General features: G+C 66.0%; 53 protein-coding genes and 2 pseudogenes (1 of these 55 only partly in view). 18 read left to right on the forward strand and 37 right to left on the reverse strand.

Annotated elements, in window-relative coordinates; all coding sequences use genetic code 11:
* On the forward strand, window positions 1-270 hold a 270-nt coding region (locus NG701_RS03725; protein WP_252564669.1), incomplete at its 5' end, for a hypothetical protein.
* Between the two features lie 155 nt (window positions 271-425).
* Here the strand turns inward: NG701_RS03725 and tyrS are convergent.
* Both tyrS and NG701_RS03735 read right to left on the reverse strand, forming a co-directional pair.
* Window positions 426-1739 carry a tyrosine--tRNA ligase gene (gene tyrS / locus NG701_RS03730; RefSeq protein WP_252564671.1) on the reverse strand — a complete coding sequence of 438 codons (1314 nt, stop codon included), beginning with the start codon at window positions 1737-1739 and terminating at the stop codon, window positions 426-428.
* Between the two features lie 78 nt (window positions 1740-1817).
* Window positions 1818-4046, reverse strand: coding sequence for a HelD family protein (locus tag NG701_RS03735; RefSeq protein ID WP_252564672.1), 2229 nt, complete (start codon window positions 4044-4046; stop codon window positions 1818-1820).
* 154 nt (window positions 4047-4200) lie between these two features.
* Here NG701_RS03735 and NG701_RS03740 point away from each other — a divergent pair, with 154 nt between their 5' ends.
* Window positions 4201-4836, forward strand: a complete 636-nt coding sequence (locus NG701_RS03740; RefSeq protein ID WP_252564673.1) for a GNAT family N-acetyltransferase — start codon at window positions 4201-4203, stop codon at window positions 4834-4836.
* Here NG701_RS03740 and NG701_RS03745 read toward each other — a convergent pair.
* Window positions 4806-5456, reverse strand: coding sequence for a DNA-3-methyladenine glycosylase (locus NG701_RS03745; protein ID WP_252564674.1), 651 nt, complete (start codon window positions 5454-5456; stop codon window positions 4806-4808). The two genes, NG701_RS03740 and NG701_RS03745, sit on opposite strands and share 31 nt — an antisense overlap.
* A 78-nt stretch (window positions 5457-5534) precedes the next feature.
* On the opposite strand from NG701_RS03745, the gene NG701_RS03750 reads away from it, so the two are divergent.
* Complete coding sequence (locus NG701_RS03750; RefSeq protein WP_252564675.1) at window positions 5535-7061, forward strand: AlkA N-terminal domain-containing protein; 1527 nt, start codon at window positions 5535-5537, stop codon at window positions 7059-7061.
* Window positions 7058-7579, forward strand: a complete 522-nt coding sequence (locus NG701_RS03755) for a methylated-DNA--[protein]-cysteine S-methyltransferase (protein ID WP_252564676.1) — start codon at window positions 7058-7060, stop codon at window positions 7577-7579. The genes NG701_RS03750 and NG701_RS03755 overlap by 4 nt, the downstream gene beginning before the upstream one ends.
* Before the next feature lie 3 nt (window positions 7580-7582).
* On the opposite strand, the gene NG701_RS03760 is transcribed toward NG701_RS03755, so the two are convergent.
* The 9 genes from NG701_RS03760 to argC form a co-directional block, all read right to left on the reverse strand.
* A complete protein-coding gene (locus NG701_RS03760; RefSeq protein ID WP_252564677.1) occupies window positions 7583-8320 on the reverse strand; it encodes a maleylpyruvate isomerase family mycothiol-dependent enzyme in 738 nt (245 codons plus the stop codon).
* A 141-nt stretch (window positions 8321-8461) separates the two neighbouring features.
* Window positions 8462-9901, reverse strand: a complete 1440-nt coding sequence (argH, locus tag NG701_RS03765) for an argininosuccinate lyase (protein ID WP_252564678.1) — start codon at window positions 9899-9901, stop codon at window positions 8462-8464.
* A 6-nt stretch (window positions 9902-9907) separates the two neighbouring features.
* Entirely contained in the window at window positions 9908-11113 is a 1206-nt protein-coding gene (locus NG701_RS03770; protein ID WP_252564679.1) for an argininosuccinate synthase, read from the reverse strand.
* A gap of 106 nt (window positions 11114-11219) precedes the next feature.
* Window positions 11220-11756, reverse strand: a complete 537-nt coding sequence (locus NG701_RS03775) for an arginine repressor (RefSeq protein ID WP_111906510.1) — start codon at window positions 11754-11756, stop codon at window positions 11220-11222.
* A complete protein-coding gene (gene argF / locus NG701_RS03780; RefSeq protein WP_252564681.1) occupies window positions 11756-12808 on the reverse strand; it encodes an ornithine carbamoyltransferase in 1053 nt (350 codons plus the stop codon). The genes NG701_RS03775 and argF overlap by 1 nt, the downstream gene beginning before the upstream one ends.
* The gene (locus NG701_RS03785; protein ID WP_252564683.1) at window positions 12805-14091 is read right to left on the reverse strand and encodes an acetylornithine transaminase; all 1287 of its coding nucleotides are present in this window, start codon (window positions 14089-14091) and stop codon (window positions 12805-12807) included. The genes argF and NG701_RS03785 overlap by 4 nt, the downstream gene beginning before the upstream one ends.
* Entirely contained in the window at window positions 14088-15044 is a 957-nt protein-coding gene (argB, locus tag NG701_RS03790) for an acetylglutamate kinase (RefSeq protein ID WP_252564685.1), read from the reverse strand. The genes NG701_RS03785 and argB overlap by 4 nt, the downstream gene beginning before the upstream one ends.
* A 43-nt stretch (window positions 15045-15087) precedes the next feature.
* The gene (gene argJ, locus NG701_RS03795; protein ID WP_252564686.1) at window positions 15088-16254 is read right to left on the reverse strand and encodes a bifunctional glutamate N-acetyltransferase/amino-acid acetyltransferase ArgJ; all 1167 of its coding nucleotides are present in this window, start codon (window positions 16252-16254) and stop codon (window positions 15088-15090) included.
* Entirely contained in the window at window positions 16251-17282 is a 1032-nt protein-coding gene (gene argC, locus NG701_RS03800) for an N-acetyl-gamma-glutamyl-phosphate reductase (protein WP_252564688.1), read from the reverse strand. Before argC ends, argJ begins: the two co-directional genes overlap by 4 nt.
* Before the next feature lie 174 nt (window positions 17283-17456).
* Between argC and NG701_RS03805 the strand changes: the two genes are divergently transcribed.
* The 4 genes from NG701_RS03805 to NG701_RS03820 all read left to right on the forward strand — a co-directional run bounded on the left by NG701_RS03805 (window position 17457) and on the right by NG701_RS03820 (window position 25151).
* On the forward strand, window positions 17457-18548 hold the full coding sequence (locus NG701_RS03805) for a fatty acid desaturase family protein (RefSeq protein ID WP_252564690.1): 1092 nt from the start codon (window positions 17457-17459) through the stop codon (window positions 18546-18548).
* A gap of 161 nt (window positions 18549-18709) precedes the next feature.
* Window positions 18710-19672, forward strand: coding sequence for a quinone oxidoreductase family protein (locus tag NG701_RS03810; RefSeq protein WP_252564692.1), 963 nt, complete (start codon window positions 18710-18712; stop codon window positions 19670-19672).
* A 186-nt stretch (window positions 19673-19858) separates the two neighbouring features.
* Window positions 19859-23719: a Pls/PosA family non-ribosomal peptide synthetase gene (locus tag NG701_RS03815; protein WP_252564966.1), complete on the forward strand. Its 3861-nt coding sequence runs from the start codon at window positions 19859-19861 to the stop codon at window positions 23717-23719.
* 76 nt (window positions 23720-23795) lie between these two features.
* Window positions 23796-25151, forward strand: a complete 1356-nt coding sequence (locus tag NG701_RS03820; protein ID WP_374208650.1) for a M1 family metallopeptidase — start codon at window positions 23796-23798, stop codon at window positions 25149-25151.
* A gap of 45 nt (window positions 25152-25196) precedes the next feature.
* Here NG701_RS03820 and NG701_RS03825 read toward each other — a convergent pair whose 3' ends face one another.
* The 3 genes from NG701_RS03825 to pheS are packed head-to-tail and all read right to left on the reverse strand — an operon-like array spanning window position 25197 to window position 29524.
* On the reverse strand, window positions 25197-25871 hold the full coding sequence (locus NG701_RS03825) for a 4'-phosphopantetheinyl transferase family protein (RefSeq protein ID WP_252564696.1): 675 nt from the start codon (window positions 25869-25871) through the stop codon (window positions 25197-25199).
* A gap of 45 nt (window positions 25872-25916) precedes the next feature.
* Window positions 25917-28460: a phenylalanine--tRNA ligase subunit beta gene (pheT, locus tag NG701_RS03830; protein WP_252564698.1), complete on the reverse strand. Its 2544-nt coding sequence runs from the start codon at window positions 28458-28460 to the stop codon at window positions 25917-25919.
* A gap of 2 nt (window positions 28461-28462) precedes the next feature.
* Window positions 28463-29524, reverse strand: coding sequence for a phenylalanine--tRNA ligase subunit alpha (gene pheS / locus NG701_RS03835; protein WP_252564700.1), 1062 nt, complete (start codon window positions 29522-29524; stop codon window positions 28463-28465).
* 201 nt (window positions 29525-29725) lie between these two features.
* Between pheS and NG701_RS03840 the strand changes: the two genes are divergently transcribed.
* The 3 genes from NG701_RS03840 (at window position 29726) to NG701_RS03850 (ending at window position 32116) form a co-directional block, all read left to right on the forward strand.
* Window positions 29726-30208, forward strand: coding sequence for a hypothetical protein (locus NG701_RS03840; RefSeq protein WP_252564702.1), 483 nt, complete (start codon window positions 29726-29728; stop codon window positions 30206-30208).
* Window positions 30209-30210: 2 nt separating this feature from the next.
* Window positions 30211-30855, forward strand: coding sequence for an SIMPL domain-containing protein (locus tag NG701_RS03845; protein ID WP_252564704.1), 645 nt, complete (start codon window positions 30211-30213; stop codon window positions 30853-30855).
* A gap of 145 nt (window positions 30856-31000) precedes the next feature.
* Entirely contained in the window at window positions 31001-32116 is a 1116-nt protein-coding gene (locus NG701_RS03850) for an Rv2578c family radical SAM protein (protein WP_252564706.1), read from the forward strand.
* Between the two features lie 10 nt (window positions 32117-32126).
* Here the strand turns inward: NG701_RS03850 and NG701_RS03855 are convergent, their stop codons facing one another.
* The gene (locus NG701_RS03855) at window positions 32127-32579 is read right to left on the reverse strand and encodes a (deoxy)nucleoside triphosphate pyrophosphohydrolase (protein WP_252564708.1); all 453 of its coding nucleotides are present in this window, start codon (window positions 32577-32579) and stop codon (window positions 32127-32129) included.
* 67 nt (window positions 32580-32646) lie between these two features.
* Between NG701_RS03855 and NG701_RS03860 the strand changes: the two genes are divergently transcribed.
* Window positions 32647-33855, forward strand: a complete 1209-nt coding sequence (locus tag NG701_RS03860) for an MFS transporter (protein WP_252564710.1) — start codon at window positions 32647-32649, stop codon at window positions 33853-33855.
* Window positions 33856-33914: 59 nt separating this feature from the next.
* Here NG701_RS03860 and NG701_RS03865 read toward each other — a convergent pair whose 3' ends face one another.
* On the reverse strand, window positions 33915-34919 hold the full coding sequence (locus tag NG701_RS03865; protein ID WP_252564712.1) for a cation diffusion facilitator family transporter: 1005 nt from the start codon (window positions 34917-34919) through the stop codon (window positions 33915-33917).
* A 203-nt stretch (window positions 34920-35122) separates the two neighbouring features.
* On the opposite strand from NG701_RS03865, the gene NG701_RS03870 reads away from it, so the two are divergent.
* The gene (locus tag NG701_RS03870; protein WP_056342958.1) at window positions 35123-35398 is read left to right on the forward strand and encodes a GlsB/YeaQ/YmgE family stress response membrane protein; all 276 of its coding nucleotides are present in this window, start codon (window positions 35123-35125) and stop codon (window positions 35396-35398) included.
* A 78-nt stretch (window positions 35399-35476) separates the two neighbouring features.
* On the opposite strand, the gene NG701_RS03875 is transcribed toward NG701_RS03870, so the two are convergent.
* From NG701_RS03875 to rpmI, 3 genes are all read right to left on the reverse strand, one after another.
* The gene (locus NG701_RS03875) at window positions 35477-36370 is read right to left on the reverse strand and encodes a TrmH family RNA methyltransferase (protein ID WP_252564714.1); all 894 of its coding nucleotides are present in this window, start codon (window positions 36368-36370) and stop codon (window positions 35477-35479) included.
* 49 nt (window positions 36371-36419) lie between these two features.
* The gene (gene rplT / locus NG701_RS03880; protein WP_056342954.1) at window positions 36420-36875 is read right to left on the reverse strand and encodes a 50S ribosomal protein L20; all 456 of its coding nucleotides are present in this window, start codon (window positions 36873-36875) and stop codon (window positions 36420-36422) included.
* Window positions 36876-36994: 119 nt separating this feature from the next.
* Window positions 36995-37189, reverse strand: a complete 195-nt coding sequence (rpmI, locus tag NG701_RS03885) for a 50S ribosomal protein L35 (RefSeq protein WP_009358635.1) — start codon at window positions 37187-37189, stop codon at window positions 36995-36997.
* A gap of 342 nt (window positions 37190-37531) precedes the next feature.
* Between rpmI and NG701_RS21310 the strand changes: the two are divergent.
* Window positions 37532-37636: pseudogene (locus tag NG701_RS21310) on the forward strand (hypothetical protein); the annotation flags it as partial.
* Window positions 37637-37956: 320 nt separating this feature from the next.
* Here NG701_RS21310 and infC read toward each other — a convergent pair.
* A pseudogene (gene infC / locus NG701_RS21315) lies at window positions 37957-38433 on the reverse strand (translation initiation factor IF-3); the annotation flags it as partial.
* 312 nt (window positions 38434-38745) lie between these two features.
* Between infC and NG701_RS03895 the strand changes: the two are divergent.
* Entirely contained in the window at window positions 38746-39132 is a 387-nt protein-coding gene (locus NG701_RS03895; protein WP_252564716.1) for a DUF1844 domain-containing protein, read from the forward strand.
* 77 nt (window positions 39133-39209) lie between these two features.
* On the opposite strand, the gene NG701_RS03900 is transcribed toward NG701_RS03895, so the two are convergent.
* From NG701_RS03900 to NG701_RS03935, 8 genes are all read right to left on the reverse strand, one after another.
* Complete coding sequence (locus NG701_RS03900; protein WP_252564718.1) at window positions 39210-40514, reverse strand: MFS transporter; 1305 nt, start codon at window positions 40512-40514, stop codon at window positions 39210-39212.
* A gap of 55 nt (window positions 40515-40569) precedes the next feature.
* The gene (locus NG701_RS03905; protein WP_252564719.1) at window positions 40570-41466 is read right to left on the reverse strand and encodes an SseB family protein; all 897 of its coding nucleotides are present in this window, start codon (window positions 41464-41466) and stop codon (window positions 40570-40572) included.
* A gap of 8 nt (window positions 41467-41474) precedes the next feature.
* Window positions 41475-42221, reverse strand: coding sequence for a bifunctional 1-(5-phosphoribosyl)-5-((5-phosphoribosylamino)methylideneamino)imidazole-4-carboxamide isomerase/phosphoribosylanthranilate isomerase PriA (gene priA / locus NG701_RS03910; protein WP_252564721.1), 747 nt, complete (start codon window positions 42219-42221; stop codon window positions 41475-41477).
* Between the two features lie 57 nt (window positions 42222-42278).
* Window positions 42279-42437: a CG2302 family histidine operon protein gene (locus NG701_RS03915; RefSeq protein WP_167349814.1), complete on the reverse strand. Its 159-nt coding sequence runs from the start codon at window positions 42435-42437 to the stop codon at window positions 42279-42281.
* On the reverse strand, window positions 42438-43169 hold the full coding sequence (hisH, locus tag NG701_RS03920) for an imidazole glycerol phosphate synthase subunit HisH (protein ID WP_141140036.1): 732 nt from the start codon (window positions 43167-43169) through the stop codon (window positions 42438-42440). It abuts the gene before it with no gap.
* Window positions 43166-43792: an imidazoleglycerol-phosphate dehydratase HisB gene (gene hisB / locus NG701_RS03925; RefSeq protein WP_058932709.1), complete on the reverse strand. Its 627-nt coding sequence runs from the start codon at window positions 43790-43792 to the stop codon at window positions 43166-43168. Before hisB ends, hisH begins: the two co-directional genes overlap by 4 nt.
* Before the next feature lie 81 nt (window positions 43793-43873).
* Window positions 43874-44992 carry a histidinol-phosphate transaminase gene (locus tag NG701_RS03930; RefSeq protein WP_252564723.1) on the reverse strand — a complete coding sequence of 373 codons (1119 nt, stop codon included), beginning with the start codon at window positions 44990-44992 and terminating at the stop codon, window positions 43874-43876.
* A 78-nt stretch (window positions 44993-45070) separates the two neighbouring features.
* Window positions 45071-45511 (reverse strand): LysM peptidoglycan-binding domain-containing protein, encoded by a 441-nt coding sequence (locus tag NG701_RS03935; RefSeq protein WP_252564725.1) that lies wholly within the window; start codon window positions 45509-45511, stop codon window positions 45071-45073.
* Window positions 45512-45860: 349 nt separating this feature from the next.
* Between NG701_RS03935 and lexA the strand changes: the two genes are divergently transcribed.
* Window positions 45861-46607 (forward strand): transcriptional repressor LexA, encoded by a 747-nt coding sequence (gene lexA, locus NG701_RS03940; RefSeq protein ID WP_252564727.1) that lies wholly within the window; start codon window positions 45861-45863, stop codon window positions 46605-46607.
* Window positions 46608-46681: 74 nt separating this feature from the next.
* On the opposite strand, the gene NG701_RS03945 is transcribed toward lexA, so the two are convergent.
* Entirely contained in the window at window positions 46682-48739 is a 2058-nt protein-coding gene (locus NG701_RS03945) for an ATP-dependent DNA helicase (protein WP_252564729.1), read from the reverse strand.
* Window positions 48732-50297 carry a GTPase HflX gene (gene hflX, locus NG701_RS03950; RefSeq protein ID WP_252564731.1) on the reverse strand — a complete coding sequence of 522 codons (1566 nt, stop codon included), beginning with the start codon at window positions 50295-50297 and terminating at the stop codon, window positions 48732-48734. Before hflX ends, NG701_RS03945 begins: the two co-directional genes overlap by 8 nt.
* A 441-nt stretch (window positions 50298-50738) precedes the next feature.
* Here hflX and NG701_RS03955 point away from each other — a divergent pair, with 441 nt between their 5' ends.
* Complete coding sequence (locus NG701_RS03955; RefSeq protein WP_252564733.1) at window positions 50739-51353, forward strand: class I SAM-dependent methyltransferase; 615 nt, start codon at window positions 50739-50741, stop codon at window positions 51351-51353.
* On the opposite strand, the gene dapF is transcribed toward NG701_RS03955, so the two are convergent.
* From dapF to NG701_RS03985, 6 genes are all read right to left on the reverse strand, one after another.
* Window positions 51334-52278: a diaminopimelate epimerase gene (gene dapF / locus NG701_RS03960; protein ID WP_252564735.1), complete on the reverse strand. Its 945-nt coding sequence runs from the start codon at window positions 52276-52278 to the stop codon at window positions 51334-51336. The genes NG701_RS03955 and dapF overlap by 20 nt on opposite strands.
* 9 nt (window positions 52279-52287) lie before the next feature.
* Window positions 52288-53184 carry a tRNA (adenosine(37)-N6)-dimethylallyltransferase MiaA gene (gene miaA, locus NG701_RS03965; protein ID WP_252564737.1) on the reverse strand — a complete coding sequence of 299 codons (897 nt, stop codon included), beginning with the start codon at window positions 53182-53184 and terminating at the stop codon, window positions 52288-52290.
* Between the two features lie 3 nt (window positions 53185-53187).
* Window positions 53188-54735: a tRNA (N6-isopentenyl adenosine(37)-C2)-methylthiotransferase MiaB gene (gene miaB, locus NG701_RS03970; RefSeq protein WP_252564739.1), complete on the reverse strand. Its 1548-nt coding sequence runs from the start codon at window positions 54733-54735 to the stop codon at window positions 53188-53190.
* A 61-nt stretch (window positions 54736-54796) separates the two neighbouring features.
* Complete coding sequence (locus NG701_RS03975; RefSeq protein ID WP_308291963.1) at window positions 54797-55300, reverse strand: regulatory protein RecX; 504 nt, start codon at window positions 55298-55300, stop codon at window positions 54797-54799.
* A gap of 172 nt (window positions 55301-55472) precedes the next feature.
* Complete coding sequence (recA, locus tag NG701_RS03980; RefSeq protein ID WP_056342912.1) at window positions 55473-56531, reverse strand: recombinase RecA; 1059 nt, start codon at window positions 56529-56531, stop codon at window positions 55473-55475.
* Window positions 56532-56764: 233 nt separating this feature from the next.
* Window positions 56765-56989: a DUF3046 domain-containing protein gene (locus NG701_RS03985; protein WP_252564741.1), complete on the reverse strand. Its 225-nt coding sequence runs from the start codon at window positions 56987-56989 to the stop codon at window positions 56765-56767.
* Between the two features lie 41 nt (window positions 56990-57030).
* Between NG701_RS03985 and NG701_RS03990 the strand changes: the two genes are divergently transcribed.
* Window positions 57031-57060 carry the beginning of a MarR family winged helix-turn-helix transcriptional regulator gene (locus NG701_RS03990; protein ID WP_256472086.1) on the forward strand. The gene runs 540 nt beyond the window's last position, so only the first 30 of its 570 coding nucleotides appear in the window; it begins with the start codon at window positions 57031-57033; the stop codon falls past the right edge of the window.

Below are 57060 nucleotides of genomic sequence, written 5' to 3' on the forward strand. Positions count from 1 at the left end.
AACCAGACCACACCACGGGGTGGCGGATCCAATCAATTCAACCAATTCAATACAATAAATTGGTATCAACAAACTTGGCACACTATTGAGTTCTCAAACAACAGACACATTCGAATAATTCCCGAAACAATTCATATTCAAATGAATTCTTTTGCTTCGCTTTTCTTCGCTGCGATGTTTATAGCTTATTTCATTCTTATTCACTTTGCAAATCCGGGTTATTTTCCCGATATTCACTCTGTGGAACGAATCCGCCCATCAAAAAGTTAAGCTTTTCATCATTTTCGTGCTTTGCACACGATGAATTGCTTCTCTTGTGAAGGGGGTTTGTCACCACTCAACGGCGGCGACTCAGAAAACAATACACGCTCCCCCGAGGCCGTGCAAATCGGCTGCGGAGGAGCATGAATGGGGGCTTGGTAAGGCTAAGGAACCAGGACTTCGACAGTCGCGAGATTCTTCTTGCCGCGGCGCAGGAGCAGGTACTGGCCATGCAGCAGCTCCGATTCGGAGATGACAGCTTCCGGGTCGGACACCTTCTCGTTGTTTACATAGGCACCGCCTTCGCCGACAGTCCGCCGTGCCGCGGACTTGCTCTCCGACAGGCCAGACGCCACCAGCAGGTCAATGATCCCGAGGCCATCCACTTGGATGCGAGCGGACGGAAGCTCCGACGTGGCTGCTTCAAGCGTTGGCCGGTCCAGGGCCGACAGGTCGCCGTTGCCAAAAAGTGCAGCAGACGCCGCGATGACTTTCTCCGTTGCCCCCACACCGTGGACCAGAGAAGTCACTTCGAACGCCAGCTTCCGCTGGCCTTCCCGTGCAAAGGGACGCTCGGCCACGGCAGCTGCCAGGGTTTCGATTTCCGCGCGGCTCAGGAAAGTGAAGACCTTCAGCCGGTCCACTACGTCAGAGTCGGCGGTGTTCAGCCAGAACTGGTAGAAGGCGTACGGGCTGCACATGCCGGCGTCGAGCCAGATGGCATTGCCTTCACTCTTGCCGAACTTGGTGCCGTCCGAGTTGGTGATCAGCGGGGTGCCCAGGGCGTGCACACTCTTACCCTCAACCTTGCGGATGAGTTCAGTGCCGCTGGTGAGGTTACCCCACTGGTCCGAGCCGCCGGTCTGCAGCATGCAGCCGTAGTCACGGAACAGCTGGAGGTAGTCCATGCCCTGCAGGATCTGGTAGCTGAATTCCGTGTAACTGATGCCCTCGTCCGAGCTGAGGCGGGAAGCGACAGCATCCTTGCGAAGCATGGTGCCGACCCGGTAGTGCTTTCCGATCTCGCGCAGGAAGTCAATGGCGCTCAACGGCGCGGTCCAGTCGAGGTTGTTGACCATGTGGGCGGCGCTGGGGCCATCGAAGCTCAAGAATCGGCGGACCTGGGCCTGCAGGTAGCCCACCCATTCATTAACGGTGTCCTTGGTGTTCAGCGTGCGTTCAGCGGTGGGCCGCGGATCGCCGATCAGTCCCGTGGATCCGCCAACCAGCCCCAGCGGCTTGTGCCCGGCGAGCTGCAGCCGGCGCATAACCAGGAGTTGGACCAGGTTACCCAGGTGCAGGCTCGGCGCCGTGGGGTCGAATCCGCAGTAATAGGTGATCGGATCACCAGCGAGAAGCTTTTCCAGTTCCTCTTCATCGGTGGAGACGTGGACCAGGCCGCGCCACTTCAGCTCCTGCCAGACATTGGCGAAGGTGGGGTCGTTCTGCTGGGATTCGAGATCGTTGAGTTCTGACACGACTTCTAAGTTAGCAGGATCAGCGACGCCCGGCGTCGAAATGAACGGCGCCGGGCGTCAAGGGCAAAGCAGACCTGCTCAGCCGTCTATGCCTGCCGGAATACCTTCCGCGGCGATCAGCCGGAGCCGCTGGGTGGGCCGGGTCATAGCGACGTACAGATCGCCCACCCGGCCGTGCTCGTGGTTGAGCATGACGGACGGCTCAAGGACCACAACGCCATCGAACTCCAGGCCCTTGGCCTCGCGCGGGCTGATGACCACGATGTCCTGTTCGTAGCTGCCCGCGCCGTTGCCGATGCGCCGGCCGTACACGGCACGAAGGGCTGACGTTGCCGCAGGCAGAAGGTCGCCGTCGGCAATCACGGCGAGGAGGCCGCCGTCGAGCGCTGCCAGTTCTTCGGGGAGTACCTCCACCAAACGGCTCACCACCTGTCCGCGGTCAACCTTGTCGATAACAGGGGCCCAGCGCCCTTCGCGGACGGCCTTCGGCGCGGAAACCACCAGTCCGGCAGCGTTGGCCATGCGGGCGGCGGCTTCGGCGATCTGGGAGGGCGTCCGGTAGTTCACTGTCAGCTCCTCCAGCTGCCAGCGGTCACCGAACATGGGCGCCAGGGCCCCCTGCCAGGAGTTAGCGCCGGCAACTGAACTCGTCTGTGCGATGTCGCCCACGATGGTGAAGGATTTCAGCGGGCAACGGCGGACCAGCAGGCGCCATTGCATGGGCGAAAGCTCCTGCGCCTCATCCACCACGATGTGGCCGAAGGCCCACGTGCGGTCGCTGGTGGCGCGCTCGGCGGCCGTCAGGCGGTTCTCGCGCTCCTGGTTCTGATCGGCGAGTTCCTCGGCGGAGATGAGTACATCGACACCCATGTCCCCCATGTTCACCAGTGTCTGCTTGGCGTTGGCAAGGTCCCGGGCGCGGTCGTGCTCCTGCTGTGCAAGGCCACGTCCCGCCGCCGGGTCCATTTCGCCAAGGAGCTCCGCGGCCTCGTCCAGCAGCGGGACATCGGCCTCGGTCCAGGGCGCATCAGCGGAGCGCAGCAGCAGCGACCGCTCCCTAAGGGACAGGCTCGGTGTGCAGGCCGCCAGGACTGCGGGCTTGCTCAGAAGCTCGGTGATCAGCTTCTCCGGAGTCATCGGCATCCAGCACAGGTTCAGGACGATCCGAACATCGCGGGCCGTGCGGACATCTTCAGCGAGATACGAGCGGTCGGCATTGTTCCCGATGCTCCCGGCTTCCACGAGATCGGTCAACTGTTCGGTCAGTTCGCGGAGCAGAATCTTGATAAACGTCAGGCGCGCCTCGTTGTGCGGCTTGCCGGTGGACCGGGCACGTTCGCGCGCCCGGCTGACCTGCCGCCGCGTCAGCACCAGTTTGCGGCCGTCAACGTCCAGGACGCGGTCCTCGGCAGGGATCCGCTGCCGGTTCGCCACCGCATTGGCCACAACCTTCACCATATCCAGCCGCCCCTTGATGGCCGCGACCTCTGCCTCAGGTTCAGCAACCGCCTTGATGCCCGGCATCAGTCGACCCACGCTGGCCATGACCACGCCGGTCTCACCAAGCGAGGGAAGAACACGTTCGATGTACTTCATAAACGACGACGACGGGCCCACCAGCAGCACACCGGCAGTCTTCAGCCGTTCCCGGTGTGTGTAAAGCAGGTACGCGGCCCGGTGCAGTGCCACAGCAGTCTTACCGGTACCGGGTCCACCCTGCACCACGAGGGCGCCGGAAATGGATGACCGAATGATGCGGTCCTGCTCGGACTGGATGGTGCCGACGATGTCGGACATCCGGCCCGTGCGCTTGGAATCCAAGGCGGCCAGCAACGCTCCTTCGCCCTGCAGCGATGCGTCGTCCGCAAGCATGTCCGCATCAAGGACGTCATCCTCGATGGCCTTGACTTCCCGGCCCTGCAGAATCAGGTGCCGCCGGCGGCGGACGCCCTGCCGGTCAAAGGCCGTTGCCTGATAGAAGTGGCCGGCTTCGGGCGCGCGCCAGTCCACCATGAGCCGCTGGAGGTCATCGGTGGTCAAGCCGATGCGCCCAATGTACTGGGCCTCACCGGAATCCAGGTCGAGGCGGCCGAAGACCAGGCGGTCATCGACGGCGTCGAGCTGGGCGAGGCGGTCCTCGTAGAGCGCGGCGAAGGCGTCCCGTTCGGAAACATTCTGCATGGTGCCCACGGCACCGGCCCGGCGGACCTGTGCCAACTGCTGGCGCTTTTCCGTGCGGAGCTCTTCCAGCCGCGCGTACAGGCCGGCAACATAATTCCGTTCGTGGGCCAAATCGGCGTCGAGCATTAAACGTTCCCCTATCGCAAAAGACAGACCGTCCATTCTACAACCATTTCGGTTAACGCGCCCGCCGGTCCCCAGCCCCGGAAGTCACCCAATGTTCACCTTCAGTCCGCACACTTCCGTAGCCGCGCCGCCCCGTGAATGATTCAATACTGCAATGCACCACGAGAACGTCCTGACCGGATACGGGCTGTCCCTCATTCCGTTGGCACCGCACCATGCCGAAGGGCTGTTTGACTTCGTGGACGCCGCGATGTGGGCAGGAATGGCGGCGCCCCTGCCGGCCACGGCGCACGAGCTTTCAGGGCTGTTTGCGGCCAGGATTGAGGACCCGGCCAGCCTGGCCTTCGCTGTGACGGACCAGCGGACCGGGGCCCTCCTGGGCACAAGCGCCCTGAATGCTTTCGATGCCGCCCAGCAACGCGCGGAAGTTGGCGGCACCTTCTTTGGACGGCAATTCTGGGGCACGCACGTAAATCCCGCCAGCAAGCACGCCCTGCTCGCCTTTGCGTTCGAAGTCCTTCGGGTTCAGCGGGTTGCGTTTCGCTGCGACGCACGCAATGTGCGCAGCGCCGCCGCCATCGAACGGCTGGGGGCAACGTTCGAGGGCGTGCTGCGCAGCCACCGCTTGGCGCCTGACGGCACACGTGCGGATTCCGCAGTGTTCTCGGTCCTGGGGCAGGAATGGCCCGCTGTACAACGGCGACTCCAGCACCGGTTGGCGCCGTTCGCCCTGGCGGGAGACCACCCCGGCGGGACGGATTATGCCCGGCGCACCTTCGCCGCCTTGTAGCGGGACACGGTGGGATCGCCTGGCAGCCAGAAGCGCCAGGGATACGTCACGGAGCCGCCATCGCCGGAAACGCCCACCCTCGGCCCGGACATGAATTCAGTGGCAGGTACCGAGGGCAGCCGCAGTTCGAAGGGGTCAGCCAGCGCATCCCGGCCGCTGTCGGCAGTAGTCAGGGCCAGTGTGGTGGCCAGCCGGGCCGGGCCGCTCGCCAGGTCGAGGGCCGATTTCGACGTCGGACGCCGCACCAGCGCGAGGCGCTGCCCCTCCACCACCTCGCCCGCCCGCAACAGGACGGCAGATGCGGTGCCCGCCGGACCGCAGACGATGTTGGCGCAGTAGTGCATGCCATACGTGAAATAGACGTAGAGGTGGCCGGCCGGGCCGAACATGGGCGCGTTGCGGGCCGTGGGGCCACGGAAAGTGTGGGAGCCGGGATCCGGATGCGACGAGCCGCCGGGACCCATGTACGCCTCCACCTCGGTGATCCGCACAGCCACCGTTCCCTCGTGGCTGTGGTGGGTCAGCACAGATCCCAGTAGCCGCGGAGCGACACTCCGGGCATCGCCTGACAGCAGGTCGCGGAGCTGTTCCGGGCTGGCGGGACTCAGGCTGACGGTCATGATCCGACTCTACCGAACGCCACGGCCGTGTCCGATTTCCGCTAGCAGTCCCTGTCGCTGGCTGGCAGGATGGAGGGCATGGACTTCTGGCAGCGCTACCGCGCGATTGACGCACGGGACACCCGGTTCGACGGGCAGTTCTACACCGCTGTCCGGACCACTGGCATCTACTGTCGTCCGTCCTGCCCCGCCCGGACCCCGAAAGCGGCGAACGTCACCTTCTACGAAACCTCTGCCGCAGCGCACGACGCCGGCTACCGGGCGTGCAAGCGCTGCCTTCCCGAAGCAGTGCCCGGCACGCCTGCGTGGAACATCCGGCAGGACCTGGCGGGCCGCGCGATGCGCCTGATCAACGACGGCGTGATCAACCGGGAAGGGGTGGAGGGCCTCGCCGCCCGGCTGGGATATTCCTCCCGCCAGCTCAACAGGATCCTCAGCCACGAACTCGGCGCCGGCCCGCTCTCCCTGGCCCGGGCCAGCCGCGCCCAGACCGCCCGCACCCTGTTGGTGTCCACAGCGATGAAGCTGGCGGACATCGCATTCGCGTCCGGCTTCAGCAGCGTCCGCCAGTTCAACGACACCATGGTGGAGGTGTTCGCCATGACTCCCACTGCCCTGCGCGCGACCGCCAGGCACCACCGCTCCCATGCCGCCGCGACGTCCCTGACGTTGAGCCTGCCGTACCGCGAACCGTTCGATCCCGGCATCTTTTCCTTCCTCGCCGTCAGGGCAATCCCCGGGATCGAGGCGGGGACGCCGACGTCGTACGCCCGTACTTTGCAGCTGCCGCATGGCGACGCCCGCTTCAGCGTGACTTACGACGACGGCGCTCCCGGACGGCCACTGACCCTCACCATCGGCGCGGTGGACCTCCGGGACCTGCCCGCCCTGCTGAGCAGGGTACGCCGGCTCTTCGACCTCGACGCCGATCCGGTAGCCATCGACAGTGCACTGTCTCAGGAGCCCCGCCTGGCCGCCTCGGTTGCCAGTGCGCCGGGCATCAGGATGCCCGGCGCGGTGGATCCGCAGGAGCTGCTCATCCGGGCGATGATCGGGCAGCAAATCACCGTGGCTGCGGCCCGGACCGCACTGACGCAGCTGGCCGCTGCCGGCAGTCCCAGCGCGGTCCCCGGTGAGGGCCTTGATCGGCTGTTTCCCACCGCGGCCGAAATCGCCGAGACCGGCTACACGCTGCTGCGCGGGCCGCAACGCCGGATTGACGCAATACGTTCTGCAGCATCGGCCCTGGCTGGAGGTCAACTGGATTTTGGCTACGGGGACGATCTGCCCGGGCTCGGCGCCAAGCTGCTTCCCCTTCCCGGGGTGGGCCCGTGGACCGTGGGCTACGTGGCAATGCGTGTCCTTGGCGCGCCGGACGTGTTTCTGGCCAACGACGCCGCGGTGCGAAACGGCATCCGGGCGCTCGCCCCGGCCCTCACGAACCAAGACGGCGGCGGCGTTGAGGCGCCTGGCGTGACGCCAAGCCCCGATTTCCGCGAGGTCAGCCCGTGGCGGTCCTACGCCACCATGCACCTGTGGCGCGCCGCCGCGGAGTCCAAATCCCCCAAACGTGAACAAGCCGTTCCAGAGAAAGCGATGCTATGAAAGCCCAGTTGCTAGTGATGTCCACCCCGGACGGCCCGTTCACCATCCTTGCCCAGGACGGCGTGGTCCTCGCCTCAGGCTGGACCGCCGAGCCGGGTGAGCTGACCGGCCAGATCCACCCCGAGCTGCGGCCGGGCGATGTCGAAGCAGTGACGGATCTGGGCCCCATCTCCCGGGCCGTTGAAGCCTTTTATGCCGGCGACCCCGCACCCGCCATGGCCGTCCCCGTGCGCCAGAAGTCGGGGCCCTTCCGGTCACATGCCTGGGATGTGCTGAGGACCGTGCGTCCCGGGTCGCCGGTGACGTACACCGAGTACGCCGAACTTTCCGGAAATCCGAAGGCGGTCCGGGCCGCGGCAAGCGCCTGCGCCTTCAACGCGGCAGCCTTGTTTGTGCCGTGCCACCGAGTTATCCGCACCGACGGTTCCCTGGGCGGTTTCCGCTGGGGCCTGGCCATCAAGGAAAGCCTGCTGGCCCGCGAGGCAACGGAGAGCCTGTTGGCCCGCGAAGCCGGATAGGGGCTACCGCGTTGCGGGTGTCCCGGCTGGCCAGGGCAGCAGTTCCGGGAGGTCCACGCCGTCCGCGGCGGCTGTTGCCCGCAGGCTGCCGAGCGATGGTTCACGGCCGGCCAGCCAGGCGGCAATGTCGGTGATCATCCCGCTGATGACGGTGGAACGGCCAAGGCCAAGGGTCACGGGCGGCAGCCCCAGTGGCTGCAACACCAGTTTTTCCCCCGGCGGGACACGGGCCGCCAGGAAGTCAAAGAGGTGCTCGCAGAATTTCCGGCTCCACGTCTCGGGGCCGAGTCCGGCGCCGAGGTCCGCGGTGTGGATCACGAGTTCACGCCACAGCGCGAGGCCGCCGTCGAAGACCACGCCGCCGCGGTAGGCAATGGATGCCTGCCAGTCGGCGTCTCCATCCAGCGAATCAAAAGCCTTCAGTGCCCGGTCCAGGCCAGCCTGCAGGTCGGCCCGGTGCGCATCCGCGTTGTGGCCGGCGGCCATCTCGATGGCCTTCGTGCGTCCGTCCTGGCCTCCGTCGTACAGCTCAACAGTGGCGCCGCGGGCGGCATATTCCAGCTGCCGTGCCATGGCGTTGGAGATGCCGGCGAGATGCGCCAGGACGTGCCCGCGGGTCCAACCGGGGAGTCCCGACGGTGCCTTGACATCCTCATCGGTGAATTTCGCGGCGGTCGAGGCCACGGCGCTGGCGGCCTTGTGCAGGTCGGCCAGTAGTTCTGAAGTAGTGATCTCAGTCATAGCGCCATGGTAGCCGACAGAGTTAACGCCCATTAACGCCCAACGCTCTCTCAGCTTTGGTGCGGAAACGGCCAACGCTCCTGCACTGACTGCAGGAGCGTTGGCTGAAATCACCTCAAAAGTGAGAGAGGGTTTCGGGGGTTAGGCTGCGCACCCGCGCACGCCGGCGAGCTCGCCTTCGAGGGCAAGCAGCTGGCGTTCGACGGCGGCGGGTGCGGTGCCGCCCTGGGAGTTGCGGCTCTTGAGCGACCCTTCGGTGGACAGGACCGTGCGGACCTCCGGAGTCAGGTGCTCCGAAATGGCGACGTATTCCTCATCCGTCAGATCCCACAGCTCCACATCGCGGCTTTCGGCCTGCTTCACGGCCGCTCCGGAGAGCTCGTGTGCCTCCCGGAACGGAACACCCTGGCGGACCAGCCATTCCGCGATGTCCGTGGCCAGCGCGAAGCCCTGCGGTGCCAGCGACTCCATCCGTTCCGTGTTGAACTTCAGCGTCGCGATCATGCCCGAGACTGCCGGAAGCAGCAGCTCCAGAGTGTCGGCAGCGTCGAAGACCGGCTCTTTGTCTTCCTGCAGGTCGCGGTTGTACGCGAGCGGCAGGCCCTTGAGCGTGGCCAGCAGCCCAGTCAGGTTGCCGATCAGGCGCCCTGCCTTGCCGCGGGCCAGTTCGGCGACGTCGGGGTTCTTCTTCTGCGGCATGATCGAGGAACCGGTGGAGTAGGAATCGTGCAGGGTCACGAAGGAGAACTCCTTGGTGGCCCAGAGAATGACTTCCTCCGAAACGCGGGACAGGTCCACGCCGATCATGGCCGTAACCCACGCAAACTCGGCGAAGACATCGCGCGATGCGGTGCCGTCAATGGAGTTGTGCGTGGCGGAGAAGAAGCCCAGGTCCGCCGCGACGGCCTCCGGGTCGAGGCCCAGCGACGAGCCTGCGAGGGCACCGGAACCGTAAGGCGAAACCCCTGCGCGCTTGTCCCAGTCCTGGAGCCGCTGCACGTCGCGCAGCAGCGCCCAGGCATGGGCCAGCAGGTGGTGGCTGAGCAGGATGGGCTGGGCATGCTGCAGGTGCGTACGCCCGGGCATGGCCACACCCTGGTGGGCCTTGGCCTGGTCCACCAGGGCCTCGATGGTTGCCAGCACACCGCGCGCGATGATCCGGGCGTGGTCACGCAGGAACATGCGGCCCAGCGTGGCCACCTGGTCGTTGCGGGACCGGCCGGCGCGGAGCTTGCCGCCGAGCTGGGTGCCGGCGCGCTCGATCAGGCCGCGTTCCAGTGACCCGTGTACGTCCTCGTCGGACTCGGCCGGAAGATACGCGCCGGAGGCGACGTCGTCATCCAGCCGGCTCAGGGCGTCGAGCATGCCTTCGAGTTCGGCGTCGTCCAGCAGCCCGGCCTTGTGCAGCACGCGGGCGTGCGCCTTGGATCCGGCGATGTCGTAGCGGGCCAGCCGCCAGTCAAAGTGAGTGGACTTGCTCAACGCCGCGAGGGCATCTGCGGGGCCGCCGGCGAACCGGCCACCCCACAGTGCGCCGGTGTTGGTCGCGTCGGATTTCGGGGTTTCGACAGGCTCAACCACCGATATTTACTTCCCTGCGACGCGGATATCGCGGCCGGAGGCAACCTTGGCGGACATGCCCCACAGTTCGATGAAGCCGCGTGCCATGGACTGGTCGAATGTGTCGCCGGTGTCGTAGGTGGCGAGGTCGAAGTCGTAGAGCGAGGTCTCGGAACGGCGTCCGTTGACGATCGCCTGGCCGCCGTGCAGCACCATGCGGATGTCGCCGGTGACGTATTTCTGGGTGTCTTCGATGAAGGCGTCCAGGGAGCGCTTGAGCGGTGAGAACCACTGGCCGTCGTAGACCAGTTCGGCCCAGCGCTGGCCAACAGTGGCCTTGAAGCGGGCCTGCTCGCGTTCGATGGTGATGTCCTCGAGGTGCTTGTGCGCGGTGATCAGCGCCATGGCACCGGGGGCTTCGTAGATTTCGCGGGACTTGATGCCCACGAGGCGGTCTTCGACGACGTCGATCCGGCCCACACCCTGCGCGCCGGCACGGCGGTTCAGTTCCTTGATGGCCTGCAGCGGGGTGACCCGGACGCCGTCGATCGCTACCGGCACGCCGGCTTCGAACGAAATGGTGACCTCATCCGGGGCCGGCGGGAACTCCGGCGTCGCGGTGTAGTCGTAGATGTCCTTGGTGGGCGCGTTCCAGATGTCCTCGAGGTAACCGGTTTCGACGGCGCGTCCCCAGACGTTCTGATCGATCGAGTACGGGTTCTTCTTGGTGGTCTCGATCGGCAGTCCCTTTTCCTCGGCGAAGGCGATGGCCTTGTCGCGGGTGAGGGCGAGGTCGCGGACCGGAGCGATGCACTTCAGGTCCGGGCCGAGGGTCTGGATGCCCACTTCGAAGCGGACCTGGTCGTTGCCTTTGCCGGTGCAGCCGTGGGCCACGGTGGTGGCGCCGAATTCACGGGCGGCCTTGACCAGGTGCTTGACGATGACCGGCCGGGAGATGGCGGAAACCAGCGGGTAGTGGCCCTGGTAGAGGGCGTTGGCCTTCAGCGTGGGCATGCAGTATTCGTCAGCGAACTCATCGGAGGCGTCGGCCACGTAGGCTTCAACGGCGCCGCAGCCCAGTGCGCGCTGGCGGATGGTCTCCAGCGACTCGCCGCCCTGTCCGACGTCGACCGCTACGGCGATGACCTCGGCACCGGTGGCTTCGCCGATCCAGCCGATGGCTACGGAAGTATCGAGGCCACCGGAGTAGGCCAGAACAATACGCTCAGTCACGAAAATGCTCCTAATTGGGGTTGTAGATATTGTCGGGGAAATTCTTCAGGGAAAAACGTTCTGGGGAAAGCCTGTCACACCGGGAGGGTGTTCGGGCGGTGTGGGCCTACTGGCTGCCGCCGGCTTCCTCGGCGAGCTGCAGGAACCGGACCGCGAGGTCCTGCCCGCCCTGCGGATCCCGGGAGACCAGCAGCACGGTGTCGTCACCGGCAATGGTCCCGAGGATGGAGGGCATCACCGAGTGGTCGATGGCCAGGGCCAGGAAGTTGGCCGCACCGGGCGGGGTCCGGAGCACCGCGATGTTGGCCGAGGCTTCCGCCGTGACCAGAAGTTCGCTGCACAGCCGGGCAAGCCTGGCATCCAGGATCTCCTGGCTGACTCCGCTTTTGGCCGCACGTTCGCCGCCCTCGCCGGGGACGGCGTAAACCAGCACGCCTTCCTTGCCGCGGACCCGGACGGCGCCGAGTTCCACGAGGTCCCGGGACAGCGTGGCCTGGGTGACCTGGACGCCGTCGTCCGCCAGCAAAGCGGCCAGCTCCGCCTGGGAGCGCACCGATTCACCCGTCAGGATCGCGGTGATGCGCGCCTGGCGGGCCGTTTTGGTGGCCGGGCTGGAGCCCGGCGATGCCGGCGGGACGGACACTAGTTGCCAACCTCCCGTGGCGCCAGCCCGTCCACCGGCGCCAGCCCGTCCACCAGGGCCAGGCCTTCGACGACGGCGAGTCCGGATCGGTGCATCAGCCAGGCCATCAGGGCCTTCTGCGCGTGCAGCCGGTTCTCGGCTTCGTCCCACACGATCGACTGCGGGCCGTCGATGACGCCCGCCGAAATCTCGTAGCCGCGGTAGGCGGGCAGGCAGTGAAGCACGACGGCGTCATCCGCCGCGTGTGCCATAGCCGCCTCATCGACGGAGTACTCCCGGAACAGCTGCAGCCGGGCCTCCTTTTCGGCTTCCTGGCCCATGGAGACCCAGGTGTCCGTGGCCACAACGTCGGCGCCCTTGAGGGCAACGGCGGCGTCGGTGGTGACCAGCACGGAACCGCCGGTCTGGGCGGCGCGCTCCTCGGCCGCGGCAACGATCTCCGCTGCCGGGAGGTAGCCTTCGGGCCCGGCGATGCGGACGTGCATCCCGGCGGTGACGCCGGCCAGCAGGTAGGAGTTGGCCATGTTGTTGGCGGCGTCGCCCAGGTAGCTCATGGTGAGGCCTTTGAGCTCGCCCTTGTGTTCCTTGACGGCGAGCAGGTCCGCCAGGAGCTGGCACGGGTGGTAGTCATCGCACAAGGCGTTGATAACCGGCACCCTGGAGTTCGCCGCCATGGCCACCAGGCCCGAGTGCGCGCCGGTGCGCCACACAATGGTGGAGACCATACGCTCCAGGACCTTGGCGGTGTCCTCGACAGATTCCTTGTGGCCGATCTGCGCCTCGCCCGGGTTGATGATCAGCGCGTTGCCGCCCATGTCCGCGATGCCGGTGGCGAAGGAAACCCGCGTACGGGTGGAGGTCTTATCGAAGATGACGGCCACCGTCTTGCGGCCATTGCCCTCCCCGGCAAAGGGCTGCACGCTGTACGGCGCTGCCTTCATGCGGACGGCCAGGTCCAGGACCTCGGCCTGCTCGGCGGGGCTCAGGTCCGTGTCCTTCAGGAAGTGGCGTGTGGTGCTGGCTGTGCCGGCGGAAGAAACTACAGGGGTCACTGCGCGTCCTTAGCTGTCTGGAGGAGTGCCGGGAGGGCGGCGAGGAAGGTGCCGGCCTGGTCCTTGGTGAGGATCAGCGGCGGGGCGAGCCGGATGGTGTGCGGGCCGGGGCTGTTGACGATGAAACCGGCGTCAAGGCCTGCGGTCACGACGGCGGGAGCCACGTCGGCGTCCAGGTCGAAGCCGATCAGCAGGCCTTCGCCGCGGACTTCGGTGACGCCGTCGACGGCGGCGAGGCCGGTGCGGAGGTAGTCCCCCACAAGTGCAACGTTTTCCAGGACCCGCTGGCTTTCGATCGCGTGCAGCGTGGCCAGCGCGGCCGCCGTCGCCACCGGGTTGCCGCCGAAGGTGGTGCCGTGCTGGCCCGCGGACAGCAGCGACGACGTCCGCTCACCGAACGTGAGAAGCGCACCGATGGGGAAGCCGCCGCCGAGGCCCTTGGCCAGGGTGACGGCGTCCGGAACAATCCCGGCGTCCTCCGTCGCGAGCCATTTGCCGGTGCGGCCGATACCGGTCTGGACCTCGTCCAGGATCAGCAGGGCGCCGGCCTTTGTGGTCGCTTCGCGGGCTGCCTTCAGGTAGCCAGGAGGCAGGGGCCGAACTCCGGCTTCGCCCTGGATGGGCTCCAGGAAAACGGCGGCCACGGTTTCGTCGATGGCTGCTTCCAGGGCCGCGACGTCGCCGAACGGGATGTGGACCACTCCGCCGGGCAAAGGCTCAAACGGTAGGCGGTAGGCTTTCTTCGCGGTCAGGGCCAGGGCACCCATGGTGCGCCCGTGGAAGGCTCCCTCGAGGGCGATGATCTTGGTGCGCTTGCCCGTGGTGCCGTCCGGGCCGGCTCCGTTGCGCCGGGCCAGCTTGAAGGCCGCTTCGTTGGCTTCGGTGCCGGAATTTGTGAAGAACACCTTGGAGCCCGCCGGGGCGTGCGTCAGCGCCAACAGCTTTTCGGCCAGCGCGATCTGCGTGGGGCTGGTGAAGAAATTGGAGATATGGCCCAGGGTGGCCAGCTGGCTCGAAATCACGGACGTGACAAACGGATGGGCGTGGCCCAGGGCGTTGACGGCAATACCGCCGAGCAGGTCCAGGTATTCCTTCCCGTCGGCGTCCCAGACCAGGCAGCCGGCACCACGGACCAGGACACGCTGCGGCGTGCCAAAGACACCCATCAGGGACGTGGAGTAGCGCGCGAGCCAGTCCGCCCCGCTGGTGTGGCCCTTGGTTTCGACAAGCTCAACCACCGGGCTCTGGTGATCGAGCTTGTCGAGATCTTCGACGTTACTCATGAATCTTCCTCTGTATCGGGGACAACCTGCGTGCCTATGCCCGCCGTCGTGAATGTTTCCAGGAGCATCGAGTGCGGCAGGCGGCCGTCCACGATGTGCGCGCGTTCCACTCCGCCGTCAATCGCCTTGAGGCACGCTTCCATCTTGGGGATCATGCCCGATTCCAACGACGGCAGCAGCTGGCGCAGCTCCGAGGCTGTCAGGGAGGAGATGAGGGAGGACCGGTCCGGCCAGTTGGCGTACAGTCCTTCGACATCGGTGAGGATCACCAGTTTGGAGGCCCCCAGGGCTTCGGCGAGGGCCGCGGCAGCAGTATCCGCGTTGACGTTCAGGACCTGGCCGGTGGTCTGGACCTCTCCGGCTGCCGTCTCGAGGCCGTCGGACTCGATTTCCGGTGCCACGGTGGAGATGACCGGGATGCGGCCCGCGGCCAGGATGTCCAGGATGCCCTCGGGGTTCACGCCGACAACTTCGCCCACCAGGCCCAGGTCCACTTCCTCGCCGTCAATGACGGTGCCGGTCCGGACGGCACGGAGCAGGCCGCCGTCTTCCCCGGACATTCCCACCGCGTAGGGGCCGTGGGAGTTGATCAGGCCCACCAGTTCGCGGCCCACCTGGCCGGTGAGGACCATCCGGACCACGTCCATGGCTTCGGGCGTGGTGACGCGGAGGCCGCCTTTGAACTCGGACTCGATGCCCAGCCGCGCCAGCATGGAGTTGATCTGCGGACCGCCGCCGTGGACCACCACGGGGTGGATGCCCACATGGTGCAGGAACACCACGTCTTCGGCGAAGGCACGGCGCAGTTCCTCGTTGACCATGGCGTTGCCGCCGTATTTGATCACCATGGTGGTGCCGGCGAACCGCTGGATCCAGGGCAGCGCCTCGATCAGCGTGCCGGCCTTGCTTTGGGCATCACTCATGGACGTCGTTTCACGGGTCTGGGTGTTCATGCGTGCAGTATCTCCAGGGTTGCTGGTGGATCTAGCTTGAGGATCAGCTTGAGTAGGCGCTGTTCTCGTGGACGTAGTCGTGAGTGAGGTCGTTGGTCCAGATGGTGGCTTCGGCGTCACCGGACTGCAGGTCAATTTCCACCAGTACTTCGCGGGGTTCCAGGTCCACCAGGTTTCGGTCGTCGCCGATGCTGCCGTTGCGGCAGATCTGGATGCCGTTGATGGCCACGTTGAGCTGGTCCGGTTCGAACATGGCGTCCGTGGTGCCCACAGCGGACAGCACGCGGCCCCAGTTGGGGTCCTTGCCGAAAATGGCTGCCTTGAACAGGTTGGACCGGGCCACGGAGCGGCTGACCGTTTCGGCGTCCCGCTCGCTGGCCGCGTTGAACGTGCGGATGGCGATATCGTGGCTGGCGCCTTCGGCGTCCCCGATCAGCTTGCGCGCCAGTTCGGCGCATACCTGGGTCAGCCCGCCACCAAAGGCTTCCGCGGACGGGACGGCGCCTGACGCGCCGGAGGCCAGCAGCACCACGGTGTCATTGGTGGACATGCAGCCGTCCGAATCAGCCCGGTCGAAGGTGACGCGCGTGGCGTCGCGGAGAACGATGTCGAGCATTTCCGCTTCGACGTCGGCGTCAGTGGTAAGGACTACCAGCATGGTGGCCAGGCCGGGTGCCAGCATGCCGGCGCCCTTGGCGATGCCGCCGATGGTGAACTCCTGGCCGTCGGCGTCCGTGCCGATGAACAGTGCGGACTTGGGGACCGAGTCTGTGGTCATGATGGCGTTGGCCGCATCCGGCCCGCCGTCCGTGCTGAGCGCTGCCGAGGCAGCCTCGACGCCCGGGAGGATCTTGTCCATGGGCAGCTGCTCGCCGATCAGGCCGGTGGAACAGACAAACACGTCCGTCGCGGAGATGCCGAGGACCGCGGCCACTTTTTCGGCCGTGCTGTGGGTGTTCTGGAACCCCTGGGGACCGGTACAGGCGTTGGCACCGCCGGAGTTGAGGACCACTGCGTCCACGCGGCCGTCCGAGACCACCTGGCGGGACCAGTGGACGGGGGCCGCGGCCACGCGATTGCTGGTGAAGACGGCGGCCGCCGCCTTCGACGGGCCGTCGTTGACCACCAGGGCGAAGTCCGGCTTGCCGGAGGTCTTGAGGCCGGCGGTGACGCCGGCGGCGCGGAATCCCAGGGGGGCGGTAACGGTCACGGTGCAACTCCCTGCAGGTTGAGGCCGGCGGTTTCCGGCAGGCCAAGCGCAATATTCATGGACTGCACGGCGCCGCCTGCAGTCCCCTTGGTGAGGTTATCAATGACGCACGTCACAATCACGCGGCCGGTGTGTTCATCCAGTGCCAACTGCATAGCGGCGTGGTTGGAGCCCTGGACGGACTTGGTGGCGGGCCACTGCCCTTCCGGCAGCAAGTGGACAAACGGTTCGTCGTCGTAGGCATCCGCCCACGCCTGGCGAAGGTCCGCCGCGGTGGTGCCGGGCTTGACCGCCGCGGTGGCCGTGGTGAGGATGCCGCGGCTCATCGGTGCGAGCGTCGGGGTGAAGGACACGGTGACACTCTCCCCGGCAGCATTGGAGAGGCCCTGCTCGATCTCCGGCGTGTGGCGGTGGCCGCCGCCTACGCCGTAGGGGCTCATGGAGCCCATCACCTCAGAACCGATGAGGTTCACTTTCGCGGCCTTGCCCGCACCAGAGGTGCCGGAAGCGGAAACAATCACGACGTCGTCGGGCTGGAGCAGCTTGGCGGCGAACCCGGGCGCCAGGGCCAGGAGGGCCGACGTCGGGTAGCAGCCCGGGACGGCGATCCGCGTGGCGCCCTTGAGGGCCTCGCGCTGGCCGGGGAGCTCCGGCAGACCGTAGGGCCACGTTCCGGCGTGGGCCGTGCCGTAGAACTTTTCCCACGCGGTTGGATCTTCGAGGCGGTGGTCCGCGCCGGCGTCGATCACTACGGTGCCCTCCGGGAGCTGTGCCGCGATCTCGGCGGAAGCACCGTGCGGAAGTGCCAGGAACACGACATCGTGCCCGGACAGATTCTCCACGGTGGTGTCTTCCAGGATGCGGCTGGCCAGTCCGTGCAGGTGCGGCTGCAGCTCGCCAAGGCGGGAGCCTGCATTGCTGTGCGCGGTGATGGCACCGATGGTCACGTCCGGATGTCCGGCCAGGAGCCGCAGGACTTCTCCCCCGGCGTAGCCGCTGGCCCCGGAGACGGCAACAGAAATAGTCATGCCGTGAATCTTACAGCAAAAGTATTCAGTGTGCCCGATATTTATGCATCGGCGTTACATCGATTCCCAGGACCGGTGGACAAGCAGGGCGTAAGCTGGAGTGAGGGTGATCTTGACCGTGCAGTCCGAATGTCGGCTGCAGCGTTGCCCGAAACAGTTACGAGGCCCCGCTCCATGACCACCACCCTTCCCACGTCAGAGCGCCCTAAATCGCGTGTCCGGCAGCCCAACGCCGTTGTCCTGAGCTATTCGGAGCTGTTGAAGAGCGTCAAGGCTGAAGGCCTGCTGGAACGCCGCGTCGGTTTCTACATCACGCTCTTTGCCAGCCTGGTACTCCTCATGGCCGCCACCTGGTTCGGGTTTGCCCTGATCGGCGACAGCTGGTTCCAGCTCCTTATCGCCGCGGCCGTCGGGGTCCTCTGCACACAGCTGAGTTTCCTGGCCCACGAGGCCGGGCACCGCCAGATCTTCGCGTCGCGCCGGGCCAACGACTGGACCGCCCGGATCCTGGCCACCTCGGTTGCCGGCATGAGCTATTCCTGGTGGGAGCAGAAGCACGGCGCCCACCACAACCACCCCAACGTCATTTCGAAGGATCCGGACATTGCCACGGGGGCCATCGCCTTCCATACCGAAGGTGCCGCCACCCGGCAGGGCCGGTTTTCGTTCCTGACCCGCAAGCAGGGCTGGTTCTTCTTCCCGTTGCTGTTCCTTGTTGGCCTGGGGCTGCAGATCGATTCCGTGAAGTTCGTCTTCCGCCGGGCCAAGGTGACACACCGATGGGTAGAGCTTCCCATTTTGCTGGTCCGGCTCAGCCTCCTGCCCGCGCTCGCTTTTACGTTCCTGCCGCTCGGAATGGCGTTCGCCTTCATCGGCGTGCAACTCGCCGTCTTCGGTTTCTACATGGGCGCTTCCTTCGCGCCGAACCACAAGGGCATGCCGGTCCTGCCCGCGGACAGCCGCGTGGACTTCTTCAGCCGCCAGGTCCTGACGTCACGGAACATCTCCGGCGGCCGGTTTATGGACATCCTGCTCGGCGGCCTTAACCGCCAGGCTGAGCACCACCTCTTCCCGGACATGGCACGCCCCCAACTGGATAAGGCAGCCAAGATCGTCCGCGAGTACTGCAAGAAGCACCAGGTTCCCTACACGGAAACCACGCTGCTGCAGTCCTACGGCATCATCGTCCGCTACCTGAACGATGTAGGCCTTGCTGCAGGACGCCACTTCGAGTGCCCCATGGCAACGGTGACCCGGCGGTTCTAGCACGCACCCCGAGCCACGCGGACTCCCCCGCATGACTCTGCCCCGTATGACCCGAAGCGACGGCCGGCTACCGGCCGTCGCTTCGTCGTCGGTAGCGGTATCCCTAGGATGGTCAGTGACACCGGCCGCGGGAAACCCCCGCCCGGAGAGGAGACCTTTTTATGCAAGCCATCGTTGCCCGCCAGTCCGGAGTTCCGGAAGTCCTCGAGCTTGCCGAGGTGGACCGTCCGACGCCGGGCCCTGGCCAGCTGCTCATCAAGGTGGCGGCAGCCGGGGTGAACTTCATCGACACCTACCAGCGCGGGGGCATGTACCAGGTCCCGTTCCCCTTTACGCCTGGCTCGGAAGCCGCTGGGACTGTAGAGGAGCTCGGCGAGGGCGTCGAAAACTTCGCAGTTGGCAGCAGGGTGGCCACGGCCGAGGGCACTAAATGCTACGCCGGCTACGCGGTGCTCGATGCGGCCAAGGCACTTCCGGTGCCGGACGGCGTCGACGACCTGACGGCGGCTGCCTTGCCGCTCCAAGGCATGACCGCCCACTACCTCATCAATTCCTCCTTCAAGGTCGAACCGGGCCACACAGTACTGACGCACGCCGGCGCCGGCGGCGTCGGCCTGCTGCTGATCCAACTGCTGAAGGAGAGGGGCGCCCGCGTCATCACGACGGTTTCCTCGGCGGCCAAGGAAGAACTTGCCCGCGATGCCGGGGCCGACCACGTGTTGCGCTACGAGGGCTTTCCCCACCATGTCCGCGAGCTCACCAACGGGAAGGGCGTGGACGCGGTGTACGACGGGGTGGGCCGAAACACTTTTGACGGCTCCCTCTCCTGCCTTCGCACGAGAGGCACGCTGGTCCTGTTCGGGGCAGCCTCGGGAGCCGTTCCGCCGGTGGATCCGCAGCGTCTCAATGCGGGCGGGTCGCTGACGTTGACCCGCCCGTCCCTGGCCCACTTCCTGCTCAACGAGCAGGAGCGCCGCTGGCGGTCGGCGGAGATCTTCGCCGCCGCAGAAAAGGGGCGCCTGTTGGTCCGGATCGGTGCCACCTACCCCCTGGCCGAGGCGCGACGCGCCCACGAGGACCTCGAAGGCCGGCGTACCACGGGCAAGGTCCTGCTGGTTCCCTGATGGATACAAGCACACGCGTGAACAAAACATGAATCTTCAACTAATCTTTGGAACCTTCCGTTCACTTTACTCAGGCAGAATCTGTCCGTGAGTGAGCATCAGTCAACCGTCGCCGCATCCCTGCCGGAGGATCCCTACCGCCCCCAGCTGGCCGGTTTGCCCCTGGCCCCGCCCGAGCGGACCCTCATGGCCATCCTGGCGGACTCGGCCGCGCGTTTCCCGGAGGCCTCAGCGCTCGACGACGGCCGGCGTTCCCTGAGCTACGCCGACCTGATGGCCGCGGTCCGGGCCAAAGGACGGGAGCTCCAGGCCGCCGGGCTGGGCGCTGGCGACAGGATAGGTGTGCGGATTCCGTCCGGGACCAGCGAGCTCTACATCTCGATTCTCGCTATCCTGCACATCGGTGCCGCCTACGTTCCTGTGGACGCCGACGACCCTGAGGAACGTGCTCGGCTCGTCTTCGGTGAGGCTGGTGTAGCCGCAGTTCTCACGGGTGGGGCCGCGGTCTCCGTGCCTGACTCCCCGGAACCCGCTGAACGTAGTCACGCCGAAAGCCGTTCTGCCGAGCCCGGCGATGACGCGTGGGTGATCTTTACCTCCGGTTCCACCGGCACGCCCAAGGGCGTCGCGGTCCAGCACCGCTCCGCCGCCGCCTTTGTTGACGCCGAAGCCCGGATCTTCCTGCAGGCGGAGCCCCTCGGCCCGCATGACAGGGTACTGGCAGGGCTTTCCGTCGCCTTTGATGCCTCGTGTGAGGAAATGTGGCTTGCCTGGCGTCATGGCGCCTGCCTGGTGCCCGCACCGCGGGCCCTGGTCAGGACCGGAACGGACCTCGGCCCGTGGCTCATCAGCCACGGCATCACCGCAGTGTCCACCGTTCCTACGCTGGCTGCCCTCTGGCCGGCCGAGTCCCTGGAGAGCGTCCGGCTCCTGATTTTCGGCGGCGAGACCTGCCCGCCCGAGCTGGCCGAGCGGCTTGCCGTCCCGGGCCGTGAAGTCTGGAACACCTACGGCCCCACGGAGGCCACGGTAGTGGCCTGCGCGGCTCCCCTGGGTGGCCCCGGTCCGGTCCGGATCGGACTGCCCCTGGACGGCTGGGACCTGGCAGTGGTGGATGCTGAAGGACTGCCCGTCGGCGAAGGGGAGATCGGCGAACTGATTATCGGCGGCGTCGGACTGGCCCGTTACCTTGACCCGGACAAGGACCGGGAGAAGTACGCGCCCATGCCGTCCTTCGACTGGGATCGCGCCTACCGTTCGGGCGACCTGGTCCGCTTCGAAGCCGCCGGACTGATCTTTGTGGGCCGCGCCGACGAACAGGTCAAGCTCGGTGGACGCCGGATCGAACTGGGCGAAATTGACGCCGCCCTGCAGGCCCTCCCGCACGTTGCCGGAGCCGCGGCGGCAGTACGGACAACCGCTGCGGGCAACCAGATCCTGGTGGGCTACCTGGCCGCCGCCGACCCTGACCTGGATCTGGTGGCCGCCCGCGAACTCCTGGCAGCGAGCCTCCCCGCGCCGCTCATTCCGCTGCTGACCGTCGTCGACTCCCTGCCTACCAAAACCAGCGGCAAGGTGGACCGCCATGCCCTGCCCTGGCCGCTGACCGGGACCGGCGCGGCGGAGGCTGACGCTGCCCCCTTGAACCTGCCCGAAGATGCCTCCTGGGTGACCGAACAGTGGACTGCAGTCCTTGGCAGCATCGTAACAAGCCTCGACGCCGACTTCTTCGCCTACGGCGGTGGCTCCCTGTCCGCTGCCCAGCTGGTCTCAGCCCTCAGGGTCCGGTACCCGACCATCACGGTCGCCGACATCTATGCCACACCCAGGATCGGTGCCCTGATCGATGCGGCCCGCCAGACCCTTCCCGACGGAGTGGCCACCGGACCTGCGCCGTCCCGGACTGTACGCCCCACCGCGTTCAAGTCCCAGGTCTTCCAGACGCTGATGGGCATTCCCTTGCACATCCTGGTGGGAATGCGCTGGCTGACCTACCTCATGGCGGCCAACAACGTGCTGGCCGCGTTGGCCGGCTTCAGCGCTGCCCCCACCGTTTCCTGGTGGTGGGTGGCCGCCTCCTGGCTCGTCTTCGTCTCCCCGGCCGGCCGGATGCTGATTTCCGTGGCCGCGGCCCGGATGCTGCTCCGGAAGGTGGGGCCCGGAACGTACCCGCGCTCCGGACGGGTGCACCTGCGCCTCTGGCTGGCCGAACAGATCCAGGACCTCGCCGGGGCCATCAGCCTCGCCAGCGCACCATGGGTGCCGTACTACGCCCGGGCGTTGGGCGCCAAGATCGGCAACAACGTCCAACTGCACTCGCTGCCGCCTGTCACCGGGATGCTTTCCCTGGGCAGTGGCTCCAACGTCGAGCCTGAGGTGGATCTTTCCGGCTGGTGGATCGACGGGGACATCGTCCACATCGGGGCCGTCCGTATCGGGGCAGGAGCCAGCGTCGGGGCGCGCAGCACGCTGATGCCCGGCGCTTCCATCGGCGCCGGAGCCCAGGTGGAGCCCGGCTCGGCCGTCCTCGGCAAGGTGAAGGCCGGCCACCACGTTGCCGGCTCCCCCGCCGAGCGCCGGGGCAAGGCCAAGCACTCGCTGCCGGACACTCCTGCAGAACATCGGCTGATTGGCCGGCTCTGGTTCGCCGGATTCGCCGTGGCTTCCGCCGTGCTGGCCCTGATTCCCTACGTGTCTGCCACTGCCGCGGCATTGGTGGTCTTTGCCTTCATCCAGGGCAGCAAATCACTCTCCGCAGCCGTCCCGCAGCTCTTGCTCGCCCTCGCACCCGCGGCCCTTGTGTGGTTCGTCGTCAACCTCCTGCTGATTTTGGCCAGCACCCGCTTGCTCGGAATCGGCCTGGCGGAGGGCTACTACCGCGTCCGCAGCCGGATCGGCTGGCAGGTCTGGGCCACGGAACGTGTGCTGGACCTGGCCCGCGACCTGCTCTTCCCTGTTTATGCCAGTCTCTTCACTCCGGTCTGGCTGCGCCTGCTCGGTGCCAAGATCGGCAAGAACGTCGAAGCCTCCACGGTCCTGCTCATCCCCAAGATGACCACCGTAGGCGAGGGCGCTTTCCTGGCCGACGACACCATGGTGGCCTCCTACGAGCTCGACGGCGGGTGGCTGCGGATTGCGCCCGCGAAGATCGGCAAACGCTCCTTCCTGGGCAACTCGGGCATGACCGCAGCCGGCCGGAATGTCCCCAAGAACTCCCTTGTCGCCGTCCTGTCGGCCACACCGGCCAAGGCCAAGTCCGGGACATCCTGGCTGGGCAGCCCGCCTGTGCGGCTCCGGCGCACCGCCATCGCCTCGGACGACACCCGCACCTACCAGCCGCCGCTGCGGCTCAAGTTTGCCCGCTGCCTCTGGGAACTGGGCCGCTTCATCCCCGTGGTGGTAACGGTGGCGATCGCCGCCGGCGTGATGCTTGCTTTTGACTGGCTGGCTGCCGCCTACAACTACGGGATTGCCGCAGCCCTGGGCGGCGTCGTGATGCTGCTGGCGGGCGCGGTGGCCGCGGGCAGCGCCGTCGTCGCCAAATGGGTCCTCGTGGGCCGGATCCGTGCCGGCGAGCATCCACTCTGGAGCTCGTTCATTTGGCGCAACGAGGTGGTGGATACGTTTATCGAAATGGTGGGCGCCCCCTGGTTCGCGCGGGCAGCCACCGGAACCCCGGCCCTGGTCTGGTGGCTCCGGGCGCTCGGCGCGCGGATCGGCCGCGGCACGTGGTGCGAAAGCTACTGGCTTCCCGAAGCGGACCTGGTCACCCTCGGGCGGAACTCCACGGTCAACCGTGGCTGTGTGGTCCAGACGCACCTGTTCCATGACCGGGTCATGAGCCTGGACACTGTTACCCTCGAAGACGGAGCAACCATGGGGCCCCACGGCGTCATCCTGCCGCAGGCGAGCATCGGCAGCGGTGGAACTGTAGGACCGGCGTCGCTGGTGATGCGGGGCGAATCTGTTCCCGCCGCGACCTATTGGATGGGCAACCCGGTGAGCCCCTGGAGTGGTCCCGCAGCGTCCGCTCCCAAACCACGCTAGCCCCGCAGTACCAGCTGTCCTGCCGCCCTACGCTGATCGGAAAGACCGTCTTATGAGTTCCCCCGCACCGAGCCCCATGGCCGCGAGTACCGGCCCTGCACGCAACTCGGAGCACGGCGCATCTGCGCCTGACCCCTATATGCCCGGCCATGGCACGAACGCGTACAAGGTCAGCCGCTACGAACTGGACATTGACTACAAGCTCAGCAATAACCGCCTGAGCGGGCGCGCGGTCCTGAACGCAGTCACGCAGTACGCGACGGCGGCCCTCGTGCTGGACCTTACCGGGCTCCGGGCCACGAAGATCCAGCTCAGCGGGCGCCGGGTAAAAAAGTTCAGCCAGCGCGCAGGGCAGTTGGTCATTGTGCCCGAGGCCGCGCTGCCGGCGGGCGAGGAATTTACCCTCGACATCCGCTACGAAGGCAACCCTGGTCCCCGGCGCGGGTTCTGGGGCGAGGTGGGCTGGGAGGAACTCACCGACGGCGTCCTTGTGGCCGGCCAGCCGAACGGTGCCGCCTCATGGTTCCCGTGCAACGACCACCCCGGTGACAAGGCCAGCTACCGGATCAGTGTGACCACCGACGCCAATTACCGGGCCGTGTGTAACGGCACCCTGATCTCCCACACCGGCAGGGCAAGCCGCGAGACCTGGGTCTACGAACAGACCGAGCCCATGGCCACCTACCTTGCCACGGTCCAGATCGGCCGGTATGAGTTCCTCGCCCTGACTCCCTTCCCCGTGGACGGGCAGGTTCCGCAGTTCGCCGCCGTCCCGCCGCTGTTGGTCGATGCGGCCCGCGAAGGCCTGGCGAGGCAGCCTGAGATGATGCGCACCTTTGCCAACTGTTTCGGGCCCTACCCTTTCCCTGAATACTCCGTGGTGGTGACCGAAGACGAGCTGGAAATACCGCTCGAAGCGCAGACGCTCTCCATTCTGGGCCGGAACCACCTGACGCAGGAGTGGGAATCCCAGCGGCTCATCGCCCACGAGCTCGCGCACCAGTGGTTCGGGAACTCCCTCACTGCCGCATCCTGGTCGGACATCTGGCTCCACGAGGGCTTCGCGTGCTACGCGGAGTGGATCTGGTCGGAGGAGGCGGGCGTCCTTCCTGTCGCGAACCGGGCCGCCGCAGCCTGGCGGAAGCTGGCCGCCGGCAGCCAGGACATCATCGTGGGCGACCCCGGACCGGAGCTGATGTTTGATGACCGCGTCTACAAGCGGGGCGCCCTGGCCCTCCATGCTCTGCGGATCCGTTGCGGCGACCTGGCATTCTTTGCGCTGCTGCACGACTGGACGGATGCCCACCGTCACGGTTCAGTGTCCACGGCGGCCTTTATCCTCGCCGCGGACCGGGCCACCGGCCTCGACACCGAGGCGCTGCTGCACCCGTGGCTGCTCGAGGCAGCACTTCCGCCGCTGCCGGTGCGCTGACAGGCAGAGTGCGCTGGCAGGCCCCCGCTGCATTCGGCCGGTGCGCTAGCTGCCGCCGCGCGAAACCGCGACGGCGGCGCGAAAGTTGAGCGGGAGGCCCGCCTCGCCGGCGGCCAGGTCCCGGATTTCCGGGCGCGACAAAACGTCGAGAGTGTCCGGCGCCGTGGCGAGACCGTCGCCCGTCATCTTGAGCCAAGCTTCCTTGCGCGCCCAGAGCCGTGCCCGCGCCTGAAGCAGCAGGGGCCCGGCCATCCCGGCCAGGGCCGCGCGCTCGGCGGCGGTGAGGGCCACGCCGTCGAACCCCTCAAAGGCCATGCCGGACGGGTCCGCCAGGTCCAGGCCCATCGTGACTCCGGCAGGTGGATCCACCACGGCGCCCAACAGGATCCACCCGGAACTACGGGACAGGCTCAGCGCGAGCGGCAGCGGCTCTCCCCTGAGCGTATAGCCCGGCCTGCCGTGCGATAGCTCGGGGCCGGAGCCGCACCGGGGGCAGCTGAAGTGAGTGGTGAGGTCAGACGCCGGGACGTCCAGCAATTCTGCTGCGAACCTTCGCAGGGCACGCCGGCCAGCGACAAAAACGGCCCGCGGGCCGGGTGCCAGGGCAGCTGCGCGGGCCAGCTCGGCGGGCCCCAGAACTATTGACTGGCGGCCCGCCGTCGGATCCTGCCCTCCCTGTAATCCGAGAGACCAGGACCGCAGAACCGGCACTGGCGCCACCGGCCCCGCCATCTCTGGTCCCGGCCCTGCCATCCGGATCCGTGCTTAGCGCTGGACGGCGCCGAAGCGCTCTGCCGCCAGGGCCACAGCGCTTTCGCGCGCAGCCGAGGCTTCATCGGCCGTCAGCGTCCGGTCCGATGCCCGGAAACGCAAGCCGAAGGCCAGCGATTTCTTGCCTTCTTCAATACCCTTGCCGGCGTAGACGTCGAACAGCGCCACGTCCTCCAGCAGCTCGCCGGCGCCTTCGCGGAGCGCCTCGAGGACCTGGTCCGCGGGAATGTCCTGCGGCACCACCAGGGCAACGTCCTGGGTGGCCACCGGGAACGTGGAGATGTGGCGGGCCACAATCACATCCGCGGCTGCCTCGAACAGCGCATCCGCGTTGAATTCCAGCGCCACCGAACGGGCAGGCATGTCGTGCGCGGCCAGGAGCTTCGGGTGCAGCTCGCCGGCGTAACCCACTACTTCACCGGTCCGCAGCGAGAGCTGCGCGGCACGGCCCGGGTGGAACGCCTGGTGCGCACCCTGGCTGACCACAACCTCCACACCCAGGACGTCCCCGGCGAGCCGCGCGATGTCCAGCGCGTCGGACCAGTCCCACAAGCGCGGCGTGTGGCCGGCGGCAGCGGGTGAATCGTGGCCCGTGAGGACAGCGGCGACGTACAGCGGCTGGTCCGGAACGCCGTCGTACAGTGCATCCAGCACCTCGTCGGAAGGCTTGACGCCCAGCGGCGGGATGGACGGCGTGCCCACGGTCTCGTCCGGTAGGAAAACGAGGCCCGACTCGAAGAGCGCCAGGTCGCGGAAGCCGCGGGAGTAGTTCCGCTTGGCCACCTCGATGAGCCCGGGGAGGATGGACGTGCGCAGGAAGCCGTGTTCCTCGCTGATCGGGTTCGCCAGCTTGACCGCGCTCCGGGCAGCACCCAGCTCGGCGACGCCGAATGTGTCGTTGGCCGCCTTGGAGACGAACGGGTAGGCGAGGACTTCGGTCAGACCGGCGTCAGCCAGTGACTGGATGAGCCGACGGCGCTGCTGCTGCACGCGGGTCAGGCCACGTCCCGGAGGGGCCACCGGAAGGGTGGCGGGGATGTTGTCGTAGCCCACCAGCCGCGCGATTTCCTCGGAAAGGTCTTCCTTGGTTTCCAGGTCGTTGCGCCAGCTGGGGGCGGTAACGGTCCAGCCGCCGTCGGCTTTTTCCACCACGGCACCCAGGTCCACTAGCGAGGTGGTGATCTGTTCTTCCGTGAAATCGATGCCGATCCGCTGGGCGGCGAAGGCTGCCGGCAGCGCGATGGTCACGGCGTCCGGCGCGGTCCCGACGTCGGTCCCCGCCTGGTCGGCAACCCCACCGGCGAGTTCCACCAGGAGGTCAACAACACGCTGGGCGGCTATGTCCGCCACGTGCCAGTCGACGCCGCGCTCGAAGCGCTTGGACGCCTCGGACGGCAGCTTGTGCCGGCGGCGGGAACGGCCAATGGACACCTCGTCGAAGTGCGCCGCTTCCACCAGGACGTTCGACGTCGAATCGCTCACCTCGGTGGCTGCGCCGCCCATCACGCCGGCAATGCCGATCGCGCCGGAACTGTCGGTGATGAGGAGGTCCTCGACGTCGAGCGTGCGCTCCTTGTCGTCCAGGGTGGTGATCTTCTCCCCCGCCACGGCACGCCGGACCACGATGTCGCCGGACAGCTTGTCCAGGTCATAGCAGTGCGTGGGCTGGCCAAGCTCTAGCATCACGTAGTTGGAAATGTCCACGGGCAGGGAGATGGAGCGGATCCCGGCAAGCCGCAGCCGCGAGGTCATCCACGGGGGCGTCGGCTTGGTGGCGTCGGCGCCACGGACGGTGCGGGCCACGAAACGGTCGCAGCCAGGCTTGCCGTAGATGGGAGCGTCGTCGTTGAGCTTGACGCCGTAGCCACCGGAAAGTTCCGACGGGGCCTGGACCTTGGTAGCGGGGTCCGTGAATATGGTGCCGGTGGCGTGGGCGTATTCACGGGCCACACCACGGATGGAGAACGCGTAGCCGCGGTCCGGGGTCACGTTGATCTCGGCTGCCTGGTCATAGAGGCCGAGCAGTTCCATGGCGTCCGTGCCGATTTCCGGATCAAGCCCGATGCGGGACAGGACCAGGATGCCGTCGTGGTCCTCGCCGATGCCAAGCTCGCGGACGGAGGCGATCATGCCGGCGGACAGGTGGCCGTAGGTCTTCCGGGCGGAGATCCGGAAGTCGCCGGGCAGGACCGCGCCGGGCAGGGTGACCACTACTTTGTCGCCCTCAACGAAGTTGTGGGCGCCGCAGATGATCCCCTGCACGCCGGACGGGTCGATGCCTCCGCCGGTCAGGGTCTGTTCCTGGCCTTCGGGGACAACCCGGACCTGGCACCAGTTGATGGTTTTACCGTTGGTCTGGGGCTCCTTGACGATGCTCAGGACCTGGCCCACCACAACCGGACCCTGAAGGGTGTCCGTGGGGCGGTGAACGTCCTCTTCTTCAAAACCGACCTTGACCAGTTCGGCCATCACGTCTTCGGCCGTTGCTCCGGCCGGTACTGCTGCGAATTCACGCAGCCAGGAAAGTGGGATACGCACTGTTAGATCTCCATCCCGAAGTGCTCGCTGAAACGTACATCGCCTTCGATCATGTCGCGCATGTCGCCCACCTCGTTGCGGAACATCAGGGTGCGCTCGATGCCCATGCCAAAGGCAAAACCTGAATAGATGTCCGGGTCGATGCCCGCCGCGCGGAGCACGTTGGGGTTGACCATGCCGCAGCCGCCCCACTCGATCCACCGCGGGCCGCCCTTGGCGCCCGGGTGCCAGATGTCCAGCTCGGCGGACGGCTCGGTAAACGGGAAGTAGTTGGGGCGCAGCCGGATCTGGGCTTCGTCGCCGAACATCTGCCGGGCGAAGTGCTCCAGTGTTCCGCGGAGGTCTGCCATGCTCAGGTGCTTGTCGATGGCCAGGCCCTCGAACTGGTGGAACACCGGGGTGTGCGTGGCGTCAAGCTCGTCGGTGCGGAACACCTTGCCGGGGCACAGCACGTAGATCGGCACTTCGCGTTCCAGCATGGAGCGGACCTGGACCGGCGAGGTGTGGGTACGCATCAGGAGGTGCGCCTCGGGCGGCTCCACGAAGAACGTGTCCTGCATTTCGCGGGCCGGATGGTCCGGCTTGAAGTTGAGCGCATCGAAGTTGAACCACTCGGATTCAACCTCGGGGCCTTCGGCGATTTCCCAGCCCATGCCAACAAAGATGTCCGCCACTCGGTCCTGCAGGGTGGAGAGCGGGTGCCGCGCTCCGGCCCGACGACGGCGCGGCGCGGCAGTGACGTCCACTGTCTCTTCTAGCAGGATCCGGGCGTCGTTTTGAGCTTCCAGCTCGACGGTGCGGTCCGCGAGCGCCTTGTTGACCCGGCCCCGGGATGAGCCCATGAGCTTTCCGGCTACGGCTTTCTGGTCTTTCGGCAGGCCGCCGATCTCCCGGTTGGCCAGGCTGAGCGGTGACTTCTCACCGGTGTGGGCCAGCCTCACCGCCTTGAGTTCGTCAAGGGAGCCAGCGCCGGCGATGGCGGCGATGGCCTGGTCTACAGCGGCGGTGATGGCGGCTTCATCCGTAGGGTTCGGGATGGCGGCGCCCGGCAAAGTTTCAGTCATCTACTGTTCTTAGCTACGAGTCGGGGCTGCCGGTGAGCGGTGCAGCCGTGCGCGGTTTCCCCGCAGCGCATCCGTCACTGGCAGGTCATTCCGTGAATCCATGCTTGATGAATGCACTCGATGACCAGGTCAGGGCACACCGGTCAAAACTGGCGGCCACTATCCTCCAGTCTAAGTGAAGGCTCCGGCTACCATGGCCTCATGACACCAGGGCAGGGCCGGGCAGCCGCGCAGCTGTTGACGCCGGGGCAGCGGGTACGGCAGTTCGCCAACCTGGCCAACGGCACTACCCTGCTGGGCCTGGCCGTTGCCGCGGCTGCGGGAACCGCCGTCAGCAAAGGCCCCCGCGGGCTGGTCATAGCGTCCGGCTACCGGTGGCGCATTCCGTTTGCGGGGGCTTTCACCCTGGGCAACGTGGTCATCTGCCGGATCCGGACTGAAGAACTGACGTCCAATCCGGCGCTTCTGGGGCATGAGGAAAAGCACTGCAGCCAGTACGCCTACTGCCTGGGGCTGCCCTTCCTTCCGCTGTATTTCCTGGCCGCCGGCTGGTCGCAGCTCCGGACGGGCAATCCGGCGTCGGCAAATTTCTTCGAGCGGCAAGCCGGCCTGGCAGCCGGCGGTTACGTTGACATCAGGACACCAAAGCCGGCGCTGCATGGGGCCGGCAGAATCGAGGTCTGACAATGACGGGCGAACCCAACACCAGGACCATCACCGTGACCGGGACGGGGACGGCTGAGGCGCCACCCGACTTACTGACGATTTCTGTGGGCGTCGAGTGCCGGCGGGACAGCGTGGGCGCCGCCTATGCGGATGCGGGAACAGCATCCGGGGCTGTATCCGGTGCGCTCCGCCGGCACGGCGTGGCTGACGCGGACATCCGGACCTCCGGGCTGAATGTCCGGCCGGAGGTCGTCTGGCGCGACGGCGGGGGCCAGCAGGTGACCGGGTACGTGACCTCCAGTGTGCTCACCGTGCGCCTGCGGCAGGTGAGCGCGGCGTCCGCTGTCATAGCGGCCGCAGTCGATGCCGGCGGCGATGACGTGCGCCTGAACGGACTCGAGCTTGGCTTCTCGGATGAGTCAGCCGTCGCTTCCCTCGCCCGGGAAGCTGCCTGGCAGGATGCCGCTGCCAGGGCCGAACAGTTTGCATCCCTGGCGTCCGCGCGGCTTGGCGCGGTGATGTCCGTTGCCGAGCGCCCCGATGCGCCCGGGCCGGTTCCGGTGGCGCGGATCCAGCGCGCCGCCGCCAGCGAAGCCATCAATGTGGAAGCGGGCCACGCGAGCATTAACGCCAGTGTCACCGTGGTGTGGGAACTGCAGGCCTGACGTTTCCCGTGGGAAGTAAAGGGTGACGGTTCCCGTGGGAAGTCCAGGGTCCAGGGTTCCGCGGGGCCGGAGGTGAGCCCGGCGCGCGGACTTCCGCAGCGCCCGGCCCTTGACTTAAGTTCGAACATATATTCGAATGGGGGATATGAGATGGGATGCACAAGCACTGATGCCCCGGCCCGCCGATGACCTCGGAAGTGGCCCATCACCTGCCCTGCTCCCCCTTGCCGGGTTGGTCCGTTCTGTGACCACCCCCGAATTCGCCGGCATCACCTTCCATGAGGTCACCGCCAAATCGGTGCTCAACAAGGTGGTGGCCGGGTCGCGGATGCCGTTCGAGTGGACCGTGAACCCGTACCGCGGCTGCAGCCATGCCTGTGTTTACTGTTTTGCGCGCAAGAGCCACACGTACCTAGACTTTGACGCCGGGCTGGATTTCGACAGCCAGGTGGTGGTCAAGGTCAATGCCGCCGAGGTCCTCCGGAAGGAGCTGGCTAAGCCGTCCTGGGGCCGCCACCAGGTGGCGCTTGGCACCAACACGGACCCCTATCAGCGGGCCGAGGGCCGCTACCAGCTGATGCCGGGAATCATCACGGCGCTGGCTGACTCAGGCACGCCATTGTCCATCCTCACCAAGGGGACGTTGCTGGCCCGGGACATTCCGCTCCTGAAGAGGGCTGCCGCCCAGGTGCCGGTAGGGGTGGGCATTTCCCTGGCCATGACGGACGAGGCACTCTCGGAAGCTGTGGAACCAGGCACGCCGGGGCCGCGTGCGCGGCTGAAGCTCGTCTCCCGCTTGCGCGAGGCCGGGCTCCCCTGCGGCGTTATGGCGATGCCCATCCTTCCGTGGCTCTCTGACAGCGACGAAGCGCTCGATGCCCTCTTCAGCTCCCTGTCCGCAGCAGGAGCCACGGGGGTGACGGCCGGCGCCCTTTACCTGAAGCCGGGTACACGCGAGTGGTTTATGCAGTGGATTGCCAAGAACCATCCGGAACTGGCTGGCCGCTACCGGCGCCTCTACGACACAGGGTCCTACGCGACCAAGGAATACCGCACGTGGCTCGCCGCCAAAGTCCGCTACTTCAAGCAGCGGCACGGCTTCACCAGCGGCCACGGTTTCAGCCACCGCGATCTGGCGGACGATCCCCGCGGCGAGGAAGCCCAGTATCCGGAAGGAATCCTGCCTGTCCCCGGGACAGCAGGCGCTGACTTTCGGAACGCCGACGAAGCAACAGCGCTCCGTCAACCTACACTGTTCTGACGTCAGGATTTCAACGCGCGTGCGTGTCTTGCTGCTGCGCGCTGAGTGAGTGCAGGAGGGCTTCGACAATGGGGAAATCGGCCGGGATCCAGAGCAGGTCCAGCACTTCCCGGTGGTCCGTCAGCGCGACCCAGCGTAATGCGTCGTGGTCCTCGAGGGGTTGCGGCTCGCCCTGGATAATTTCGGCCAGCCAGACCCGCATGCTTGCCCGGTCGTTCAGCCGCCATCCGGTGGCCGCCGCTGCCGGAAGCTCGAGCCCCAGCCGGACACGCACGCCGAGCTCCTCACTCAGTTCCCGGTGCAATGCGGCCTCGCATTCCTCACCGGCATCCACTTTTCCGCCGGGAAATTCCCAAAATCCGGCGAACTGCTCGGGAGCAGTCCGCCTAGCCACCAGCATGCGCGCAGGGTTCGCCAACGAGTCCACTATTGCTCCGCCAACTACCTGTATCAGTCCATTCACCGCCCCAGTCTATGAGGGAGAATGGTTTGGGGGCCTTCCCCCAGCATCCCCTTTGAAAAGCAGGCACATGAGCAGCGTCGTCCAAACCTCCACCGCTTCCAGGGCGAAGACTCCGCACGTTGGCGCAGCAATTTTGGCGCTGGCTATGGGCGGCGTCGGCATCGGTGTCACGGAGTTCACCATGATGGGCCTGTTGAAAGAGGTGGAACAAGGACTCCGCATCAGCACCCCGGAGGCCGGGCACCTCATTTCCGCCTATGCCCTCGGAGTCGTGGTGGGCGCGCCGCTGCTCGCCGCAGTCGGTGCCAAACTGCCACGCAAACACCTCGCGCTCGGCCTCATGCTGTTCTTCACGCTGGCCAACCTGACCTCCTATCTTGCTCCCGACTACGGCAGCATGCTGGTTTCCCGGTTTGCAGCCGGACTGCCGCACGGTGCCTTCTTCGGGGTCGCGGCCGTGATCGCCGCCTCCCTGGTTTCCCCCACCCGTCGCGGTTGGGCCATCTCCATGGTGATGGCGGGCCTGTCCGTTTCGAACGTCATCGGCGTACCCGCGGCCACCTGGGTCGGCCAGACCTTTGGCTGGCGGCTGCTGTTCCTCCTCGTAGGAGGCATTGGCTTGCTGACGCTGGTCCTGCTGTGGCGCTATGTTCCGTACCAGGCACCTCATCCTGACGCGAGCATCCGCCGCGAACTCGGTGCGCTCAAACGGCTTCAGGTGTGGCTGGCCATCCTGATCGGCATCGTGGGCTTTGGTGGCTTCTTCGCGACCTACACCTACATTGCCCACACCATGACCCTGGTGGCCGGGATTCCGGCATCGCTGCTGCCCATTGTGGTAGCACTCTACGGGCTGGGCATGGTGGCGGGTACGGTCGTCGGCGGCAGGCTGGCCGACAAGTCGGTGATGGGGACGCTGTACTGGGTCCTGCCCGGGATCGCCGTCGCACTGGTGGTTTACGCGGTGGCTGTGCACTGGCCCTGGTCAGCCCTGGTGATGGTCTTTGTGGTGGGAGCGTCCGGCTCCATGCTGATCCCGGCCTTGCAGACCCGTTTGTTGGATGCGTCGCCGGACGCCCCCTCCCTCGCTTCTTCGCTCAACCACGCCGCGCTTAACGTTGCCAATGCCCTTGGCGCCTTCCTGGGGGGCGTAGTGATCGCCTGGGGCTGGGGCTTCGTGGCACCCGCGCTCGTGGGCGCCGTGTTGGCAGTCCTGGGCTTTGGCATCGCGGTGACCAGCGGCGTCCTGGAACGCAAAAAGCCGCTGGCCGCCTGATACTGGGAACGGGCGGGCAGCGGCTTCACCGAAGCATTCGGTGCGCTGAGGCAGGAGCGTCAGGCCTGCAGGTCCTGAGCCCCGGCCTCCGCGGCTATCTGGCCGGCACTGGGAACCTGACCGGCGCCTGAGTCCTCGTCCGTGCGACTGTCCTCGCGGTGCAGATCCGGTTCGAGGTAGATCACCCGGGCCATCGGAACGGCCGTGCGGATTCGGGACTCTGCACTATCAATCGCGGCGGCGATGTCCCGGCCGGTTTCTGCCGCACTCACGGAGATCTTGGCGGCCACCAACAGCTCCTCCGGTCCGAGGTGAAGGGTCTTGAGGTGGATGATGCGGTTGTGTCCCCCGGCCTCGATGGCCTCACTGATGCGGGCCACGTCATCCCGGGTGGCGGACTCGCCCAGCAGCAGGGACTTGGTTTCGATAGCCAGCACCACAGCGATGGCCACGAGCAGCAAGCCGATCATGCCGGTACCCGCGGCGTCCCAGATCCCGTTGCCGGTGACGAGGGTCATGCTCACACCCACGAGCGCGAACACAAGGCCAAGAAGCGCCCCGAGATCTTCCAGCAGGATGACCGGCAGCTCCGGCTGCTTGGCCGTGCGCACAAAGCTCACCCAGCCCTGCTTGCCGCGGACGTGGTTGGATTCGATGATGGCGGTCCGGAACGAGAAGGACTCAGCAACAATGGCACCGATCAGCACCGCCAGAGGAACCCACCAGAAGTCCCCTTCGATGGCGTGCGGGTGCTGCAACTTCTCCCACGCTTCGAACAGTGCGAAAAGCCCGCCCACGCTGAAGAGCACGATCGAGACGATAAAAGCGTAAATGTAGCGTTCCCGGCCATACCCGAACGGGTGCTCTAGGCTGGCAGCCTTCCTGGCGCGCTTGCCGCCGATCAGGAGCAGCAGTTGGTTGCCCGAGTCGGCCACGGAGTGGATGGCTTCGGCCAGCATTGACGAGGATGCCGTCAGAAAAAAGGCCACGAACTTCAGGACGGCGATGGTCAGGTTTGCGGCTAGGGCCGCGACGATCGCCTTGGTACCGCCATTTGCAGCCACGGAGGCTTCTCCTCTTCACAGGTTTCAAGAACAAGCAGGGAAATTCGCGGCGCCGCAGTCGGCTCCGCCCACGAACACCGTACCTTTTCGGGTGCAGACGACGCATCCCTGACATGCACTAAGCCTGCTGACATTAGAAGGGCCGTATGTTAGCTTGAACACTAATCGGGACGTTTAATCCCGACGAATATGAAGGAGGAGACATGGGTTTTCTTGCTTGGATTATTCTCGGCCTCATCGTAGGGGCCATCGTTAAAGCCGTTATGCCGGGCAAAGTCGGCGGCGGCTGGGTGACGAGTCTCGTGCTCGGCGTGGTCGGCGCAATTGTAGGCGGCTGGATTGGCAGCCTCCTGTTCGGCAAGGGTGACCTTGCCTTCTTTGATCTGGGTACTTGGATCCTGGCTATCGTAGGCGGCCTGGTAGTTGCCGGCGTCTACGGCGCCATCACGGGACGCAGCAAGAGCACCCGGGCGCCCTGATTACCCACACCTCATCTGATTCATACAGCAAGGGCCCCGGAGAACGCCCGGGGCCCTGCCTTTAAGTCACGTATTCAGTCACGCTTTCTGGGACCTGGCACTCGCGTAGAGGCACACTGTTGCCGCTGTGCCGAGGTTCAAGCTTTCCGCTGCGCCGTAAACGGGCACGGCCACCCGGTGATCGGCCAAGGCCAGTTCATCTTCGGCGAGCCCCTGCGCTTCGTTTCCGAATAGCCACGCTGTGGGCCCCTCCAAGGCGAACAGCGATTCGACGCCAGGGCCTGCGATCCGGCGGGCGGCGTTTTCGTCCTGGAGCGTATCCAGGTTGACGTCACCGTCGCCGTCGGCGGCCAGTATGCCAATCCCCCGCGCGCGGCAGGCGGCTGCCACGTCCCCAATATCGGCGCCCAGGACGACGGGCAGATGGAACAGGGAACCGGCGGTGGAACGGACCGCCTTGGGGTTATAGATGTCAACGCTGGACGAGGTCAGGATGACGGCGTCCGCCCCTGCCGCGTCAGCTGCCCGGAGCACGGTGCCGGCGTTGCCGGGGTCCCGGACCTGACACAGCACTGCAATCAGCCGCGGGCCTGCGTCGAGGACCTGCTTAAGGCTCACGTCCAGGAAACCGCAGACCGCGAGAATGCCCTGCGGGGTTACCGTGTCCGCCATCGCGGCCAGCACTTCGTCGGTAGTAAGGTATGCGTCAATGCCCTCCGCGAGAGCCTCCAGGTCCGGGTGCCGGTCGAGGCAGGCCTCGCTCGCGTACACCTCATAGACGACGCCGGGCTCCCCCGCTGCAATCCTTTTCTGGTGCAGGGTCAGGGCCTCACGGACAGCCTGGGGACCCTCCGCCAGAAACTCGCTGCGCTTTAAACGGGCCGGGCGCCCGGCAAGCTGTGCCACCTTCCTCACCCGATCAGCTCGGGGGTTGGAGAGTGGAAAGTCTTGCGGGCGCCCGGTTTCGTTCATATAAGAACCTTAGTGGCTTCAGCCACCAGTCCTCGAACTGGCGTGGGTGCTACTTGGCAGCTACGTCAGCGGCAGGCTTTGCAGCCTTGGCCTTGGGTGCCTTGGCAGCCTTGGGGGCTGCAGCCTCGACGGCCGGAGCGGACGTGTCAGCAGGCAGGGAATCCTTGGCGATCTTCACCAGCGCGGCGAATGCGTTCGCATCCGAAACGGCCAGCTCAGCAAGCATACGGCGGTCAACCTCAACCTCAGCGGCCTTCAGGCCCTGGATCAGACGGTTGTAAGTCAGGCCGTTGGCGCGGGATGCAGCATTGATGCGCTGGATCCACAGGCGGCGGAAGTCGCCCTTCTTCTTCTTGCGGTCGCCGTAGCTGTACACAAACGAGTGCAGCAGCTGCTCTTTGGCCTTGCGGTACAGGCGTGAACGCTGTCCACGGTAGCCCTTTGCGCGTTCAAGGATAACCCGGCGCTTCTTGTGGGCGTTGACCGCCCTCTTCACACGTGCCACGTGCGTACTCCTTCGAAAATTCTGATCCCAAGCATCTACTGCCGGAACAACCGGCTGGCCTGAGAAGCCTTTTTGGTAGTTGACTGCTGCCAGGTGGCATCAGTCAGAGAACTTGGAACTTAGATGCCGAGCATCTTCCGGATGACCTTAGCGTCACCCTTGAAGACAATCTTGTCGCCGGCGAGGCGACGAGTCAGCCTGGAGGACTTGTGCTCAAGGTAGTGGCGGCGGTTGGCCTGCTGGCGGCGCAGCTTGCCGCTGCCGGTCAGCTTGAAGCGCTTCTTAGCACCACTGTGGGTCTTCATCTTCGGCATGGGAACCGATCTCCTTACGTGTCCACAGACATTGTCTGCAGTTCTTTCGAGCAGCCACCCCTGCAGGCGGCATGCTGGTTGCGTACTGCAGGAGGATAACCTCCCGCAGCTTTGAACTAGGTAGTCTTCTTGCCAGCCGGCTTCGGAGCTGCCTTGGGGGCAGGCCTTGCAGCAGGCTTCGGCGCTGCCGGCCGGGCGATCGGCTTAGGCATCGGCACCGGCGGCCTCGGGGCTGCCGGAGCCGCAGCTCCGGCAGGCTTGGCAGCGACAGGAGCCTTGACCGGCGCCGGGGCTGCCTTGGGAGCCTCACGCTTGGGAGCAGCAGCCCTCGGGGCAGCCTGCTTGGGCGCCTCCTGGACGGCGGCTTCCTTTACGGGGGCTGCCTTCGCGGCGGCTTCCTGGACGGGAGCCTCCTTCGCGGCGGCTTCCTGGACGGGAGCCTCCTTCGCCGGAGCTTCCTTGACAGGTGCTTCGGCTTCCGGAGCGGCTTCAACAGGCGTTTCAGGCTGTGCCGGAGCTTCGGTTTCCGGCTCCGTGGTGATGGCGAAACCTTCCGGAAGAAGGTCAGCCAGCGACTGCGTCAGCGGTGCCTGGTCGTCGCCGGAGACGTCGATGCGGCCGCCGCCCGTAGCTTTCGCTTCGTTCTGCGCCTTGGCCTCTGCACGCTGCGATGCGCGGCGTGCCTCAGCCTTGGCTTCGGCCTTGTTCTTCAGCGGGCCCACAACCATGACCATGTTGCGGCCATCGATACGCGGGCTGGACTCAACAACGCCCACTTCGGCGACATCGTCAGCGAAGCGCTGGAGCAGGCGGATGCCCATTTCCGGACGCTGCTGCTCACGGCCGCGGAACTGGATCATGGCCTTGACCTTGTCACCGGCACCGAGGAAGCGCAGTGCATGGCCGCGCTTGGTCTCGTAGTCGTGGGTGTCAATCTTGAGGCGGAAGCGGATTTCCTTCAGAACAGTGTTGGTCTGGTTCTTCCGTGCTTCACGTGCCTTGACGGCGGCCTCGTACTTGTACTTGCCGAAGTCCATCAGCTTGCACACCGGAGGCTTGGCCTGCGGTGCAACTTCAACGAGATCAAGATCGGACTCGGCAGCCAAACGCAGGGCATCGTCAATACGGACGATTCCTACCTGTTCACCTGCAGGACCGACCAACCGCACCTCGGGGACGCGGATACGCTCATTGATTCTTGGCTCGCTAATGTTAAAGCTCCTGTGATTGATGTGGTATTCCACCGGCAAATAGAGAAGGCCCCCAATTGCCGGAGCAATCGAAGGCCTCGATGATCGGATGCACCGACCTCACTAGAGGCAGTGCGCACTTCCCCAGGCTCAACGCCTGAAAGAACTGTCCGACCGATACCCGGCAACCTTGCTTCCTCAGGAATTACTTCCGCCGGGAAAACGGCTGACGCGGGTGGGAGGGTACTCCGCTTGCAAACTGCATGTCATTCTACAGAACAAATCCCGCCTAACGCAGCTAAGCGTTGATGGGACCTTCCACAGCAAAATAACGACATCCAGTCGGTCTGTGACAAGCTTACCAGTATGAGCACCCCAGACAGTAATTCACACGTTTTCGAGGCCCCGGCCGCCAAGGCTGACGTGTCCCAGCAAATCCGCGATATATCGGAGGTGCCGGCCATCGAGGTCATCACCACGGCCGCAGTGCACTTGATGAGCGCAGCCGCGGTCAAGCTGGGCCTCGCCGCCGAGGACAATGCCGAGGAACTCAAGGACCTGGACGAGGCCCGCAAGCTCATCACCGCCCTTGCCGGACTGGTGACCTCAGCGGCCCCCGAAATCGGATCCCAGCACGCCGGCCCGTTGCGCGATGGCCTGCGTTCCCTGCAGCTCGCGTTCCGCGAGGAGTCCATCATCCCGGATGCCCCGGGCAAGGGCCCGGGCGAGAAATACACCGGCGCCGTCAACTAGACCCAAAACAGCAAACTTCACAAAGTACGACGACGGCGGCGCGGCGGTCCACACGGACCCTCCGCCGCCGTCGTGTTTCAGGCAGCGGCGCGGCGGCGGCGGTGGGCCTGGAGCAGCAGTCCCACAAGGCAGAGCAGAACGCCGGCCACGCCCACGGAGACAAATCCGCCGGATGGTCCCATCCCGTCGATGAAAATTCCGGCAAGGGGCGCCCCGAGCGCCACCCCGGCAGTAAGCGCAGAGCCGTACCAGCCCATCGCCTCGCCGCGGCGGTCCTCCGCCACCAGGTCTGCCACATGTTCGGAGGCGGCCGACAGGACAGGGGCGCACAACAGGCCCGGAAGGATCGAGACAAAGGCCAGCGTCCAGGTGTCCTGGGCGAAGCCCATCGGGATGGTCAGGGCCGCCATCCCCAGCAGCAGGAGGATCGGCGAAACTGGACGGTGCATGGCCCCGTAGACCAGTCCGCCGGCCACCGATGCGGCGCACCAAAAGAGGAAAACAATGCCGATTTCGCCCTGGTGCCCGCCTGTTTCCAGGGCAGCAACAATGCCAACGTCGGTGCCGCTGAGCACCATGCCGGTTCCAGCCGCCACGGCGAATACGGCCGCTACAGTGGCCGTGAGCCAGGCGAAGTTGTGGGCCACCTTGCCGCGCAGCCCCGCCGACCCGCTGCGGATGCGTTCTGCCCCGGCCGGGACGAGGTCTGCCGCTGCTTCCTGGAGGTGTGCTGGTGCGGCGGAAACCACAGCCACTTCCGCGGCGTGGCGCTGGTCTGCCTGGCACTCCTCAGTCTGCGTGGCACTTCGGGTGGGCGGGTTGAACCACATCAGGAACAATCCGGCCAGTGACGTGGAAACGCCCACCACGGTGAGTCCCAGAGCGGTGAAGCCGCTGGTGGCCACAACGGCTCCGGCGGCAGGCCCGATCATAAACACCATCTCCGTGGCGATCGAGTCCAGCGCAAAAGCGGTCCGCCGCTGATCGCCGTCCGCGAGGACGCCCAGGGACTGGCGGATCACACTGAAGATCGGCAACGTCAGCAGGCCGCCGACGAACACCAGCGGAAGCAGCCACTGGTAGGACACGTGCGGCACCATGGACCAGATGAGGGCCTCTGACACCACTGACGGAATCAGCGCCCGGCGCAGGCCAACAGTGTCCACGCGCCTGCCGCGCCATGGTGCGCCAACGGCAATGCCGATGGTCATAACAGCCGCTGCGGCGCCGGCTGCTGCGTACCCCTGGTCCAGGGTCAGGACGATATGCAGGGTCAGCAGCAGGCCTGCCGCGGAGTGGGGGATGCGGGCGATCATGCCGACCAGCAGCAGCCGCCGGATGGGCCGGTGGGCCAGCAGCTCCCGGTAAAGAGCGAAGTTCACGGAAAATCCTTTGGGTCTGCCCGCGGCAGCCCGGGATCTCCGCGCCAACCGTCAGCTATTGTGCCGCGCGCCGCAACTTGATTTCGATCGAGTCAACACGCTCTCCAAACAATACATTCCGGGACCATGCCTGCTGGAGGCCGGACACCAGGTCCTGTACTGCCAAAGCGTCCAACCCATCCTCAAGGTGGAGCAGCACCTGAAGTTCCGGCCCGGCACCGCCCCCGGTGAGCGTGGCACCGGTACCGGTGAGGACGGCGACGCCGGAACCCGGGAGGAGGGCAAGCTTGCGCACCGCAGGGAAGGCGGCCGTTGCCTCAGCCATCTCGGCTGCCAACGCCGCGTCTGTGTAGGAAGGGATCCACTCCCGTTGTTGGGCCAGTGCCCAGACGGCGGGCCGCCGGACCACGAACGTGACCTCCGAGCCCGGATCGAGCACCAGCAGCTCGGCCCCCTCGGCCACGGCTGAGAGGGCAGCCCTGGCGGCGTATACCGCCACCGGCCGGGCTTCGGGGTGCCAGGCAGCCAAGGCATTCGCCGAGCTGAAGGCCGGCATGGCCGTCCGGCCGTCGGCGGCCTTCAGGGTGACCAGCGCCATGTCCGCCTGTTTGTCCGACGTCAGGCCGTCGACGCCGGCCGCTTCCTCGCCGAGCTGGGCGATGATCGGGATAAAGACTCGGGCGGTGGCCAGCGAGGCCACCACAGCCGCTTCGTCGCCGTTGCCGTCAACCAGAGCCGCGACGGCGGCGAGGTAGCCGGCGTCGGCCGTGCCGTCGTCGTCCTCGAAGTTATGGATCCTGCCTTCGTCCCCGGCGAGGCTCCGGCCTTCCCACGGCCGGCCGGCCGAGTCAGTACGGCCGCCCGCGCCCGCCAAAGCCGCCGCAATGTGTCCGGGCAGATGGCGCGGCGGCGGCGATTCCGCTGCCGGATCGGCGTTGTGCGTGCTGTCCACGGAACCGCCTAGCGGCGGCCGGCGACGTCGAGGGCTTCGGGGAGCGTGAAGGCACCGGCGTACAGCGCCTTGCCCACGATCGCGCCTTCCACGCCCAGCGGCACCAGGGAGCGCAGCACTTTCAAGTCGTCCAGGCTGGAGATGCCGCCGGAGGCGACCACCGGTTTGCCGGTCGTCTCCACCATCTGGCGCAGGAGTTCAACGTTGGGACCCTGCAGTGTGCCGTCTTTCGTAACGTCAGTGACAACGTACCGGGAGCACCCGGCTTCTTCGAGCCGGCCCAGGACCTCCCAGAGGTCGCCGCCTTCTTTGGTCCAGCCGCGGCCTGCCAGCGTGGTTCCGCGGACGTCCAGGCCGACGGCGATCCTGTCGCCAAAGCGGTCGATGGCACTGCGGGTCCACTCGGGGTTTTCCAGCGCCGCTGTGCCGAGGTTGACGCGGGCAACGCCGAGGGCCAGCGCCGCTTCGAGGGATTCGTCGTCCCTGAGTCCGCCGGACAGCTCCACCTTGATGTCAAGCCGGCCCACCACTTCACGGAGCAGCCCGGCGTTCGAGCCCCGGCCGAACGCGGCGTCGAGGTCCACCAGGTGTACCCATTCGGCGCCCTGCTCCTGCCAGTTGAGGGCTGCCTCCAGCGGTGTGCCGTAGCTCGTCTCGCTGCCGGCTTCGCCTTGGACCAGCCGCACGGCCTGTCCGTTTACGACGTCGACGGCGGGCAGCAGTTCAAGAACCGGCAGATCGGTTGCGGTGGTCATCTCAAATCCTTTTGGGTGTTGGGTTGCTCGTGGAAGCGGAACTGGGGGTTGCGTGGGCTAGGTTCCAGGAAGCGTCAGCAGGTACGCGGCCAGCAGCGCCATGCCGGCCAGGACGTAGAAGCCCACCTGGGTCCAGAGCGGTTTGTGCTGCTGCCTGAAGGACAGTGCGCCGCCCACCAATAGGCCAGCCAGGCCCATCAGGACAATCGACCACATCTAGGCGGCGTCCGTGGCAGCTGGCTTGCGAAGGCCGTCCACCCAGTTGCGCAGCAGCCGTGCACCGGCGTCGCCGGATTTTTCCGGGTGGAACTGGGTAGCGCAGAGCGGTCCGTTCTCCACTGCGGCAATAAAGCGCGCGCCATGCTCTGACCAGGTCACCAGGGGCGCAGTCATCCGCGGCTGGATCACGTCGAAGTTCCAGTCCTGGACACCATAGGAGTGAACGAAGTAGAAGCGCTGGTCCGCGACGCCGGCGAAGAGTTTGGATCCTTCCGGAACGTCAACCGTGTTCCAGCCCATGTGTGGCACCACCTCAGCGGGAAGGAGTTCCACCTTGCCCGGCCACTCCCCCATGCCTTCAGCTTCTGTCCCGTGCTCCACCCCGGCCTCGAACAGAACCTGCAGGCCCACGCAGATTGCCAGGACCGGCCTGCCCCCGGCCACGCGCCGGCCGATCAGCCGGATGCCGTCCACGGCCTTGAGCTCGCGCATTACAGTCTCGAACGCGCCGACGCCGGGTACCACCAGGCCGTCGGCATTAAGCACGTCCTCCGGCTTGGAACTGAGGATGACCTCGGCTCCTGCCCGCTCCAGGGCGCGCACGGCGGACCGGACGTTTCCCGAACCGTAATCCAGGACAGTGACCGTGGGCTTGCCTTCGGGCGACACAGGCTTCTTGCCGGTTGCCGGATCGATGACGGCGCCGTCCCGGAGAATTTGGCCGCTCACAGGGCACCCTTGGTGGAGGGGATTCCCTCCACGCGGGGATCGGGCTCTACCGCAGCACGCAGGGCGCGGGCGAAGGCCTTGAACTGCGCTTCCACAATGTGGTGCGGGTCGCGGCCCGCGATGACGTTCATGTGGAGGCAGATGCCGGCGTGAAGCGTGATGGCCTCAAAGACGTGGCGGGTCAATGACCCCGTGAAGTGGCCGCCGATCAAGTGGTACTCCTGCCCGGCAGGCTCTCCGCCGTGCACCAGGTAGGGGCGGCCGGAGACGTCGACGACGGCGTGCGCCAGGGCTTCGTCGAGGGGCACGGTGGCCTCGCCGAACCTGCGGATCCCGGCCTTGTTTCCCAAGGCAGTGCGCAGAACTTCACCGAACGTGATGGCGACGTCCTCCACGGTGTGGTGGACGTCAATGTGGGTGTCACCGGTGGCTTTGACCGTCATGTCAATGAGCGAGTGCTTGCAGAGCGCCGTCAGCATGTGGTCGTAGAACGGGACAGACGTGTCGATGTCCGAAACGCCCGTGCCGTCGAGGTTAATCTCCACGAGCACTGACGATTCACTGGTGGCACGCTCCATGCGTGCGGTCCGGGGCGCGGCAGCGTTCGATCCGGTGAAGCTCATGGTCATATGTCCTTTAGGCGAAGTCAGTGATGCGAAAGCGAAGGAGATGTGCCGGCGCGCGGCGGCGCCAATACTTCAAGTTTAGGCGGGCAGCCTGGCCTGGCTGGCCAGGATGCGTTCCAGCGACGTCAGGAAGGCTGTGGTCTCCGTCTCAGTTCCCGCCGTGACACGCAGGTGGCCGGGGATGCCGACGTCGCGGATCAGCACGCCGTCGTCCAGCAGCCGCTGCCAGACGTCATGCGGGCTGTCGAGGCCGCCGAAGAAGACATAGTTCGAATCGGAGGCGGCAGGTTTGAGTCCCATTCGCGTGAGTTCCGAGACGATGCGGTCGCGCTGCTCCTTGATGTCCTCGACGTCGGCCATCAGCGCAGTGCGGTGCTGCAGGGCGGCGAGGGCTGTTGCCTGGGTGATGGCCGAAAGGTGGTACGGCAGCCGGACCAGGCGCAGTGCGTCCGTGACTTCAGGAGCGGCGGCCATGTAGCCCAGGCGGGCGCCCGCGAGGGCGAACGCCTTGCTCATGGTGCGGGACACAATGAGGCGCTCCCGGCCGGGCAGCAACGTAAGGGCGCTCGGCGTTCCGTCGTGGGCGAACTCGTGGTAGGCCTCGTCAACGATGACGATGGTATGGCTGGCCTCGCCGGCCTCGTAGACGGCCTCCACGACGTCCAGGCCCAGCCCAGTGCCGGTGGGATTGTTCGGCGAGCAGAGGAAAACGATGTTGGGCTGAAGCTCTTTGACCTGCAACGCGGCCGACTCGGCACTGAGCCCGTAATCGTCGGCCCGCTGCCCGACGATGTACCCGGTGTCCGTGCCGCTGGCCAGGAGCGGATACATGGAGTACGTGGGCGGGAATCCCAGGGCCGTCCGCCCGGGTCCGCCGAAGGCCTGGAGAATCTGCTGGAGGACCTCGTTGGACCCGTTGGCCGCCCAGATGTTGGTGGCATCCAGACCGTGGCCGAGATATTCGGCCAGCGCTTCCCGGAGTTCGGTGAACTCACGGTCCGGGTAGCGGTTGAGGCCCGCCGCGGCTTCCGTCACGGCCACGCTGATCGCGGCCCGGACGTCCGCCGGGACGCCATGGGTGTTTTCGTTGACGTTCAGCAGGATAGGTACATCCAACTGCGGGGCACCGTACGGGGTCAGTCCGCGGAGGTTGGTCCGGAGGGGAAGTCTGTTCAGACGCTCTAGCTGGTCATTCACCTGAACAGTTTAGGTCCGAAGCAGACGGCCGGAAAATGTGACGGCCTGCGGCGGCACACGCCCGAGCCCGCAGGCTCTTTACCTGGTGGGGACGAAGAGCTGCTGTCCGGGGACAACGCCGCCGGCGGAAAGGTTGTTCAACTGGGCAATATCCGCGATGACATCACGGGGATCACGCTCGGGCGCAACGGTACTGGCGATGGCCCAGAGTGACTGGCCGGCCTGCACCGTGACCGAGACTGTTGGCGTTAGCGACAGGTCGGCGGCAGAATCGGCGGCCTTTGCCGGGGCGTTGAGGAAACCTGCCAGGGAAAGCAGGATTGCGGCAAGAATCACCAGCGGGATGCCGATGAAGACAATCCGGCCCCTGCGGGTCAGGCGCAGCGGCGGCAACGGTTCCCTGCGCTGCCTTGGCGCCGAACCCGACGTCGAAACGGGTGCGGACCACTGCCGCGAGGTGAGGTCCTGCACGGAAATGAACTGCGGACGCGAGTCCTGCGAAGCAGATAAAGCTGACATGAAATGAGCCCTCCTGGACCATACTGTGCTGCCCGGCGCGCCCTCCGCGTCCACTTGCCGGTACCGGCCTGAGCCGTCCATAAATTCGAATATTCGAATCCGCAAGCAACGAGTAGAACACATGTTCGAACTTTGCTTCTTCATTTTTAGCACTTATCAACGAATATTGTCGAGACTCGCTAGAACAAATGTTTGAAAAAGCCCTGTGGCTGGCCTACGTTTGGATGAAAGAACAACCACCTCTGTAGTTGATCAGCAGGGTCTGACAATCAACTCCGACACCAGCCCCGGGGCGTTCCAGGCACCAGCGGCCGGAGCGGAGCCGGGCAACCGAAAGGCATTGGCGAACATGGCAGCACCAGCCGCCGAGGGCAAGGCGACACCGCAGCGCCGCCAACCCCCACGGACTCCCAAGGGGCTCACCGCCCGCCAAAAGAAGATCCTTGAAACCATCCAGCGCTCGGTGAATGAAAACGGCTATCCGCCGTCGATGCGTGAAATCGGTGACACCGTGGGCCTGGCGAGTTTGTCGAGCGTGACCCACCAGCTCTCGCAACTGGAGAAGCTGGGATACCTTCGCCGGGACCCCAAGCGTCCGCGCGCCATGGAAGTCCTGATGCCGTTGACGCTTGACGGCGGGTCCCCTAAGGCGAACGGGACAACCAAGCCCTCAGTCCTGCACGGCATCGGCGGGACGGTCACCGAACTTCCCTCTGCCATGGACACCGCGATGGTGCCGTTGGTGGGCCGGATCGCGGCCGGCGGGCCCATCCTTGCTGATCAGGTTGTGGAAGACGTGATGCCCCTGCCTCGGCAGCTCGTGGGCCAAGGTGAGCTCTTTATGCTGCGCGTGGCTGGCGACTCCATGGTGGACGCTGCCATCTGCGACGGCGACTGGGTAGTGGTCCGACGGCAGGCAGACGCCTCCAACGGCGATATTGTCGCGGCACTGCTGGACGACGAAGCCACCGTCAAGACCTTCCGCCAGCGCGATGGCCACACGTGGCTGTTGCCGCAGAACACCCAGTACGAGCCCATCCTGGGCGATCACGCCACGATCATGGGCAAGGTCGTCTCGGTACTGCGGTCGCTATAGGATGCCAGCTGGCGCTTCACGCGCTGGCTAGGACGGGCTCTGGCTTGTAGGACCCGCGCAGGGTCCGCGCTCAGTCAGGCGCCTTTCCCGGCCAGCCTTTCCAGCGCTGCGAACGCTGTCTTCCGGTCCGTGGTGGGCCAGAACGGCGGCAGCGCGGCGCGGAGGAATCCGGCGTAGCGCTCGGTGGCAAGCCGGGAATCAAGCACGGCCACCACGCCTTTGTCTCCGGTGGAACGGATCAGCCTTCCCGCGCCCTGGGCCAGGCGGATGGCCGCGTGGGTCGCCGATACCGCCATAAAGCCGTTTCCGCCGGCCTGCGCAACGGCGCGGGACCGTGCGGTCATCAACGGATCATCCGGCCGCGGGAACGGAATGCGGTCAATCACCACAAGCCGGCATGATCCGCCCGGAACATCAACACCCTGCCACAGGGACATGGTGCCGAACAGGCAGGTATCTGGCTCGTCCGCGAACTGCTTCACCAGTGCCGTCATGGTGGAGTCGCCTTGGCAGAGAATGCTGAGGCCGAGCCGGGGACGCATCGCCTCCGCGGCTTCCTCAGCGGCACGCCGCGACGAAAACAGGCACAGGGCGCCGCCGCCGGACGCCCGGATCAGCGCCTCAAGTTCATCGAGGGCCTCCGGCGACGCCCCGCGGCCTGGCTTGGGGAGGTGCCCCGCGACGTAGAGGATCCCCTGTTTGGGATAGTCAAAGGGTGACCCGACGTCTATCCCGGTCCAGCTCGGTGCGCCCTCCCCCACCAGCCCCAAACCGCCGGCGGCCGGTTCAAAGGCTGAGCCGATGGCAAGCGTCGCTGAGGTCAGCACCACGGTGTGGCCGGCAAACAGCCCTTCGCGGAGCTTGCCGGCAACGCTGAGCGGCGCGATGTTGATCAAGGCCGGCGCAGACTCGTCGGGCTGCGCATAGCCCTGTTGCGGGTCGAAGGAACTTGCCCGGGAAAACCACACTACTTCACGGTTTTCCCGGGCCACGATCAGCCGTTCACACAGTTCGAGGATCAGCATCAGGCGTGAGCGCGCTAGTTGCCGCCCGCCGTCGGCCGTTTGGCTGCCGTCACCCTTGGAGTCGGACAGGGCAGCGCGGCAGGCCTCACGCAGCTGGTCCACGCAGTCCAGCTGTTCGTCGTTGAGGCCATTCGGGAGCAGCCCGTTGGGCACGCCGGCCAAGGCGAGTTCCAGGTTGGCGGCAGCTGCGTTGAGGGCATCCACAGTGATGGCCGTGTGTTTCCGAGCGCCCGACGCCGCAGCGTGGACCATTGCCACGGAGAGTTGCCCCGATACCGCACCGGTGACCCGGTCCTGCAGTTCGTGGGCCTCGTCCACCACCACAACGTCGTATTCGGGAAGCACTGCCAGGCCTTCAAAGGCGCTGACAGCGAGCATGGCATGGTTGGTGACCACAACGTCGGCCTCGGCGGCGTCGTGGCGAGCCAGTTCGCTGAAGCATTCGGCTGCCATGGGGCATTTTTGGGCCCCCAGGCATTCCATGGACGTCACCGAAACTTGCCGCCAGGCCCGGTCAGTAACGCCGGGCAGGAGTTCGTCACGGTCGCCCGTGGTGGTCTTCTCCGCCCACTCGCGCAGGCGCACCACTTCCTTGCCCAGCTGGGACGAGGGCCCGCCCAATGCGGCGGCGAAATGCGGGACGCTGGTGTCTTCGCCGAGGGAGAACAGCTGGCCCTCGGCGGGTTCCTCGGAGGGGAACCCGCCTTCGAGCTTGTGCTGGCAGACATAGTTGGAGCGGCCCTTGACCAGGGCCACCTTGACCGGGCGGTCCAGGGCAGGGGTGATGGTCTTCAGCAGCCGGGGAAGGTCGCGGCCCACAATCTGGGTCTGCAGCGCAAGCGTGGCCGTTGACACCAAGGTGGGTTTGTTGCTCACCAGCGAGTGCGCAATGAGCGGAATGAGGTAGGCCAGCGACTTTCCGGTCCCCGTTCCGGCCTGAACCAAGAGGTGGTCGCCGGTTTCGATGGCCTTGGCCACCTGCCTGGCCATCTCGTGCTGCCCACTGCGGCTTTGACCGCCCATGCCGGCCACGGCGCGGTCGAGCAATTCGATCACGAACTGCTCGCCGGCCGTACCTTTGACTTCCCCTGCCGCAACCTCAGTCATGGTTGATGAAGGGTTCCAGTTCAGCCGCAAGGCCCTCACGCACCATCACCAAAACACGGGTACCGTGCTCGCCGTGATCCAGGCTCAGGATCTCGGCATCGGTCTCGTGCAGTTTGCTGATCAGGTCACCGCGGTCGTAGGGAATAAGGAGCTCCAGCTTCACGCCGGGCCGCGGAATCCCCTCACTGATGGCATGCAGCAGTTCGGGGATCCCCTGGCCTGTGCGTGCCGAGACCACTACGTGGCGCGGCTCGCGCTGCTTGAGGCGCTCCACCACAAAAGGATCCGCGGCATCGGCCTTGTTCAGGACAATGATTTCGGGCACCTTGCGGGCATCCACTTCGCTGAAGACCTTGCGGACAGCGGCAATCTGGCCCTCGGGGTCCGGGTGGGACACGTCCACCACGTGCAGGATCAGATCCGCGTCAGCCACTTCCTCCAACGTGGAGCGGAAGGCCTCCACCAGCTGGGTGGGCAGTGAACGGACAAAACCCACGGTGTCCGCCAGGGTGTAGCCGAGGCCATCGGAGGTCTCTGCCTTTCGCACGGTGGGATCCAGGGTGGCGAAGAGTGCGTTCTCCACCAGCACGCCGGCGTCGGTCAGCCTGTTCAGCAGCGATGACTTCCCGGCGTTGGTGTACCCGGCAATCGCAACCGAAGGCACTGAATTACGACGGCGGTTGGCCCGCTTGGTTTCCCGTGCCGGCTTCATCGCAGCGATCTCGCGCCGCAGCTTGGCCATGCGGGTCCGGATCCGGCGGCGGTCCAGCTCGATTTTCGTTTCACCCGGTCCGCGCGAACCCATGCCGGCGCCCGCGCCGCCCACCTGGCCACCGGCCTGGCGGGACATCGATTCACCCCAGCCACGCAGTCGTGGCAGGAGGTATTCGAGCTGCGCCAGCTCCACTTGGGCCTTGCCTTCACGGCTCTTGGCGTGCTGGGCAAAGATGTCCAGGATCAGGGCCGTGCGGTCAATGACTTTGACCTTGACGATGTCCTCGAGACTACGGCGCTGGGACGGTGCCAGCTCGGCATCCACCACAACGGTGTCAGCCCCCGTGGACATCACGATTTCCTTGAGCTCAAGGGCCTTTCCGGAACCCAGGAACGTGCCCGGGTCCGGTTTGGCACGGCGCTGCACCATCCCGTCCAAGACTTCGGAGCCTGCTGTTTCGGCGAGGGCGGCGAGCTCACGCAGTGAATTCTCCGCGTCCGCCAAGGTGCCTTCGGACCATAGCCCGGCCAGCACCACACGTTCGAGCCGCAGTTGCCGGTATTCGACTTCAGTGACGTCTTCGAGTTCGGTGGACAGGCCAGCCACGCGCCGCAGTGCCCGGCGTTCCTCCCGGTCCTGCTGGTCGCCGTCGTAGCTGGTGTGTTCGTCGTCCAGGCGGGAGATCGCCTGAGCCCTGCCGAACACGGCCTTGTCACCGTCTGCGGCGGTGACGTTCCTGGCCGGTACGTCCTTGGCGAGAATCCGGTCGATGACAGCTTGGATCTCCTCGGGACTCATGTCCTGGGCTGCTGGATCGGAACCGGTGTTGGGCTGGCTGGTCATGGTCTCCTTTGAAGTTTCGGCATTTTCAGAATAGTGCCGATCGTTGGTCAATGGTGAAGTATTCGCGCTGGGCTGACGGCTTGCAGTCATCCGGGCCTCCTGGTCTGCTGCGTGCACCGGTCAGCACCGTGGCGCAGGGAGTCTCCGCATCCGGGAGATGCGTGGAGTGGTGGAAAGCGCGGGCAAACAGCAAGGGACCGGCAGCGGCAGATCGCTCGAGTATTGCCCGGCGGCATAACGGGTACGAAAGACCTGTTATGTGGCGCACTTGCGGAAGGTTAATACCTGCATCGCTGCGGGGCACGGCTTCGGGACAGGCGGCGTCCGGGAGGGACGCCGGCCGTGCCGGCTACTCGAAGATCAAGAACATGAGTTCAAGATTAGCAGAAGCGGTGGCCGCGGTTTCGCATTGACCACCCCGGCCAACTAATCTGGCCAGTTATGGAGTCCGCACACTATTTCAGCGCATCGCCCGCCGGGCCGTTCACCCGTAAACCGCTCACAGTGGAACTGGCCGGCGAGACGCGCACGCTGCAGACGTCCGGCGGCATCTTCAGCCCCGACGGCATCGACAAGGGGACAGCTGTGCTCCTGGCTGAGGTCCCGGCCCCGGACCCCACAGGCAACCTCCTTGACATCGGCTGCGGCTGGGGGCCTATTGCCCTGACCCTCGCATTGCGGGCGCCGCATGCCAAGGTGTACGCCGTGGATGTCAATGAACGCTGCATCACGCTCACCAATGAGAATGCGGCCCTGCTGGGCCTGGGCAACGTGTTGGCCAGCGCGCCTGACGCGGTGGACCCTGAGCTGCGCTTTGACACGATCTGGTCCAACCCGCCCATCCGGATCGGCAAGGATGAACTCCACAGCCTCCTGAAGATGTGGCTGCCCCGGCTGGCGCCGGGCGGCTCCGCGTGGCTGGTGGTCCAAAAGAACCTGGGCTCGGATTCGCTTCAGCGCTGGCTGTCGACGGAGCTGGACGCATCGTTCGCCGTAAGCCGGGAGTCCACGTCCAAGTCCTTCCGGATCCTTCGGGTCAGGAAAGCGTCCCAGTAGCCACAATCTCGGCGGGCCCGCTGAGCTCGACGTGCTCGTGCCCGCCCGCTCCGGCGAAGAACTTAACGCCGACGACGCCGCCCGGCACGTTGACCAGCCAGGAGTCCGGCGCTTCCGCCCCTGCCCAGTGCCTGATGGCCACTGCGGCCGCGCACGCGCCTGTTCCGCAGGACTGGGTTTCGCCCACGCCCCGCTCATGGACGCGCATGGTGACGGTGCCGATCCCGTTGTGGACCAGCGGTTCAGAAGGCACCACGAATTCAACGTTGGTTCCATTGGCGGGAACCGGATCGACCTGCGGAGCCGTGTAGAGCCTGGTGGCTTCCAATTCGGACAGTTCCGCCAGTGCCACCACGGTGTGAGGGTTGCCCATGCTGACTGACAGGGCCGGGCGGGGCACTTCCAAGCCGTCCGCGGTTACCAGCGAATCCATGCCTTTGGCGGTCGCGTCGCCGGGGAAAATGAACTCCCACCGCCCCATGTCCACCGCGTAGCTGTCCCCTGTCCGGACCACGGTCTTGACGCCGCCGCGCGTCCCGATGGTGAGCGCGCCGCCGTCGGGCAGGTCAACCAGGCCTTCGGCACGCAGGAAGTGCACAAAAACGCGTACCCCGTTGCCGCACATTTCCGAGAGTGACCCGTCGCCGTTGCGGTAGTCCATGAACCACTCCGCTTCCGGGCTGCTCAGCAGCAGCTCGCGGCCTTCGGAGAGGTACCGGGAGGGGACGGCCCGGATCAGGCCATCGCCGCCGATCCCGCGGTGACGGTCGCACAGGGCGGCTACCTGGCCGGCGTCGATGGTGTAGACGCCGTCGGGATCAGCGATCAGCACAAAGTCGTTACCTGTGCCATGGCCCTTGGAGAAGCGGAGACCGCCCAAAGTGCGGAAGGCGGGCTCTGTGATCTCTGCGGGAGTTGCGTCCATGGTCCTAGATTACCGGCTGAGAGCCACGGCCTGGGCCGCCAGGTCCGGCGCTTGCCAGTCCAGCCAGGTGATGCGGGGATCGGCACGGAACCACGTGAGCTGGCGCCTGGCAAACTGCCGGGTGGCCACAATGGTGTCCTCGGCCGCCTCGGCAACTGTTGAGCCGCCTTCGAGCATTTTCAGGAACTGGGCATAGCCCAGGGCCCGCGGCGCAGTTTTGCCGGCGCGGAGACCCAGCGCGTCCAGCCGGCGCACTTCCGCCAACAGTCCCTGGTCCACCATGTTGTGGACGCGCAGTGCCAGCCGTTCACGGAGGATGTCGCGGTCCACGGCCAGGCCGATCTGGACGGCAGGCTGGAAATACTCGCGCTGGGGCATAAAGGAGCTGAAGGGCCGGCCGGTGAGCTCGTGGACTTCGAGCGCCCTGATGATCCGGCGCGAATCGGAGACACGGCCCGCGGACACCGGATCCACCTCCCGGAGCCGCGCCAGAAGGGCATCCTGGCCGGCTTCCTCAAGTTCGGCCTCAAGCCGTTGCCGGAGGACGGGATCCGTGCCGGGGAATTCGAGGACGTCGAGGGCAGCCCGCACGTAGAGACCCGAACCGCCCGCGAGAATGGCGCGCTTGCCACGCGCGTGGATATCGCTGACGATGCTCCGGGCCTGCTGCTGGAAGTCTGAAACGCTGGCCTCCTCCGTGACATCCAGGATGTCCAGAAGGTGGTGGGGAACGCCCTTGCGTTCTGTCGGCGTGATCTTGGCGGTGCCTATGTCCATCCCGCGATAGAACTGCATGGCATCGGCATTGATGACCTCGCCGTCCAGTTCCAGGGCGATGTTCACGGCCAGATCGGATTTACCGGACCCTGTGGGACCAACGACGGCAATAACCGGAGGCTGGGCCACCGGTCAGCGGCCCCGGACCGGCAGCGTGGGCATACCCAGCGAGACTCCGGTCCGGCCGACGCCGCCTGCGGCAGCCGGCACGGGAGCGCCGCACGAATCTGCCTGGGACCTGTCCCAGGCGTCCCCCGCGCGGGAACGTCGCAGGCTGTAGTCCTGCACCGACGGGTCAGCCACAAGGTGGAAGGCTGCGGCTTCGGTGATGGTCACGGTGACAAGGTCGCCGGGACGCGGCGCCTCTGCCCCATCGGGAACAGAGAAGTGCACCAGCCGCTGGTCCTGGGACCGGCCGGACAGCCTGTGGGTTTCTTCGGACTTGCGCCCTGAATGGGCAGTGACCATCACCTCCACCCGGCGGCCAAGCTGCGTGGCGTTTTCCTCGGCGGCAATCCTGTCCTGCAGCGCGGTCAGGCGTTCAAAACGCTCCTGGACCACGGCCTTGGGAAGCTGGTCCGGCAAGTCCGCGGCCGGAGTGCCCGGACGCTTCGAATACTGGAAAGTGAAAGCCGTGGCGAAGCGCGACTGCTCCACAACGTCAAGGGTGGCCTGGAAGTCTTCCTCGGTTTCGCCGGGGAAGCCGACAATGATGTCAGTGGAGATGGCGGCGTGCGGGATCTTCTCGCGGACCTTATCCAGGATGCCCAGAAACTTGGTGGACCGGTAGGACCGTTTCATGTCCTTCAGGACTTTGTCCGACCCGGACTGCAGCGGCATGTGCAGCTGCGGCATCACGTTGGGGGTTTCGGCCATGGCGTCGATGACGTCGTCGGTGAAGGCGGCAGGGTGGGGGCTGGTGAAGCGGACCCGCTCCAGGCCTTCGATTTCCCCGCACGCGCGCAGGAGTTTGGAGAACGCCTGCCGGTCACCGAACTCAACACCGTAGGAGTTCACGTTCTGGCCCAGCAGGGTGACTTCGATGGCGCCGTCATCCACCAGGGCCTGGATTTCAGCCAGGATGTCGCCCGGGCGGCGGTCCTTTTCCTTCCCGCGCAGGGCCGGGACGATGCAGAACGTGCAGGTGTTGTTGCAGCCGACCGAGATGGAGACCCAGCCGGAATAGACCGAGTCACGCTTGGTGGGCAGGGTGGAGGGGAAGACGTTCAGGGATTCGAGGATCTCCAGCTGGGCTTCGTTGTTGTGACGGGCCCGGTCCAACAGGGCCGGTAGCGCCCCGACGTTGTGGGTGCCGAAGATTGCGTCCACCCATGGAGCCTTCTTGAGGATGGTCTCGCGGTCCTTCTGGGCCAGGCAGCCTCCCACGGCGATCTGCATCCCGGGGTTGGCCGCCTTGACGGACGCCAGCATGCCCAGGTTGCCGTAGAGCTTGTTGTCCGCGTTTTCGCGGACCGCGCAGGTGTTGAACACCACGACGTCGGCCTGCTCACCGCTGGCCGGCACGTAGCCCGCGTCCTCGAGCATGCCGGCCATCCGCTCCGAATCATGCACATTCATCTGGCAGCCGAACGTTCGCACCTGATAGGTACGGGGCTGCTGGAGGGCTGGGTCGGATGTCGGGGCGGTACCGGATGCGGGGGAAGGAATGGTCAAACTCACCTGTTAAGGGTACCGGGTCGCCACGGTTACGCGGTTGGCGGGAGGCGCCGCTTCACCGAGCCTACAGATCCGGCAGGCTCTCCAGTGACTCTGCCTGGCTATCCGCACGCGCGTCGAGTACCTCTCCGACGATCCGGAACGCCTGCGACGGCTGATAGCCCTTACGGGCCAGCATCGACGCCAGCCGCCGGGTGATCTTGTCCCGCTCGGCGCGGTCCGACAAATCCGTGCCTGCCCGGAGCTTCCGCTCCACGAGGAGCCGGGCAGACACTTCTTCGTCCGCGTCGGAAAGCTGTTCCAGCGCGGCGGCTGCGGTGTCCGGGTCAATTCCCTTGTCCGCCAGCTCGCGCCGGAGGGCCCCTTTGGCGAGCTTCCGAGACTGCGACCGGCTGCGCACCCACATGTCGGCGAACTCGGCGTCGTCAATGAGGCGGACCTCCTGGAAGCGGTCCAGGACGGCTTCGGCCACGTCCTCCGGAATGTTCCGCTCCGCCAGTTTTCGCGACAGCTGCAGCCGACTCTTGGCGGAACTGGTCAGCTGCCGGAGCACGATGGCCCGCGCCACGGACGCGGGATCCGGTTCGGCGTCCGCGGCGATGGCAGCATCCGGATCGGGTCCGTCCGGCCCGAAGCCGGGACGTCCACCGCCCCGTCTCCGCTGCCGTCGTCCCGATCCGGCGTCCTGCCCGGCCGCACGCCATCCGGCGCTCTGACCGGCTGTCAGGTCAGGGGCGTCCCTAGAAGCCGTCAACAGCCTTCAGCTTTGGTGTGTCTTTGGCATCGGCTTCGGCGGGCTTGACTACCCCGACGCCAAGCTTCTCCTTGATCAGGCGCTCCAGTTCGGTCGCCAGCTCGGGGTTGTCGCGCAGGAACCTGCGGGAGTTCTCCATGCCCTGGCCAAGCTGGTCGCCGTCGTACGTGAACCACGAACCCGACTTCTTGATGATGCCGTGCTCCACGCCCATGTCGATGATGCCGCCCTCGCGGGAGATGCCTTGGCCATAGATGATGTCGAATTCGGCGATCTTGAAGGGCGGGGCCATCTTGTTTTTGACGATCTTGGCCTTGGTGCGGTTGCCGACGGAGTCGGCACCCTCCTTGAGCGTCTGAATCCGACGGACGTCGATGCGGATGGACGCGTAGAACTTCAGGGCCTTACCGCCGGTGGTGGTTTCCGGGGAGCCGAAGAACACGCCGATCTTTTCACGGAGCTGGTTGATGAAGATGGCGGTGGTTTTGGTCTGGCTCAGGCGGCCGGTGATCTTACGCAGGGCCTGGCTCATGAGGCGGGCCTGCAGACCCACGTGGCTGTCGCCCATGTCGCCCTCGATTTCCGCACGCGGCACCAGGGCAGCAACAGAGTCGATGACGATGACGTCCAGCGAGCCGGAGCCGATGAGCATGTCCATGATTTCCAGGGCCTGCTCGCCTGTATCCGGCTGCGAGACCAGGAGTGCGTCCGTATCCACGCCCAGCCTGGCGGCGTATTCGGGGTCCAGGGCGTGCTCGGCGTCGATGAAGGCGGCAATGCCGCCCAGGCGCTGTGCGTTGGCAACGGCGTGCAGGGCCACGGTGGTCTTACCCGAAGATTCCGGGCCGTAGATCTCCACGACGCGGCCGCGGGGCAGGCCGCCAATTCCCAGAGCCACGTCCAACGCGATGGATCCGGTGGGGATGACCTCGATGGGGGCACGGACTTCATCGCCCAGCCGCATGACCGAGCCCTTGCCGAACTGCTTGTCAATCTGTGCCAGCGCTGCGTCGAGCGCCTTTTGACGATCCGGGGCTGCCGCCATGGTTCACACCTCTAATGCTTTCTCGCTTTGGAGTGGCCTCAGCGGCCATTTCTTGGTCATCTCTGACGCTAATGGCACCCGCTGACATTCTGGCCGGATGACATCGCCTATGTGGATAACCACTACGAAAAGCATAGCTTTACCCGAACAGATATTCGAACAGATCCGGCGGCGTGTCAGCGCAGGAAGGGGCGCACATGAGCCTGAGGAGCGCTGTCTGGTTGGTGGCGGCGTCAGTCGCGCAGGGGTTTGACGTCGCGGCCCAGGCGCCGCTCCGGCGGCACATCCTGGACATCGCAGATGGCCAGCCACACTTGCCGGAGGCTCACTCCGGCCGCGAGGGCCTGGTCGGCGGTTCGCCCCCCGGCCCCGGCCAGGACCAGGGTGCTGCTCAAGACCCGGGAGTAGCCAGCCCCGAATTCGTCGTCCATAAGCCGCCAATAGTCACTGATCCGCACCAATAGAGTCTCTCACGTTCCCGGACCCTAGAATTGTTGCCATGAGCAACCCTGCCGACGGCCCTCCTGCG

The sequence above is a fragment of the Pseudarthrobacter cellobiosi genome (assembly GCF_023913815.1).
In the GTDB taxonomy this organism is placed as follows: domain Bacteria; phylum Actinomycetota; class Actinomycetes; order Actinomycetales; family Micrococcaceae; genus Arthrobacter; species Arthrobacter cellobiosi.

Excerpts from the sequence above, each read along its gene's own strand:
- NG701_RS03735 (WP_252564672.1), bottom strand. The coding sequence starts at position 4,046 with ATGCTCGACGCCGATTTGGCCCACGAACGGAATTATGTTGCCGGCCTG.
- NG701_RS03740 (WP_252564673.1), top strand. The coding sequence starts at position 4,201 with ATGCACCACGAGAACGTCCTGACCGGATACGGGCTGTCCCTCATTCCG.
- NG701_RS03745 (WP_252564674.1), bottom strand. The coding sequence starts at position 5,456 with ATGACCGTCAGCCTGAGTCCCGCCAGCCCGGAACAGCTCCGCGACCTG.
- NG701_RS03750 (WP_252564675.1), top strand. The coding sequence starts at position 5,535 with ATGGACTTCTGGCAGCGCTACCGCGCGATTGACGCACGGGACACCCGG.
- NG701_RS03755 (WP_252564676.1), top strand. The coding sequence starts at position 7,058 with ATGAAAGCCCAGTTGCTAGTGATGTCCACCCCGGACGGCCCGTTCACC.
- NG701_RS03760 (WP_252564677.1), bottom strand. The coding sequence starts at position 8,320 with ATGACTGAGATCACTACTTCAGAACTACTGGCCGACCTGCACAAGGCC.
- NG701_RS03785 (WP_252564683.1), bottom strand. The coding sequence starts at position 14,091 with ATGAGTAACGTCGAAGATCTCGACAAGCTCGATCACCAGAGCCCGGTG.
- argB (WP_252564685.1), bottom strand. The coding sequence starts at position 15,044 with ATGAACACCCAGACCCGTGAAACGACGTCCATGAGTGATGCCCAAAGC.
- argC (WP_252564688.1), bottom strand. The coding sequence starts at position 17,282 with ATGACTATTTCTGTTGCCGTCTCCGGGGCCAGCGGCTACGCCGGGGGA.
- NG701_RS03805 (WP_252564690.1), top strand. The coding sequence starts at position 17,457 with ATGACCACCACCCTTCCCACGTCAGAGCGCCCTAAATCGCGTGTCCGG.
- NG701_RS03810 (WP_252564692.1), top strand. The coding sequence starts at position 18,710 with ATGCAAGCCATCGTTGCCCGCCAGTCCGGAGTTCCGGAAGTCCTCGAG.
- NG701_RS03815 (WP_252564966.1), top strand. The coding sequence starts at position 19,859 with ATGGCCATCCTGGCGGACTCGGCCGCGCGTTTCCCGGAGGCCTCAGCG.
- NG701_RS03820 (WP_374208650.1), top strand. The coding sequence starts at position 23,796 with ATGGCCGCGAGTACCGGCCCTGCACGCAACTCGGAGCACGGCGCATCT.
- pheS (WP_252564700.1), bottom strand. The coding sequence starts at position 29,524 with ATGACTGAAACTTTGCCGGGCGCCGCCATCCCGAACCCTACGGATGAA.
- NG701_RS03840 (WP_252564702.1), top strand. The coding sequence starts at position 29,726 with ATGACACCAGGGCAGGGCCGGGCAGCCGCGCAGCTGTTGACGCCGGGG.
- NG701_RS03845 (WP_252564704.1), top strand. The coding sequence starts at position 30,211 with ATGACGGGCGAACCCAACACCAGGACCATCACCGTGACCGGGACGGGG.
- NG701_RS03850 (WP_252564706.1), top strand. The coding sequence starts at position 31,001 with ATGAGATGGGATGCACAAGCACTGATGCCCCGGCCCGCCGATGACCTC.
- NG701_RS03860 (WP_252564710.1), top strand. The coding sequence starts at position 32,647 with ATGAGCAGCGTCGTCCAAACCTCCACCGCTTCCAGGGCGAAGACTCCG.
- NG701_RS03870 (WP_056342958.1), top strand. The coding sequence starts at position 35,123 with ATGGGTTTTCTTGCTTGGATTATTCTCGGCCTCATCGTAGGGGCCATC.
- NG701_RS03875 (WP_252564714.1), bottom strand. The coding sequence starts at position 36,370 with ATGAACGAAACCGGGCGCCCGCAAGACTTTCCACTCTCCAACCCCCGA.
- rpmI (WP_009358635.1), bottom strand. The coding sequence starts at position 37,189 with ATGCCGAAGATGAAGACCCACAGTGGTGCTAAGAAGCGCTTCAAGCTG.
- NG701_RS03895 (WP_252564716.1), top strand. The coding sequence starts at position 38,746 with ATGAGCACCCCAGACAGTAATTCACACGTTTTCGAGGCCCCGGCCGCC.
- priA (WP_252564721.1), bottom strand. The coding sequence starts at position 42,221 with ATGACCACCGCAACCGATCTGCCGGTTCTTGAACTGCTGCCCGCCGTC.
- NG701_RS03915 (WP_167349814.1), bottom strand. The coding sequence starts at position 42,437 with ATGTGGTCGATTGTCCTGATGGGCCTGGCTGGCCTATTGGTGGGCGGC.
- hisB (WP_058932709.1), bottom strand. The coding sequence starts at position 43,792 with ATGAGCTTCACCGGATCGAACGCTGCCGCGCCCCGGACCGCACGCATG.
- NG701_RS03935 (WP_252564725.1), bottom strand. The coding sequence starts at position 45,511 with ATGTCAGCTTTATCTGCTTCGCAGGACTCGCGTCCGCAGTTCATTTCC.
- lexA (WP_252564727.1), top strand. The coding sequence starts at position 45,861 with ATGGCAGCACCAGCCGCCGAGGGCAAGGCGACACCGCAGCGCCGCCAA.
- NG701_RS03945 (WP_252564729.1), bottom strand. The coding sequence starts at position 48,739 with ATGACTGAGGTTGCGGCAGGGGAAGTCAAAGGTACGGCCGGCGAGCAG.
- hflX (WP_252564731.1), bottom strand. The coding sequence starts at position 50,297 with ATGACCAGCCAGCCCAACACCGGTTCCGATCCAGCAGCCCAGGACATG.
- NG701_RS03955 (WP_252564733.1), top strand. The coding sequence starts at position 50,739 with ATGGAGTCCGCACACTATTTCAGCGCATCGCCCGCCGGGCCGTTCACC.
- dapF (WP_252564735.1), bottom strand. The coding sequence starts at position 52,278 with ATGGACGCAACTCCCGCAGAGATCACAGAGCCCGCCTTCCGCACTTTG.
- recA (WP_056342912.1), bottom strand. The coding sequence starts at position 56,531 with ATGGCGGCAGCCCCGGATCGTCAAAAGGCGCTCGACGCAGCGCTGGCA.